We start from the raw sequence: 49,124 nt of genomic DNA, 5'->3' as shown, positions 1-49,124 counted from the left end.
GCGGCGGCATAGCGCAGCAATACTCTCCTCGCCCCGTAATCCCGCCAGGACGATCCTGATCTTTTCCTCGGCTGAATAGTGCTTGCGCGTCTTGCGCTTAATGCCTCTGACCAACTTGTCAGCGGCATCCTTTGATGTTCCGGATTTCTTATTCATCTTCGCTCCATATTGGCTTCGATGAACTAGAAATCCTCCGTTGCTCAAACCCCAAAATCTGTCCGATGGGTGCTGACGTTAGACAATCTGAACTGAAGCGATCGAAGAACTATTTGGCTGACCTAAAACTTTGCAACGAACCCTATTCATTCGAAGCCTTACGTGGCTGACGCAGAGAGGTTTGATTCCGGTCACTTATAGGAAGTGCGCGACGTCTATGCGGCATTGGAAGAATGCGCCCGCCAGGATCAACTGCTGGGCTTTGTCGCATACTTTTCTGAAGTCTGAATGCGGCTCGAAACTTGCTGTGTTTAGATGGATAATTCCGCAAACTGCGTGAACGGACAGATTCCGAGTCCGAACTTACCCTTTCGGGATGTGTCGCAAACTCTGGGGTCAATTTGACGAGCGTGCGTGATCTGAGGTTTGTACTCGCAAAGTAGTTTTCGAACAGGTTAATTGAGCATGATCTCATTGAAGGGCTGTCATTTCCCCAAGGATGCGGTTTTGTACGCTGTGTACTTCTACTTGCGGTACACGGTGTCCTATCGTGACCTTGAAGAGATCATGGCCGAACGCGGCGTGCAGGTGGACCACGCTACACTTAACAGGTGGGTTGTTAAGTATTCACCGATGATCGAAGCAAGAGCGCGATCGAAGAAACGCCCAACGCTGAGCTACTGGCGCATGGACGAGACCTATATTCGTGTTCGCGGCAAATGGATGTACCTCTATCGGGCCGTCGACAAGGCAGGAAATACACTTGATTTCATGCTGTCCGAGCGTAGGAACCGCCCAGCAGCAGCAAGGTTCTTTGCCAAAGCCCTGTCTTCAAATGGAATCCCGAGCAAGATTGTCATCGACAAAAGTGGCGCCAACGCCGCGGGCATTCGAGAGGTGAACAAAATCCTTAATCGATTTGGCTGCCCAGCCAAAATCCAAACGGTCAGGTCCAAGTATTTGAATAACCTGATCGAGCAGGATCATCGGTTTATCAAGCGTCGCGTGCGGCACATGTGCGGGTTTATATCGTTCAGATCCGCTTCGGCTACTCTGGACGGTATTGAGGTCGCCAACATGATCCGAAAGCAGCAATTCCCCAGCACTACGACATCTGGCTTTCGGCTATTTGCCGAGATCGCAGGATAGGTGCATCCAATAGATAGCTGACGCTGGTCGTTCCAAAAGTTTGCGACACATCCCGCGAAACCCCTAATATCCCTTTGACACTCAATCACAATGGATACGTGGGAGGATTATTGTTTGGAGCGGCACCCGGCGGCCATACTTGCGGCTGATATTGTTGGTTATAGCGCGCTTGTTAGTGCGGACGAGGAAGCCGCTTTGCACGCGTACAAGGGTCACTTTAGAGCGCTGGAGCCAAATGTCGGCTTGAATGGAGGGCGGCTGTTCAAAAAGACTGGTGACGGTTTTCTTGCAGAGTTTTCTTCGGCGTTTGACGCCATAGCTTGTGCGGAAACGATGCAGCGTCAGATGGTTGAGCGGAACGCGTCACGCGGGCAAAGCCCGGAGATGCAATTCCGTATTGGAATTCACGCAGGTGATGTTTTTGATGACAACGGTGACGTTCTTGGTGACGGCGTCAACATTGCAGCCCGGTTGGAAGGTTTGGCTCCTCCCGGAGGGATCATCGTTTCAGGTCGGGTTTACCAAGACCTTGTGGGTAAGGTGGATGTTTCGTTCACCGAATTGGGGCCGCAATACCTGAAGAATATAGCACGCCCTGTAATCGCCGACTCAGTGCAGGCGGCATTCGCTACTACACCTCCGGTAATTCAAACTCGACCAGACAAGCCTTCGGTGGCCGTATTGGCGTTTGACAATCTGTCCTCCGACGCTGAGCAAGATTACTTCGCAGAAGGTATAACCGAAGATATAATCACCAGCTTATCCAGAGTGCCCTGGATATTCGTGGTCGCCCGAAACTCATCTTTTTCTTACAAAGGGCTTTCGGTCGATGTGCGCCGCATCGGCCGTGAACTTGGTGTCCGCTACGTGCTGGAGGGTTCTGTTCGCGGAGCTGGTAATCGGTTGCGCGTGACTGGGCAGCTGTTTGACGCGGAAACTGGATCGCATGTCTGGGCGGATCGACACGATGGCAAGCTCGACGATATTTTTGACCTCCAGGACCAGATCACTGAAGCCGTTGTAGCTTCAATTGCACCAAGCATAAGACAGGCAGAAATAGACCGATCTGCGCACAAGCGGCCAGACACCCTGGGAGCATATGATCACTTCCTGCGCGCACAGGCCTTGATCTACAGGTTCAGTTTCACTGAAGCGGACGACCACTTGTCAAAAGCTCTCTCGCTCTCAAGTGAGTATCCATTGGCCAGCGCGCTTCGAGGCTGGATCAGAACTTTGCTTTGGAACCCGGATTTGCGCCCAAGCAAGGACCGATTTGATTACGCCGTTCAACTGGCGCATGAGGTTCTGGAGGCATCGCACGTAGACTTGGAAGCGCAAGCATATGCCGGCTACGTACTCGCGTTTCTGTCGGAAGACACCGAGTACGGCTTGTCATTGGTGGATCACGTGGTCAAAACAAGCCCAAACTGCGTTTCAGCCTGGGGCTCCAGTTGTCTATTGCACGGCCTGACGGGTGAAGCGCAAATTGCACAAGCGCATGCCAGAGAGGCCCTCCGGCTCAACCCGAATGATCCGCTGAATTACCGGGTCTATATGGGAGTCAGCCTATCGCAAATTGCAGAAGAGAACTGGCACGGTCTAAAAGAAACAGCCCAAAAAATGCGCGCATTTCATAACTCAGTAACTGTATTCCGTCTGAACGAGCTTGTCGCAGAGATGGCTCTCGGCAATGTGGGTCGAGCCACAGAACTCGCGCGTATTCACATGTCGCGGGAACCTGATTTTAGCGTTTCAATGTTTCGGGAAATGCGCGCTCGTATCTCTATCGCAAAGCCGGAAATCTATGACGCCTACTATTCGATGCTCACAGCCGCGGGCATTCCTGACTAGCGCAACCAATTTTAGAACAAGTGCCGGTCATCGAAAACAAGCAACGTGCGAAGGCGCAATTTGTAATTGTTGGTGGGATGTCCGCTTCGGGCTGTGACCAGACATCCGCCCATGCAACGGTCACCCGCTGGCGAAAGTCGGCCAGCCCTGGCGCGCGTATCAATACATGGATCCCAGCAACCAGCGACGTACATTGCGAGAATATGCTGGCCAGACCAGCGCCCAGAATTCCAAGATCAAGGATGTGGATGAAGGCGTAGTTTGCGAGTATGTTGGACAGGACGCCCAGATAAGATAGCGCCACGGCCGTCCAACGGCATCAAACAGAGCCTTCAGACTGAAAAAAGAGTTAAGGGCACGATCCAGATCGCCATCGACATCCAGTACGGCAGCAGGATCGCTAGAACCTCCTTGGGTTGCCCAAAGGCCCAAGCAGCAGATAGAGTGCGATCATCACCAATGCCGCGCCGCCGCCTCCCAGAAGGCACAACAATAGCCCGCTGCACAACGCTAGAGCAACCCGCGCGGCATCGCGTGCGCCCTCGGCTTGGCTGATCCGTACGGAAATTGCGGTGATCACGCCCAAAAAAGTGGAAATCAGGATGATCAGAACGGCCGTGATCACACCTGCCGCCGCCAGAGGAACCGTCCCCTGCGGAGAAATCATCGCCGTATTTAAGACACCGATCAATAGAGCTGCGGCCAAACCGACCATGAGGGGAACTGCCAGCCGGATCAGCGGCATAAACTCGGCGTGGGTGGGCGCCTGCGAAATCAGGATTTGGTTTGTCATGGGTCACCTGCCGGACAATGTCCGACAAAAGAGTCGCGGTAAGGAGCTTTAAGATCAGAGTGAGGAGGCGCTGCTCAGCCCTGCGACATATCCCTATTTGCCAATCGCCTGATGCGTTGTGAAAGACCGGAGATATGATGATCAACGCGCTGCCATTCCGCTTCGGGGTAGGACGGGCAGATTGGCGTAAAACCCCTGCACTGACGCAAGTCGTAAACAGACTGTCACCTTGCCAGTTCCCAAAATCACTCATCCACAAAGTTCACTAGTGCCAGCGATCAAGCAGTTTGTGGCAGAAATCTGCGGCCCTTAAAAAAACAGGCTGGTCACGGGGTTCACCTGAAAATAAGGTGATCAGACAGTTTACTCGGGAGAGATGCCCAATATGACTCCATTTGCGATCGCCGGCGTTCAGATGCACGTCGCAGCGCTTCATTCGAACGTCGAGGCGATGCGCCACCGTATTGAAATTCTGATGGCCCGGTTCCCGTGGACTCAAATGGTTCTGTTTTCCGAACTTGCGCCCTATGGGCCATTGGACCGGTTTGCGCAGCCGTTTCCGAATGACGCAATATTGCAGTTTCAGGAGGATGCGCGCCGCTTTGGTATTTGGCTGATCCCCGGGTCGATGTTCGAAAAGACCGAAGATGGACGTATTCTGAACACGTCTGTCGTCATCAATCCCGACGGTGAAATTGTCGCCAAGTATTCAAAGATGTTTCCCTTCCGCCCGTATGAGGCCGGGATTTCGGCAGGGACTGATTTCTGTGTTTTTGATGTGCCGAATGTCGGGCGCTTTGGCCTTTCCATCTGCTATGACATTTGGTTTCCGGAAACGACACGGCAACTAACCAGCCAAGGTGTTGAGGTTCTTCTTCACCCGGTCCTGACCGGGACCACTGACCGCGAAGCGGAACTGGCCATTGCAAGGGCGACGGCGGCGCAGTTTCAGTGTTACGTTTTTGACGTGAATGGTCTGGGGGCCGGTGGTGTCGGTCGTTCGCTGGTAGTCGATCCGTCGGCAACGGTGTTGCATCAGTCCGCCGGGCAGGAAGACATGTTCCCGATAGAAATCGATCTGGATCAGGTGCGGCGTCAACGAGAAACTGGTCTTAAGGGACTTGGGCAGGTTCTCAAGAGCTTCCGTGATCGTGACGCAGACTTCACGGTTTATGATCGCACAAGTGGTGCCGATGCTTACCTGAACACGCTCGGGCCGCTGGAAATTCCCCGGCAGGGCTCGGATCGCGGATTGCTGGCATCCGACCCCAGAACTTCGATTGAAGAAGCGGAAAGAGATTTGCTGACGCCGCCTAACCTTTCTGTCTTACACGGAAAGACAGGTTCGGATTAAACGGATCAGGAGGCGGCGCTGATCCGGACGCGACAGAAAGGAGGCAGGTATTGAACTTGCACTCGCAGAAGAAGAAGTTGCCGTCCCTACGAGATTATTACAGCGCCACGCAACTTCGCGCTGATCGATGGAGCGCCTTACGAGAGGCTGCTGAAGGCCTCGCCCTGCATGGCCGGGAAAAGCGCCAGAGCCAGAAGCTGATGGCGACGGCAGAACATTTGTTTGATGTTCTGGAACCGATCGAACTTTATTGGGCGTTCCCTGGAATCCACGCCTTCGAGCATCTGCGGCGTCTTCTGCAAAATGGCAATGTCCAGGACCTGTCGATTTGCGTTCGTCGTATCGCACGCGCGCTGACCTCGGGCGCGTATAGGCGGCGGTCGATTCCGCTGTCTTCCGATGAAATAGACAATGAGGACTACGAAGACGAAGCCTCGCTGACACCGGAAGCCCGCGCGTTGGGGCGGCCCTATTTCGAGGTGCTGATCGTCGACGATGTCACTGAACATCAGGAAAGGTTCCTGCGGCAAAACCTGCTGCGCATGCGTCGGCTGGAAGATTCGTTCATTTATGAACCGGTCATTGTTCCGTCTCTGGAGGACGCCCTGATCGGGGTTCTGTTCAACTACAACGTTCAGGCCGTCGTGATCCGGCCGGGCTTGTCGCTCAAATCGAAGATCGATCTTCCGATCCTGAACCAATACCTGACGCGTGTCAGCGAAGACGAGGATGTTGACGGCCTCGACCCGCATGAATACGGACCGGAGGCCTGTCGGCTTATCGAGAAGATCCGACCCGAATTGGACGCGTATCTTGTCACAGACCGTTCAGCCGAAGATATTGCCGGGCTGGACCTGGGCCGCTGCCGGCGGGTCTTTTACAATCAGGAAGACTTTCAGGAACTGCACCTCAACATCCTTCGCGGCGTCGACCGCAGATTCAAAACCCCGTTTTTCTCGGCCCTGAAAGAATATTCGAAGCAGCCAACCGGTGTTTTCCACGCCATGCCGATCAGCCGTGGGAAATCGATCAGCCGCTCTCACTGGATTCAGGACATGGGGGCATTCTACGGGTCGAACATCTTTCTGGCCGAAACATCCGCGACGTCGGGTGGACTGGACAGCCTGCTTGAACCGCGCGGCCCGATCAAGGAAGCGCAAGACATGGCCGCCCGCGCTTTTGGGGCGAAACACACGTTCTTTGCGACCAACGGTACGTCAACGTGCAACAAGATCGTTGTTCAATCAGTCGTTCGACCCGGCGACATCGTTCTGGTCGACCGGGATTGCCACAAATCGCATCATTACGGCATGGTTCTGGCCGGAGCGAGCGTGGTGTATATGGACAGCTATCCGCTGCACGAACATTCGATGTACGGCGCCGTACCGCTGAAAGAAATCAAGCACACCCTGTTGAAGTTGAAAGATGCCGGAAAGCTGGATCGCGTCCGGATGGTGCTGTTGACCAACTGCACCTTCGATGGGGTTGTCTATAACGTTCAACGCGTCATGGAAGAGTGTCTGGCCATCAAGAAGGACCTGATCTTTCTGTGGGACGAAGCCTGGTTCGGTTTTGCACGGTTTGACCCGACCTACCGCCAGCGCACCGCCATGGGGGTTGCCAACGTATTGCGGCAAACGCTGCGCACGCCGGAATCGGCCAGGGCCTGGGCGGCCCAGCAGGAAAAGCTTGAGGGTGCGAGCCACGAAAAGTTGCTCGAGACCCGGCTGATTCCGCCACCCGATGCCCGTGTCCGCGTCTATGCCACGCAATCGACCCACAAGACCCTGACGTCATTGCGACAGGGGTCGATGATTCACGTCAACGATCAGGATTTCAAAGGCGAGGTGGAGCAAGCTTTCCACGAGGCCTACATGACCCACACCTCGACTTCACCGAACTACCAGATCATCGCTTCGCTGGACGTGGGGCGCCGACAGGTCGAACTGGAAGGGTTCGAATTTGTGCAAAAGCAGATCGAGACAGCCATGTCGATCCGGCGCGCCATCTCGGACCATCCGGTTTTGCAGAAGTATTTCAAGGTGGTGACCGCTGGTGATATGATCCCGGAACAGTTCCGGGAGAGCGGTGTCGAAGCTTACTATGATCCCGATCACGGTTGGGTCGAAAAGTGGACGATGTGGAGCCAGGACGAATTTGTACTGGACCCGACACGCATAACGCTGGCCGTGGGTGGAACAGGCTGGGACGGCGACACGTTCAAGACCAAGATCCTGATGGACAAATACGGCATCCAGATCAACAAGACGTCGCGGAACACCGTGCTGTTCATGACCAATATCGGGACAACCCGATCCTCGGTCGCCTACCTGATCGAAGTGTTGGTCGAAATTGCCAATGACCTGGACGAGCTTCTGGACGATGCCTCGAAGATGGAACGCAGGTCATTTGAGAACCGGGTCCAGGCTTTGGTCGAAGACGTGCCGCCGTTGCCGGATTTCAGCCGGTTCCACGATGCTTTCAGGGATGGATCAGATACGCCCGAAGGCGATATCCGAACCGCGTTTTTCCTCGCTTATGACGAGGACAACTGTGACTATATTCCGACCGATGACAAGCTGATGGCGCGGCTTGAAGCGGGCGAGGAGCTCGTCTCATCCAGCTTCATCATTCCCTATCCGCCAGGCTTTCCGATTCTGGTGCCTGGTCAGGTCATCAGTCCGGAAATCCTGTCATTCATGCGGGCGCTGGACGTCAGTGAAATTCACGGTTTCCGCGAAGACCTGGGTCTGCGCGTGTTTACACAAGAGGCCTTGGAGTCCGTCAAAAAATAAAATTCAGGGGAGAGGTTAAATGCCCAAGAAGGTACTCAAGAACATTTCGGAGATCCGCCGTTACTTTCACACGAATTCGGACCCGATATACTTTGTCTCGGCGACCAATTTCAACCTGCTCGGACTGGATGAATGGGTCAAGAACTTCAAGTACATCTGCTATATGGATTGCTTTGACGGACGCCATCCCAACGTTCTGGTTCCTTCCGAACTTCCCCATGACGAGTTTCAGTCGATCGAAGACATCAACAACTATCTGCTTCAGCACAAGGAAGTTGTCGATTACGTCAAGGCGCGCGGCGGCAAGCCGAAATTCGTTTTCCTGATGTTCGACGAAAAGACGGAAAAACTGGTCAAGGAACTGGGCGGCGAAGTTTGGTTCCCCAAGGCGAAGCTGCGCACCAAGATGGACAACAAGATCGAAACTGTTCGGGTTGGAAACAAGGCGGGTGTCCCGTCGGTTCCCAATACGCTGTCCAAGGTCGATAGCTACGATCAATTGAAAAAGGTTTGCAAGAAAGCGGGGCTTGGCGATGATCTTGTCCTGCAAAGCGCGTTTGGAGATTCGGGCCACACTACCTTTTTCATCAAGTCCGAGGCCGATTTCCGCAAACACGAACATGAGATCGTGGGCCAGGGCGAAATCAAAATCATGAAACGCATCGACTGCCGGGGTTCGGCGATCGAAGCCTGCGCCACGTCCGAAGGCACGATTGTCGGGCCCCTGATGACGGAACTTGTCGGGTTCAAGGAACTGACCCCCTATCGCGGAGGCTGGTGCGGAAACGAAATTTTCTCGACCGCGTTCCCGCCGAAGACACGCGAGAAAGCGCGGGAACTGACTTTCAAATTTGGTGAACAACTTCGCAAGGAAGGATATCGCGGCTATTTCGAACTGGATTTCCTGATCGACAAAAAGACCGGCGACATCTGGTTGGGCGAGCTCAATCCCCGGATCACAGGGGCGTCCTCAATGACCAACCACGCGGCTTTCGCGCATGCTGATGCGCCGTTGTTCCTGTTCCACCTGTTGGAATTCTCGAAGAAACCGTTCAATCTAGGTGTCGAAGAGCTGAACGCACGCTGGGCCGATCCCGACATGATCGATTCCTGGTCGCAAATGGTGATCAAGCACACCGAAGACACAGTCGATATCATCACCAATGCCCCAGAATCCGGGATCTACAAGATGTTGCCGGACGGGCAGGTGGTGTTCGACCGGTTCGATTATCACCGGCGTGCAGTTGAAAGCGAAGACGAAGCGTTCTTTTTGAGGATATCGAATGTTGGCGACTACCGGTACGAAGGGGCCGATCTGGGCATTCTCGTCACACGGGGCAGGTCGATGACCAAGGGTTTTCAGCTTACGGCAAAGTCGAAGCATTGGATCAATGGCATCAAGAACGCATTCTCGGCACGTCCGCTGCCATCGGCTCAGGCATTTGAGGATCCGGCGTTTAAGATTATGTAGAGTGCATGAAGCTAACCTTTCGCGCCGTAGAAGAAATGAAACCCGGACAGAAACTGTCCGGGATTTTCTCCGAATATCGAAATGCCTATCTCAAATGGTGGGCAAGCGAAGGGTTGTCATCACGCCCGACATACTCCGAGTGCCGTCATGCCCTGAAAACATATATGCCAGAAATGCTCGAGCCCTATGACATGCTGTGTGCTGCCTTTGGCGCAGGCGATCTGGAGGCGCGATTCCTGAGCTTCTTTTGCCCGCCGCGCTATCTGGCCGGGTGCAGCCAGGCGATTTGGCAGGGGCCAGAACCGTTGATGGTGCGGAACTACGACTACAACCCGTCGGCCTTTGATGGAATTTTCCTGAAGACCGATTGGAACGGACGTCAGGTTATGGGCACTTCGGATGGCTTGTTTGGATTGCTGGATGGCATGAATGATGCTGGGTTAACCGTTTCCCTGACATTCGGTGGCCGCCGCGCGGTCGGCGAAGGCTTTGGGGTTCCCCTGATCCTGCGATACCTTTTGCAGACCTGTTCGACGCTGGAAGAGGCGAAGGAGGTTCTGCTACGGGTTCCGTGCCACATGAGCTACAACGTTACGGTCCTGAACCGGGACCGGCAGTTTTTTACGGCGTTTCTTGCACCGGACCGGCCGACGCTTTTTACCCATGCTGCTGTTTCCACCAACCATCAGGAGCGCGTGGAATGGAAAAGCCATGCACGTCTCACCGCCACGGTCGAGCGTGAGCGTTTCCTTCTGCATCGCCTGACTTTGCACCCAGAGACGAAAGAGATTTTTGTCGGATCTTTCCTGAAACCGCCGCTGTACTCGCTGGCTTTCGATCAGGGTTTCGGAACCCTTTACACGGCAGCCTACCACCCCCACGATCTGACAGCCGAACTGCTATGGCCGGGGCGGAGATGGAAAAAGAGCTTTGGTCAATTTCAAACGGACAGTCTGCAGGTCAATTATCCACGGGATCAGGTTTGAAACTTGGCGGATCGGACAGGGCGGGCTGTTCAAGTAAGGTACAGTGGCAATAGCCATGATTTCTTCCAGATCCCGGTAAGACACACCGTATCGGACATAGACAACACCGCGAACAGGAACACATCCTTCGGAAAATGCGCCTTTGAAGGAAGTCATGAACTGACTTTCGACTGATTTTACCGAAAGTCATTGACCCGCAGCATCTGACCTCGTCAATAGCCGAAAGTTTGCAACAGATCCAAATTACATGCGTCCGGTGAGTATCTTAGCCAGATCAGGTTCAACCTTTCGGGTTTGTTCCAGATCCAGACTGTTTTTTACGTGGAGGAGATGGTGTCGGATGTTGTCTTCCGCAGATTGTGGGTCACCGCTCACGATCGCATCAATGATCGAAGCGTGCTCATCATCGGGACACGAAGAGTCTCTGTTGGTTCCGAACAACGCCACGATCAGAGATGACCGGGTCACCAGCTCGCGGACAACGCGTGTGAGTACTGAATTGTTGTGGCATTTGGCCAGCTCCACATGAAACTCACCTGAAAGCCTAATGATCTCGGTTCGATCGTTTGCTGCCCGAGCCTCATCTTCTTCTTTGACATGTATCCGTAATGCGTCGATTCCCAGGCTGCCATTCTCATGTGCCAGTGTACGTACGATGCCTGACTCAATCATCAAGCGGGCCTCAAAAACCTCTCGAGCTTCGTCAGGGCTTGGACAGGCTATAAAGGCACCACGGTTGGAGTGCAGTTCAACAATGCCTTGACTGCTCAATAACAACAAAGCTCGGCGGACGCGCATGCGACCAACGCCAAAGGTCTCACATAAGGTTTGTTCACTCAATTTGGTTCGTGGAGCCAGCTTTTGTTCCATAACCGCGGAATAAATTCGATCAACGATCAATTGCTCATCCGGATCAGATTGGACGGTGTCGAATTTTTGTTGTGCGTTTGTCATCTGGTTTCAATTCGGCTGGAACTCATGCGCGTTTTTCTTAGAGGCACGGCTTCTGAATGACAATATATTGAGTATTTGTTTGCAATATCAACACTACGTTTTGTCAAAAAATGTTGACATAGATTGTTAACAATGTTGAGTTTGGCGGCATCACCGGGATTCGACCTGTGACTCAATGACCTTTGCAAGCGCCCAGAAGAGGCGCCCGAACCTCAATAGGGAGGAAATAATGAAACGCAGAAATCTGATGAAATCATCGGCGGCCCTGGCGCTGGCCATATCCGTTCTGGGCTCCACCGCCTGGGCGGAAAACCCGGTTCTCAAGATTGGCTTTGTTGGTGTGACTTCAGGTCCGGCGGCGGCCTGGGGCATCTCGAACCAGCGTTCGATGGAAGCACGCGCCGACTGGATCAATGAAACTGGCGGATACAAGATAGGTGATACCACTTACGATATCGAAATCGTTTCATTCGACGATCAGAAGGACCCCAAACGTGCGATCGCCGGCATGGAAAAAATGGCGCAGGAAGGGATCCACTATGTGGTTGGTCCCAACGTGGATGATGGCGCAGCCGCCGTGCGCCCAGTTGCCGAAGCAAAAGGGATCATGTATTTCCCATATGCTTTCCCGAAAGAGCTTTATACCGCTCCGGCGTCCAATGCGGTTCTGGGCATGGTTGCGAACTATCAGTCAGGTCCAGCGATTTATAAGTATCTGAAGGACGAAAAAGGCGTGAAGACGGTGGCATTCGTTGCTGCCAACGAGTCTGATCCGCTGAGCCAGCGGGATGGAGGGATCGCAGCGGCCAATGCGTTGGGTCTTGAAGTTGTCTCTGACAACGTGACGTATCAGGTGGACACCACGGACTTTACCCCGGTTCTGACACCTGTCATGCGAACGCAGCCTGACCTGTTGGTTCTATCGGGTGTATCACCGGCCAATGCACCTCAGCTGATCCGCTCAGCCCGTGAGCTTGGTTTCCAAGGCATCATTTCAACTGAAACGGCGCAGGACGCGACGGTTTTGCGTGAAGGTGCTGGTGATCTGGCCAATGGTTTCATTTCCGTTGGCGGCGCTTCGACTCCTGAAATCGCGTCGGATGACATGAAGGAATTCGTCAAGCGCTACACTGATATGTTCGGTGAGTATAACGACGAGTCGAATACCAAGGTCTATGCGCTGGAGTATATTCTAGCGACGCTAAACGCCAATCCGGCAGGTATCGACGATGTGAACGCGTTCCAGACCACAATGGACACGTTCGAAGCGCCAAATCCTTTTATGAAGGGTGATGCGAAGATGCGGTACGTCGGCATGACTTCCTTTGGACAAAAGCGTCAAATCGCGGTCCCGCTGGTGGTGAACGTCTACCAAGACGGAGAGTTCGAAACGCTCTTTGTCGCAGAAGTCGACTGAGGCAATACTCCCAACCAAGGCAATCGCCTAACGAGCCTCAATCCCTCCCGGGCTGATGATCAGCCCGGGATACCCGAACCTTACGCGGGACTCCAATGGAACAGATACTAGCAAATGGCATCTATCTGGGCGCGCAATATGCGATGATAGCCTTGGGACTGACGCTGATTTTCGCCCTGATGAACGTACTGAATTTTGCTCACGGACAGATGTACGTTCTCGGTGGTTTTGTAACCTACACTTTCTACGGACAACTCGGTTGGCCGTTCGTTCTTGCGCTTTTGGCGTCCTGTATAACTCTGGCTGTGCTTGGCGCGCTGATAGAACGGTTTCTGTTCGCTCCGGTTATCAGGCGATCCTCTCGCGAGGAAAGCACAATGCTGCTGGCAGCAGGGTTGGCGTTCCTGTTCGATGCGGTGATCCTGCTGGTCTTTGGCGAGAAACAGCGCGGTGTACCCAAGATCGTCAATGGTGTCTTAAACTGGGATTTTAAGTTGATCATGCCATATGACCGTATCTTGATTTGCGTGCTGGCCATCCTGTCCATCGTGACTTTTATCCTGTTCATGCAATATTCCAAAACCGGTCGCGCATTGCGCGCGCTGGCGCAGGACAGAACCGCAGCTCAGCTCATGGGTGTGAATGTTGCTCGCTACTCCATGATTGGATTTGCATTGGGCGCAATGCTGGCTGGTCTGGTCGGCGGTCTGCTCGTGACTATTACCGGCGTCAATCTGGGTATGGGCGGACCGACCTCAATCAAGGCCTTCATGATGGTTATGATCGGCGGCGCAGGTGTGATTTCCGGCGCAATTGCAGGCGGCATCATCCTTGGCTTCATGGAAGCCATCGGTTTGGCGGTGCTCTCGCAATATGGCGATATCACTTACCTGCTGATCTTCGTCTCACTGATGATTTTCCTGGCCATCCGCCCGCAAGGCCTGATGGGCAAACCGTGGGGATAACGCAGTGCCAAAACTTTCAATGATCCAATGGGCCGGTTTGGCGGTCTTCCTGCTGGCCATCTTCATCGCGGTTCCCGGCTTTGTCGCCGCCTCCGGACGTTCTGACCTGTACTACACGCTGACGTCGGTGGCATTGCTGTCGATTGCCAGTGCCGGTGTCTGGCTGACCTTCTATATCGGCCGCATTAACATCGGGCAGGGTGCCTTCGCCTTGATCGGAGCTTATGTCTCGGCCATTCTGGTGACCAAGGCTGGTATTTCGTTCTGGCTGTCCCTGCCTCTTGCGGGCCTCTTTGCAGCCGGTGTGGCTGTTCTGATCGGACTGCCGATCCTGCGGCTGCGGGGCGTGTATTTCGCAATGATCTCGCTGGTGCTGACACAGGTTGTCACCCTGACTGCGCTGGCCCTGCCCGTCACCAATGGTGCCAAGGGCATTACCTCGATCCCACTTCCGGGTGGGGTATCGATCCTGGGTATCCCCGTGATACCCGATTTCGGAACGCTGGATAACCCAAGGTTGGCCTTCTACTACACGGCCTGTGTTCTGATGGTCCTGACCTTTGCCGCCATGTACCGGTTGGTGAATTCGCGCCTTGGCCACCTTTGCCGCTCGATGCAGCAGAATGAGGAACTGGCCAGCTCCATCGGTGTGAACATCTCTTATATCCGAGTCATTGTCTTTGCCATCTCGTCCTTTCTAGGCGGTATTGGCGGCGCGATGTTCGGATCGATTGCACAATCGGTTTACCCGTCCAGCTTTCAGGTCGCCGACAGTGTAAACTTCATGCTGAACTGTTTCCTCGGTGGTCTGGGATATGTGTTTGGCCCAATGCTGGGCACGCTGGTTCTGTATTTTGGCTGGGACCTGTTGTTCGAATTGGGTCGCTTCCAACTGCTGGCCTATTCCAGCTTGCTGATCATCCTGATGCTGTTCTTGCCCAACGGGCTGCTCAGCCTGCGTCTGCCCGGCAAGAAAGGAGAGGACAAATGAGCCATCTTCTGGAAGTCCGCCATGTCACCAAGAAATTCGGTGGCCTGACTGCGAACAGCAACATCTCGTTCAACGTCAATGAGAACGAGATCCTGTCGGTGATCGGACCGAACGGTGCGGGTAAAAGCACGCTGTTCAAGATGATTTCATCCTTTCTGCCAACCACGACCGGAGAGGTGCTGTTCAAGGGCGAGAGGATTTCGAACCTCAAGCCACATGTTGTCGCCCGCAAGGGCGTTGTCCGCACATTTCAGGAAACGACGATCTTCAAATCCATGACTGTGCGCGAAAGCATCATCGTCGCGCAACACTTACGGGCTCGCGCGTCGCTGGCCGGGTATTTCTGGGGCACAAAAACAGCGCATGAGGATGTCGACAGTTTCGGCCAATATGCCGACGATCTGATCGAATTCCTCGGCATGTCCGAGATTGCCAACGAACAGGCCTCAAACCTGCCACAGGGCAACCTGCGGGCGTTGGGGATCGCGATTGGTCTGGCGACCGATCCCAAGGTGTTGCTGCTGGATGAACCCTTCGCCGGGATGAACCACGACGAGACCATGAAAATGGTCAATCTGGTGCGCAAGGTGCGCGACGACCGGGGTGTCACAGTGCTGCTAGTGGAACATGACATGCCGGCAGTGATGAACATCTCGGACCGGATTGTTGTGCTGAACTTCGGTGAGATGATCGCTGAGGGCACACCGGTAGAAATCCAGAACAACGAAAAAGTTATCGAAGCCTATCTGGGCAGCGCCGACGACGAGATTGGGATCTGAGCCATGACCAAGATGTTAGATTTCAAGGATGTAGAGCTCTACTACGATCACGTCTATGCCCTTAGAGGGGTATCGATTGATCTTGAGCAAGGCGAAACCGTTGCCCTGATCGGTGCCAATGGTGCAGGCAAAAGCTCCATCCTGCGGGCGATCACTGGGCTGGCCAAGATCAAGTCCGGTTCGGTCGCGTTCGAGGGTGAACAGATTGCCGGAACAAACCCGGCCGAGATCGTCTCGAAAGGCATTGCGATGGTGCCAGAGGGGCGGCGCGTTTTTCCGTATATGTCGGTCAAAGACAACTTGCTGATGGGAGCGTTTACCCGTTCGGACAAAGCGGATGTGCAACAAACGTTGGACTCAGTTCTGGAACGATTTCCTCGTTTGAAAGAACGCTACGGCCAATCTGCGGGCACCCTTTCGGGTGGCGAGCAGCAGATGATGGTGATCGGGCGCGCCCTGATGGCTAAGCCACGCCTGCTGTTGCTGGATGAGCCGTCGTTGGGAATTGCGCCCAAGCTGGTGCAGGACATTGCCCGCTCCATCGTGGCGATCAACCGGGACGAAGGGGTGTCGGTTCTGCTGGTCGAACAGAATTCGCGCATGGCTTTGTCGATCTCGCACCGTGCCTATGCATTAACCACAGGAAATGTGGTGATCTCCGGCAATTCCAAAGAGCTGTTGACCGATCCCCGGATCAAAGCCGCCTATCTGGGCGGGGAAGTGTGAGGACGTTGTGAAACTGCTAGTCGTCAATCCTAACACCACCAGCTCCATGACGCGCAAGATTGCGGATGCGGCGCACGCTTGTGCACATCCCGAGACCGAGATCATAGCAGTGAACTCGCAAGATGGCCCGGCCAGTATTCAGGGCTACTTGGATGTTTCGACTTGCGTACCGGGTCTGCTGGATGTGGTGAGGGCACATCCGGACGTGGACGCCATTGTTGTGGCGTGTTTCGACGATACCGGAGTCGACGCAGTGCGCTGTATAACTTCGGCGCCGGTCATTGGCGTCGGGGAGGCGGCCTACCATGCGGCCTCCATGATCAGTCCAAAATTCAGTGTAATTACAACCTTGTCCCGGTCTCTCGCAGGATTGGAAGCAAATTTGCTGCGCTACGGTTTGGATCGCAGATGTGTTCGGGTTCGGGCATCGGATGTGCCGGTTCTGAAACTAGAAGAAAACGACCCCAAAACAATCGATATTATCCGGGCTGAAATTAGGGCGGCCATCGTGGAGGACAGAGCAGAGGCCATTGTTCTAGGCTGTGCCGGAATGACCGACCTCATGTCGCATCTATCGGAAGAATTCAAACTGCCCGTTGTCGATGGAGTTGCCTGTGCCGTTACCTTTGCCGAAGCCTTGGTCAAAGCAAAACTAACGACTTCGAAACTGTGTTCTTATTCCTGATCCGATTAACTGCATTTCCAGCGTTTCAATTTGATTAGAGTGCGGTTTAGCGCGCATACGAATATTGGTATCACCCATACGCCAAGATTTCAGTATTGGCCGTTTCTTCGATTGCGCTCGCGCTGCGATCAGCGGCGAGTACTTCGTTACCCATCTGTTCAATATGACATGGTCCATATGCACACCACGTCCTGCCATGATCTCTTTCAAATCACGAAAAGAAACCGTGCAACGCCGACAGAAGAACTCAGAGTACAGAACCGCATCCTTGGGGCAACCCGACGTTGACAGGGGGCTTTTTCATGAGTGAATGCGGCTCTCGCAAGTGCATTGGCAAGGCTGCCAAAATACCGGCGAGAGATCACTGGCTATACACCACTTCGCCTTGGCGAACCGTCATCGTCACGCTTAGGTCCAGCAGGTTCTCTGAATCTGCAATAGGATTGTCCGAAAGCACTGCAAGATCAGCGACCTTGCCCGGTTCGATCGATCCGCGACGGTCCTCTTGAAAAACCTGCCAGGCGGCGTCGATTGTTTGTGCCCTCAAGGCGGAGAGGACGCTAATTCTCTGATCTTCGCCCAAAACCTGGCCACTCGAGGTGGTTCGGTTTATGGCGCAATGCGCCAGATGCAGCGGTCTTGTGGGCGTGACAGACGCGTCGTTGTGGAGGGTGTATCGGACACCGAAACGCTCTGCCGATGCGGCCGGAGATAGTCGACTGGCGCGTTCTGGTCCCAGGAATGTGCTGCGGTGCCGGTCGCCCCAGAAATGAATGTGGGCGGAAAAGAAGCTGACCGTCACGCCAAGTTCCGCCATGCGTTCCAATTGATCGTCGCGCAGGGTCTGACCGTGAATGATTGTGTGACGGTGATCAGGGCGCGGGTTGTGTTCCAAAGCGGCAGCCACAGCATCTAAGAACATGTCCGCCCCAGCATCGCCGTTGCAGTGGCAATGTATCTGGTGGCCGAGATCGTGCAGTTTTCTAACTTCGCGGCGGTGATCCTTTTCTGCAACATAGGGCATGCCGCGGGGATATTGCCGGTTGATGGGCTGATGATAAGGCCGCGAAAGATAGGCTGTTTGAAGCTGGAAGGCGCCATCGGTGAAAAGCTTGCGCGGTCCAAGGGTTAAATGCGGGTTGCCCGGCCAATCGAGCGTCTCCATCAGTCCTGGCTCCAATTCTCCGATGGGCAACAGCATCAAGTCGATACCGGGATCCGTATCGGGCCCGAGTGACGCGAAATGTTCTAACAACTCGCGTGATGCCCATGCGTTCTGCGCGTAAGTCACACCATGGCTCAGGTATTCGTTGCGGCAGGCTGCAAACCCTTCCCAGAACCTTTTGCGATCGATCAGGAAATCTGTGTCGCCCATCTCGCCCATGGCGGAAAGCCCCTCGATGAGGCGATCTTAGAAGCACCTACAATGTTCCAAGTCGCGCAACTGGTCGCGGCTACGCTGAACGACGTCATTCAGGAGCATGCCCGGTCCGGTCAGCAAGCTGACAGTGCCTTTCACGCGACGCTTATTCTGGGTGGTCAGATCAAAGGCGGCCCGTCTCGCCTGTTTTTGATCTACCCCGAAGGCAACTTTATCGAGGCTGGCGACGATACCCCGTTCTTTCAGATCGGTGAGACAAAATATGGTCGCCCAATTCTGGTGCGGGCCTATGATCCGGAAATGAGTTTTTCGGAAACCGTAAAACTCCTGCTGGTCAGCTTCGACTCCACGATTAAGGCCAATCTATCTGTCGGAGCTCCACTTGACCTATTTCTCTACGACGAAGACAGCTTTGAAGGCGGTACGCGGTCAAGATTCGAAACCGACGATCAATACTTTCGCATTGTTTCCAATAGATGGGGTGACGCGTTGAAATCGGCCTTGGCCAAACTTCCAGAATACAAATTGGGGCGAAAATCAAACGATTGAGCGTCCGCTTCCGTCCACAAACTGTGAATTCGCCAGCTCCTGATTTCGCAGCGGTAGCGAAAGCCCGGTTCGGCGAAGCTGCAATGCGGCTGGCCACATCGATGCATGTCTCATGTGGGCCGCCAACGCCTGTTAACGTGCGTCAGTCGGCCGCCTCTAGCGCACGGTCTTGCCTGGGTGCTCTTCCGAACTTACGCGAATATTCCCGCGAGAACTGCGCGGAGCTTTCATAGCCTACAGCGAATGCTACTTCGGAGATCTTGGCACGGCTCGTCCGCAGGTCGTCTCTGGCCTTCAACAAGCGCAGGTCCTTTTGGTATTGGAGCGGTGAAGTGCCGGTCACGGCTTTGAACTGCTCGAAAAACGCGGAATTGCTCATCCCGATCCTCGCGGCCAGATCCCCGACGGTGATGGATTCCGACAGGTTTGCCTGTATTTCCCGCGTCGCAAGAAAAATACGGCTGGCCGCGCTTTCATGCCAGAGAAGTCTTTGCAGGATCTGTGCGTGTCGCCCGATCAGAAGCCGTGCATGGATTTCGCGGGATGTGATCGGTGCCAACAGTTGCCTCGTCTCCTCTTCCTCGCACTGAAGGAAATAGCGGTGAAGCGCTTCTGTCAGATCTGGATCGGTGTCACACAAGCAGATCGAGAATGAATCGGAAGACGGCGCGTTCAACGCGGGTCGCACTGCGGGGGACAATGACCTGAGAAGGTCAAGATCAAGTGGAAAGACCAAAGCCGTGTAGGGGGCCTCGCGCGACGCCTCTGTAATCCGTGAAATAACTGGGAGTGTATGGCTCACGATGAGGGATTGTCCGGAGCCCACCGTTAGTGTTCGGGTGCTGGACCCCACCTGCTTTGCGCCTTGCAGGATCAGACAAAGAAGTGGTCGATAAACGGTCGCATTCAGGTCGGTCGTTGCGTGATACCGCAGGAGGTGGGTGCCGCTCTGCGTATGATGAAATGCGCCTTCAGCGACGCCTGCTTGATCGAGCAGCTTTGCAATGCGTGATAACAGTTTTTCGCTCTTCACGGCGTTGGCCTCCCAAAGGTCGCCTATCAATAGCATCATCACACAATATGGCATAACAAATACACGTATTTCTGGAGGAATAGGCAAGTATTTTGGCCAATCGGAAAAGATTGAAACGGCTGATGCGACTAACGTGATCAAGACACAACAAAGGAGGCCGACATGCAAAAGGTCATGATCACCGGCATCGCCGGCGGGTTTGGAAAGCCTACGGCCCTCGCACTTCTCGAAAGGGGCTATCAGGTTGCAGGAAGTGTCCGAACCCGCGAGGGAAAGAACGCCGGCACAGTTGCCGCACTTGAGGCGGCTGGGGCATCCATTGTCGAAATGGATGCAAAAGACACGACCAGTTCTGAGCGGGCGATCGCAGATGCGATCACACATCTAGGTGGCCTCGACGTCTTGTTCAACAATGCCGGGATTGGCTCCTACGGCATTCAGGAATTAATGTCGCCCGACGACATGGCACACGTTTTCGACGTGAACGTCTTGGGTGTCCAGCGCGTCATGCGCGCGGCGCTGCCACATATGCGGGCGCGGGGGCAGGGGACGGTTCTCTACACCTCCAGTCTGATCGGCCGGATCGCGACGCCTTTCTACGGGACCTATTCCGCCTCGAAATGGGCGCTGGAAGCTATTGTAGAATGCTATCGGACGGAGTTGTCAGGCTTCGGGATTGAGTCCTGCATCATCGAACCCGGCGCCATGCCGACGGCCTTTTTCGATGGCATGGTTGCGCCCAAAGACCCGGACCGCGAGGTACAATATGGAGAGTTTGCAGCTGTCCCGGCAATGTCTGCCGCCGGGTTGGCCCAGATGCTTGAAGCAACACCCGATCAACGCCCGGAGCGGATTGCGGAGGCGGTCGTCGCTCTTCTGGACAAGCCCTTCGGGCAGAAACCATTCCGCACTGTTGTCGATCACGTTGGCGTTGGCCCGCAGATCGAACGTTACAACAATGTGCTGCACGATGTGACGCGCAACGTCATGACCAGCTTCGGTATCGAAGACATGTTGAAACTCAACGCCTGACGGAGACTTTCCATGAAAACTATTCTGATCACCGGCGCCTCCTCGGGCATAGGAGAGGCCACCGCGAGACATTTCCAAGCCAACGGGTGGAGCGTTGTCGCCACCATGCGCAACCCCGACAACGCGAGTGATCTGGCAGGTTTGGAAAACGTCCATGTGGCGCAGCTCGATGTGACTGACCCGAGTTCGATCGCCGAAGCTGTTGCCGCTGGTATCGACCGGTTCGGGAAGATCGACGTGTTGCTCAATAATGCGGGCTATGGTGCCTATGGCGCGCTGGAGGCCTTTTCGATGGAACGAATCCGGCGGCAGTTCGACACCAATGTGATTGGCTTGATGGAAGTCACAAAGGCCGTGCTACCGCATATGCGAGCAAATCGCACGGGCACGATCATCAACATCTCGTCCATTGGCGGTCAGATCACCTTACCGCTAGGCACGCTCTATCACGGTACAAAGTTCGCGGTCGAAGGTCTGTCGGAAGCGCTCCATTACGAGCTTGAACCGCTTGGTATCTATGTCCGTATTGTCGAACCTGGAATGATCAAGACCAACTTTGGTGGAAGCTCGTTTGACTTCGCCATGGACGAAGACCTTGCGGACTACGCGCCGATGGCCGAAGCCATGGGGCGGGTCTTTAGAACATTGGCGTCCAACCCGTCAGAGCCCCGAAACCGTTGCAGAGGTTATCTGGGACGCGGCCAATGAAACCGGTCACCGCCTCCGTTACCGGGCAGGTTCAGATGCAGTGAAATTGTTGGACAATCGCAAGGCACAGGACGACGCGACATTCATCGGCGGGATCAAACAGCTGATGAAGGCGTAAGGACTTGCGGAATCACAGCGACAGCAATCCGCTTTCGGGCAGCTGCGCTGCGGCATCGCTTGTAACGACGAAAGCCCGGATTGGGCCGTCCGTGAAGACGGCCCGGTACGGTTAGATTTCAATCGTCTCAGCAATCGCTGTCGCCGCTTGATCATCTACTGGCTTTGAGTCCTGAGCCTAGAAAACTGGAAATAGCTTGAATTGCAGCGCCCATATCATCGTCAGTTGCGAATTCTTCGGGCTTATGGCTAAGCCCATCTTTGCATCGGACGAACAGCATGGCAGTCGGGCAGAGATCGGCCATAGCCGATGCGTCATGAGTGGCGCCAGACGGAAGGCGTGTCGCGGTCTGGCCGATCGTGGCAATGGCAGCCTCCAAGTCGTCAACCATTTTGCTATCACACGGTACGGCGGGCTGTTCGTAGGTTCGTTCCATTGTAAACTCCACACGGCGCAGCCCCGAAATCCTGTCACCTGCCGACCACGCCAATCTTGCGAAGTTGTCTCGAACGGTGTCGTCCAGAGCCCGGATTTCAAGGGTCAGTTCCACGTTCCTCGGGATGGCGTTTGCCACGTTGGGATGCAGGGACAACGCGCCAACGGTTGCACGCAGATTGGTTATCTTCAACGCCGCGTTATGGATTGCAGAGATGAAGTCAGAGGCCGCCACCAGCGCATCGCGGCGGCTGTCCATGGGCACTGTCCCAGCATGGCCCGTGTCACCGGTAAATGTGACTGTGTTTCGTTCAATCCCGCAAATTCCTGTGACGACCCCGAGTGCGGCATCCGCCGCCTGCAGAACCGGGCCCTGCTCGATGTGGATTTCCAGATATCCCAGTGTGGTGGAAGGATCGCGCGCGAGAGCCTCAACTCCGTCCGGATCGCCACCAAAGTCGGCAAGTGCGCGGCGCAGAGACACCCCATCGTTATCCTTCATGGCCAGAACAGCCGGGTCAAACGTGCCGGCCAAAGCGCGCGGCCCCATCAGAGCGGTCGGGAAGCGGACGCCTTCCTCGTCGGCAAAGGCGAGGACTTCGACAGAAAAGGGCAGTTCGACTCCGTTTGCCGCAAGTTTCTCAAGTGCGAGACATCCCAGAACAACCCCCATGATCCCGTCGTATCGTCCACCATTCTTCACAGAATCCTGGTGTGAACCGATCAGGAACGTTGGAGCCCCCAATGGCCCTTCCCTGCGACCGATGAGTGTGCCAGCGGCGTCCATGTGGACCTTCAGACCGGCCTGTGTCATCCATGACCGAATAACACTTAATGCAGCCTTGTGCTCGGGCGTAAACGGAAACCGTGTGACTCCGGTTTCATCGACACTGCATTTTGCTATTTCCGACAGACGGTCCTGAGCGCACTGTCCCCAGTTCATCACTTTCCTCATTTATCATGATAAATTATCCTCTACACATAGGGCGCCTAGGTGTCTATGTTTTTATCATGATAAAATATGAGGTGCAGAATGGACGGCAGCGGGACCCCATCGACCAAGCCAAGACGATCGCGACCAGTTCTGGTTGCCGACGAAATCAAACAATGGGTGGTGGAGCGCGATCTGAAGGCGGGTGACAAGCTGCCAAATGAAGGCGAGATGATCGAGCAGTTCGGCGTGTCGAAAGGGACAGTTCGCGAAGCGCTGCGCATTCTTGAGGCTCAGGGCCTGATCGTGACCAAGACCGGTCCCGGTGGCGGCAGCATCGTAGGTCAGGTCTCGACCGAACGCGCCCGGTCCCTGTTGGCCAATTTTTTCTACTTTCAAGACCTGTCTGTCGCCGACATCTATCAGATGCGAAAGGTCCTGGAACCTGAACTGGCGGCCAGCCTGGCAGGCCATCTAAGCGAGAACCAGTTGGAAGAGTTGCACGACCTCGCGCTGCGCCACCCCGAACCGGCAACATCGGCCGAAGAAGAGAAAGTGCAGCACATCACCTCGCTGGACTTTCATGCCCGGCTGTCGGATTTCGCGGGCAATCGGCTGCTTGGCTTTGTCATTGGGTTTATGGCGCAGGCGCTGACCGACTTGACAGTCTATCGCAGGCTCTATGATCCGCCGAACGTGGAACTTTGGCGTAAAGGGAGAGCGCATCAATTGCAACTGGTTGAGGCGTTGCGGCAAGGCGAGCCGGAACGAGCCCGCAGCATCATGTATTCGCACATGCAGATCGCCGAAGAGTTGATGAGCGTTCAGGAAGCCCATCTGTTGCGTCGCTTTCTCGGAGAATAAAGTGGTCCTGACAGAGCGCATTCTGCAAGATATCCATGATGAGATTTTTCGTCTGGACGATTGGGGAACTCCTGCCCAATACATCCCGGAACTGGCCTGTATTCCACCGCGTCAATTCGCGATAAGTGTTTGCTTGGCAAACGGCGACTGCCTGAACGCGGGGGCCTCGGATCGCCCCTTCTCAATACAAAGTGTGTCCAAGGTTTTTTCCCTCGCGGCGACGCTGGGGCGGTTTGGTGACCAACTCTGGAGCCGTGTCGGGCGCGAGCCATCGGGCACGTCATTTGACTCCGTGGTCCTGTTGGAACGAGAGAATGGTCGCCCGCGTAATCCCTTCGTGAACGCGGGGGCCATTGTCACTACTGATGTCCTTCTTGCTGGGCGGCAGCCCAAACAGGCTCTCGCCGAGGTTCTTGGACTGATCCGTGCGATGGCGGAAACCGATGATATCCACATCAACGACAAGGTCGCAACATCGGAAAGGTTGACGGGTGCGCGGAACAAGGCGTTGGCACATTACTTGCAATCGCATGGCAATCTGCAAAATGAACCAGACCTGACCCTTGGCACCTATTTTCATCAATGTGCAATCGAGATGACCACGCGGCAGCTTGCTCTTGCCGGAAGATCGCTTGCCCGCCTTCGAGCCGGCCCAAACGTGATTTCTCCGCGACATGCCCGACGCATCAATGCGCTCATGATGACATGTGGTCACTATGATGGGTCAGGCGAGTTTGCCTATCAGGTCGGGCTGCCTGGCAAGAGCGGGGTCGGTGGTGGCATACTGGTGATTGCACCGAGGGTCGCTTCGATCGCTATCTGGTCACCGGGGCTGAACCACTATGGAAACTCACATGCTGGCACCCGCGCCGCAGCGATGCTGGCCCAGACAACGTGTTGGTCGGTCTTCTAAGGTCAAATGTTACTGCGGGGCGCAGACTTTGTTTTCGAGCACTGGGACTTCGGCAAGCCAATCAAAGTATGGTGATGTTCGGGTCCTGAGATAGAGCTTTTCAAGGTCCGCTATCGGATCGTCACTGTAATCGATGCGCAGGTCTAATGGTGGGCGATCGGGCGCAAGGACCAACATGGCCGCAGATAACAGCCCGCGGCTGTCGCCGCCCGCCAGCCGAGCAGTATTCAAAACTTGGAGCATTTTCCGATCCGGCCCATCCGTGCAGGTTTGCGCTGCTGTCACCATCGCCGCAAGAACCTCAGGTCCCTCGAGCATGTTTCCTGCAACCGCTAACCTTTGTTGCGTTAAGTGACCGGCATACGGCACGCTGTTCGCTCCAGTGAACCCGTGAGTTGCGCCGCTGCGATCCAGGGCAATCAGTTGCCTATGCCCCTTCCCGGGATCATCTGACGTCACCGCCTCGACAGCATTACGGGCGGTCTGGCCGCGGTACATCGCGCGCACTGCATCGTCTCGCCAAAAGGTGCTGGGGGCGGTGCCCTGTGATGCCACAAGGCCCGATTCGATGTCACCCCGCAGGACCCAGCCACCCACGCAGAGACTTCCCGTTGCGGCGGCAGCGGCAAAAACGCCTGTTTTATTGTCGAAAGACAGAATCGAGAAGGTCATTCTACTGCCCTAACACATTTTTCTTGAATTTATCATGATAATTTGCATGAATGCAATTCATCATAATAAATAACAGGGAGACACCTCATGAAACTGCTGAAACTGTCCCGCAGGGCAATGCTGGCTGCAGGTGCAGCCACGGCACTTGCTCTCTCTCCACTTTTGGCCCAGGCACAGACGCCCGAAGATGTTCTGATCGTTGGGCAGATTGCTGAACCCAAGGCGCTTGACCCTGCGGCCGTAACCGCTGTTAACGACTTCCGAATTTTGATGAACGTCTATGACGGACTGGTCCGCTACAAGGACGGGACGCTTGAAGTTGAGCCTTCGCTGGCAAATTCCTGGGACATCAGTGAGGACGGAACAGTCTACACCTTCTCCCTGCGGGACGACGTGACGTTCCACGACGGAAGCGCCTTCAACGCCGATGCGGTCAAGTTTAACTTTGACCGAATGCTGGATGAAAACCATCCCTATCACAACACTGGCCCCTTCCCGCTGTCCTTCTTCTTCTCGGCTGTAGAGAACGTTGAGGTTGTGGATGACCTAACTGTGCGCTTCACGCTGAACGCGCCCTATGCACCATTCCTGTCCAACCTGGCTTATCCCACCGGGCTGATCGTTTCACCCGCTGCGGTGGAACAGTACGGGGCTGAGTTTGGGCGCAACCCGTCCGGCACCGGCGCATTCAAATTCGCTGAATGGCGGTCCAACGAGGCCGTGGTCATCGAAGCCAACGCCGATTACTGGGACGGCGCACCGGATTTGCAGGCCGTTGTGTTTCGCCCAATCACGGACGCAAACACCCGCACCGCCGAGATGCTGGCAGGCGGTATCGACCTGATGGTCGAGGTTCCCCCGGTCGCGCTGAGCGAATTCCAAGGCGATACTTACACCATTCATGAACAGGCTGGTCCACACGTCTGGTTCCTCATCTTGAACGCCAAAGAAGGCCCGTTCGCTGACGTGCGTGTCCGCCAAGCGGCAAACTATGCCATCAACAAGGAAGCCATCGTCAACGACGTTCTGGAAGGTACGGCAGCTGTCGCCGCCGGTCCGACACCGCCGGCATTCGCCTGGGCCTATAACGAAAGCCTGGAGCCTTACCCCTACGACCCCGACAAGGCGCGCGAGCTTCTTGCCGAAGCAGGTGCCGAAGGCGCCGAGCTGACTTTTTATGTCACCGAGGGCGGTTCCGGGATGCTTGATCCCGTGGCGATGGGTACCGCGATCCAAGCCGATCTTCAGTCCGTTGGCCTGACCGTCAACATCGAGACCTATGAATGGAACACCTTCCTTGGCGAAGTGAACCCGGGCCTTGAAGGCAAGGCAGACATGGCCGAAATGGCCTGGATGACCAACGATCCGGACACGCTTCCGTTCCTCGCGCTGCGCACAGCTTCATGGCCGGATCAGGGCGGGTTCAACTCGGGCTACTACTCCAACCCGAAGGTTGACGAACTTCTGGAAGCCGCCCGCGCAGCAACCGATCAGGCAGAACGCGCGCGTCTCTATCAGGAGATGCAGGTCATCGTGCAGGAAGACGCGCCTTGGGTCTTCGTTGCCAACTGGAAGCAGAATGCGGTTACCTCCGACCGTGTCGAAAACTTCTCGCTCCAGCCGTCGTTCTTCCTGCTGCTGGATGACGTGGTCAAGAACTAGAACGACTCGTGCAGCCGTGTGCATGGTGCGGCTGCACAATTCCGGGTGGGGGCAATGACAGGGTACATACTCAAAAGACTGGTTTCCGCGATTCCGGTTCTGTTCGGGATATCGATTATTGTGTTTGTCATCATGGCGATGATCCCCGGCGATCCGGCCACTGCGATCCTGGGGTCCTATGCAACCCCTGATAACGTAGAAAAGCTCAACCGCGACCTTGGCTTGGACAAGCCGATGGTGCAGCGATATTTCATCTGGCTCGGGAACATGCTTCAGGGTGATTTCGGGCGCAGTTTCTCTCTCAACCGTGCCGTTCTGGACGAGGTGCTTGACCGTTTCGGGGCGACTTTGGTCCTTGCGGGTACGGCATTTGTCCTGTGCTCGCTCCTTGGTGTCGCGGCCGGGGTCGTATCCGCCGCCCGGCAATACGGTCTGGCTGACAAGGCCATCACCTTTGCGGTTCTTCTGGGAATTTCCATTCCGTCCTTTTTCCTTGGCATGATGATGATCCTCATCTTTGCAGTGAAACTGCGCTGGTTTCCGGTGTCCGGCATGTGGCCCATCTATGGCGCGCGGGACCTGTCAGCGCTGATCAGCCACCTGACCTTACCCGCGCTGGCGCTGGCGGTGGTGGCAACCGGGGTCATTGCACGCTTGTCGCGCTCTGCCATGCTCGAGGTGCTGCGTCAGGATTTCATCCGTACCGCCCGCGCCAAGGGCGTTCATGAGCGTTCGGTTGTCTGGCGCCATGCCTTGCGCGCGGCCATGGTCAGCATCATTCCGGTCTTGGGGGTGCAGGCCGGGTTTGTTCTGTCAGGTGCGGTCTATATCGAGATGGTGTTCCAGTGGCCTGGCGTCGGGCGCATGCTGGTCGATGCCATCCTGAAACGGGACATCCTGCTGGTGCAGGGCGGCGTCGTCTTTGTCGCGGCCTGCTACGTCATGTTCAATATCGCGGTCGACGTCGCGCAAAGCCTGCTCGACCCGAGGATCAAGACATGAAGAACTTCCTTATGCTTCTGGCGCGCAACCGGCTGGCGCTTGGCGGGTTGGTCGTGATGGGCCTGGTGGTTCTTCTGGCCTTGGTGACGCCGCTTCTGCCCTTAGCGGATCCGGACGTGACCGATACAGCAAATCGGTTCAAGCGGCCATTTTCAGAGGGTGCCCTGCTGGGAACCGATCACCTTGGACGCGATCTTCTCAGCCGTCTGCTCTGGGGTACACGCCTGTCGCTGGCCGTGGGATTTGCGGCGGCAATCATCGCGGCGACCCTGGGCGCGGCCATCGGCATCATCGCTGGCTACTACGGTGGGCGCACGGACAACATCATCATGCGCGGCGTCGATATGCTGATGGCTTTTCCCTACATTCTTTTGGCACTTGCGATTGTCGCGGCTCTCGGGCCAGGTCTTATGAACGCGCTGATCGCAGTGGCTGCCGTCAACATCCCCTTCTTTGCCCGTAACATCCGGGGCATCACAGTTGGCATTGCCCATAAGGAATTCGTCGACGCGGCACGGTTATCGGGCATGACGGATGCCCGCATCATCCTGACCGAAGTGCTTCCGAACGTGATCCCAGTGATCGTGATCGCCATGTCGACAACCATCGGATGGATGATCCTGGAGACCGCCGGGCTCAGCTTTCTCGGGCTGGGATCGCAGCCGCCGCAGGCCGATCTGGGTTCGATGCTGGGCGAAGCTCGCTCGGCCTTGATCACCAATCCGCATACCTCGATCGTACCGGGCGCAATGATCCTGATCATCGTCATGGCGATCAACCTACTGGGCGACGGGGTGCGCGATGCGCTGGACCCTCGGCTGAAATCCGGCGCGCTCTCACGCCCGATGCCGGCCACCATGGTCCAGCGCGCCGGTCCGGTTCCTACCTCAGAAGGCGACACATTGCTGGCGTTACGCGGGCTGAAGACTCAGTTCCACGTCGAGGACCGTGTTTACAAGGCCGTTGGTGGTGTCGATCTACAGGTCAACCCAGGTGAATGCCTTGGGGTGATTGGTGAAAGCGGTTCCGGAAAATCGGTGACGGCGCTCAGCATCATGGGTTTGGTGGCTTCACCTCCGGGCGTTATCACGGGTGGCGCAGTTCACTACAAGGGTGAGGATCTGATCGGTGCACCCTATGAAAAACTGCGATCACTTAGGGGAGACCGGATCGCCTATATCTTCCAGGATCCGCTGGCCACGTTGCACCCCCTTTACACGGTCGGTGACCAGCTGATCGAGGCCGTACGAGCGCATCACCTTTTTGACAGGAAAAAGGCCCGTGCCCATGCTATCGAGCTGCTGACATCGGTCCGCATTCCCAATGCCGAACAGCGCGTTGACAGCTACCCGCATGAGATGTCGGGTGGAATGCGACAGCGCGTGGGGATCGCTATGGCGCTGGCCAACGATCCGGAGGTTATCATCGCGGATGAACCGACCACGGCCTTGGATGTGACCGTGCAGGCGCAGATCCTGTCCTTGCTCGATGACCTGCGGCGTGAACGGGGATTGGCCATCATTTTCATCACGCATGATTTTGGTGTGGTCGCACAGCTATGTGACCGGGTCGCGGTGATGTATGCGGGCCGAATTGTCGAAGAGGGCCCGACAAAGACCATCCTGGATGCCCCGGCCCACCCCTATACCGCGCGCCTTATGGCCTGCGTACCTGAACTTGGGCAGGGCCGACGCGAATTGGCGGCCATACCCGGCCTCCCGCCAGTGGTAGACAGACTGCCCGAGGGTTGCGCCTTTGCGGATCGATGCCATAAGGCGGGCGATACTTGTCGGCAGGGGAACATAGAACTGGTCCGGCACGGTGCCGAGAGCTTGGTCCGTTGCGTTGCTCCGGAAACGCCACCGCAGGAGGCATGCTGATGATCACCGCTCTCAAACTGACCGAACTCAGCAAGGTCTTCCCCGTCGGCAAGCGCATGTTTGGCCCACCACGGGCGCTGGTGCGTGCTGTTCAACCGCTGTCGCTGACCGTCGAAGAGGGCGAAACACTTGGGATCGTTGGTGAATCCGGCTGTGGAAAATCCACGCTCGCGCGAATGCTTGTTGGTCTCCTGCCCCCCAGCACCGGAACAATTGAAATCAATGGGGAGCCGCTCGACAATGCCGACCCGGCCTTGTTTGGCCGCAAGATCCAGTATGTGTTTCAGGACCCAATCAGCAGCCTCAACCCGCGTAAAACCATCCGGCAGATCATGGAAGCGCCGCTTAAGCACTTGCACGATATGCCCGCGGCTGCCCGCGCGGACCGCATACGGGAGATTTTTGCCGCGGTGAACCTGCGCGAAGAGTTTCTGGATCGCTATCCGCATGAGTTTTCAGGCGGTCAAGCACAGCGGATCGGGATCGCGCGAGCCTTGGCGGCAGAAGCGCGTATCCTCGTTCTCGATGAACCCGTTTCGGCACTGGATGTGTCAGTGCAGGCGCAGGTTCTGAACCTGCTGGCCGACTTGAAGGAGCAGTTTGGGCTGACCTATCTGTTCATCAGCCACGATCTTGCGGTCGTCGAAGCTGTCAGTGACCGGGTCGCGGTGCTGTATTTTGGCTCAGTGGTTGAGGTGGGGCCAGCCGATGAGGTTTTTGCCTATCCCAAACATCCGTACACTAAACTTCTGGCTGACAGTGCGCCGGTGGTTGGGCGTCCGTTGACTGCACCAGAGGGGCGTGAAACCGAATTGCCCGATCCGCTAAACCCGCCGCTGGGGTGTGCATTCCGCGCGCGCTGCGCATACGCCAGTGATCAATGTGGGAGTGAGGCGCCAGGTCTTGAGAAACGGCCGGATGGTGTGGGGGTAGCCTGCCACCACCCGATTGCCTACGCATTTTAGATAACAAGTGTTTCGGAACCTCTATTGGATGTGTCTCAAACTTTTGGAACGACCATAGGCACTCAACTACTGGACACACCTATCCTGCGATCTCGGCAAACATCCGAAAGCCCAAGGTCGTAGCGCTGGGGAGATGCTTTTTTTGGATCATTTTGGCCACCTCAATGCCATCCAATGTGGCTGAGGCGGATTCGAAGGCTTACATCCACACATATGCCGAACACGCCGTTTTATGACCTGATGATCATGTTGTTCCGATACTTGGACCTGATTGTCTGTACTTTGGCGGGGCATCCAAACCACCTTAGAATTCTGTTCAATTTTCGAGTACCTGCCGCATTAGCGCCGCTGCAACTGTCGACAGCGCTTTGGTAACAAACCTAGCTACTGCCGGGCGGTTCATTCGCTCAGACAGGAAGAATTCAATGGTGTTTCCTGCCATTTCGACTGCACGATAAAGATACTCCCATTTGCCGCGAACCCGTATGAAGGTTCTTTAATTGAGCAGCAGCTCTCGGTGACTTTTTTCCAGTATCGATTACCTGCAAGGTTCTTTCCGAAGTCATCCTGTTGGAGCTCCATCTTGGCGTTCAAGGCACCACCCCCCCCAAAGGTCTAATACGCGGTTTGGTTCAAAGAGCCGCAAGTAGATCTCACGGGTTCGGTCGACAGCCTGCCGTGTTGGTCGGTACGGCAACTCGTGTTCGGTTAATCCCCGTTACTCTGATTGTGCCTCATTCATTTGAAAGGTTGTTTTGTTGGAATACTACTTCCTGCCCGGCGACCTGGAACGTTAGATCGGCGTCTTCGTCGACCACTACAACAACCACGGCTACCACGAGAGCTTGAACAACCTGACCCCCGCCGACGTTTATCACGGTCGCGGGGCAAAGGTCCTGAAGATGAGACAGGAGATCAAGAAACAGACAATCAGAAAACGCCGGTTGCAGCACCAAGCCGCGGCTGCCTTGACTGAAACAGAAACCGAACCACGCCTCCGTTATTATTCAGCCTCAACTCTCCGAAAAACCCTGACGACGGACAATCTACAGCCTCGTCAATCCGGTCCCAAAGTTAGCGACACATCCATTTTTTGCCTCAACCTCGTCCAGACAACAGGAGTTTGTGTTACGATTTGATGCGGTCCATTTTGGGATCGTAAAGCGGTTGAAGTGTCACGTCGCAGGGGACACGTTGGGTCGCAACCTCCAACTCATACGTGCCGGACGTAACAAATTCCGCATCGACGCCGCCCTGGTTTCGGACATAGCCGTAACCGATGGATTTGCCGGTCGTGTAACCATAGCCTCCCGACGTTAGCCAACCCACACGTTCTCCATCCCGGTATATTGTTTCGCGGCCCAACAGCACCACATCGGGGTCGACGGTGAAGCAGGCCAGTATCTTTTTGACACCCTCGGCCTTTTGCTTTTCGCTTGCCGCGCGGCCCTTGAAGTTTATGTTTTTGCGCAGCTTCACAGCCCATCCCAGACCGCTTTCAAACGGCGTGTGATCAGGGCCGATATCAGACCCCCAGGCCCGGTAGCCCTTTTCTAACCGAAGAGATTCAATTGCGCGGTAGCCTGCATTTACCAGTCCTTGCGGCTGCCCTGCTTGCATCAGCGCGGAATAGACTGTTTGCGCGTATTCGACAGGCAAGTGCAGTTCCCAGCCAAGCTCGCCCACATATGTCAGCCTCAGTGCCCTGACAGGGCAACCAGCGATCCCGATTGTCCGGATCGTGCCAAACTTGAACCCGTCATTTGACACATCGTCGCGGGTAACTGCCGCCAGAATATCTCGTGCTTTCGGCCCCATCAGCGACAATACTGCGTTTGAGGAGGTGATATCGAACAGCTGGCAGTTGAGCCCGTCCGGAATATTGCGGCTGATCCAGTCGAAGTCGTGGGTGGCAAAGCCGGTACCGGTGACAATATAGAATTCATCATGCGCTACACGGCCCACGGTCAGGTCGCATTCAATTCCGCCCTTATCATTCAGCATCTGGGTATAGACCAGAGTGCCTACCGGTTTATCCACATCATTGGCACATATCCAGTTCATCGCCGCCTGGGCATCGGGGCCTTTCAGCGCGAATTTGGCAAACGACGTTTGATCGAACAGCACCGCCGCTTCTCGGGCCGCTTTGTGTTCGCGGCCAACGGCGGCAAACCAGTTCTGGCGGCCAAAGCTGTATTCGTCCTTGGGTGCCTTGCCCAGCGATGCGTCGGCAAACCAGTTCGGGCGCTCCCAACCCAGTTTTTCACCAAAGCAAGCGCCCTGATCCTTCAACAAATCGTATAGCGGTGACTTGCGGCAGGGGCGGCCGGATTCGTGTTCTTCGTGTGGCCAGGCCATGGTGTAGTGTTTGCCATATGCTTCGACTGTGCGGGTGCGAACCCAATCGGTGTCGAAATGCGGGCGGCCAAAACGGCGAATGTCGGCAGACCACAAGTCAAAGGGCGGCTCGCCCTTGGCGGCCCATTCTGCCAACACCATTCCGGCGCCACCGCCAGAGGCGATGCCAAAGGCGTTGAAACCAGCACCAACAAAGAAATTCTTCAGCTCTGGTGCTTCACCCACAATGAAGTTACCATCCGGAGTAAAGCTTTCGGGGCCGTTCGTCAGTGTCTTAATCCCCGCGGTTTCCAACGCCGGCACCCGGCCTAGCGACAGCTCCATGATCTGTTCGAAATGGTCGAAATTACTGTCAAGCAAGGTGTAGTGAAAACCATTTGGTATGCCATTCACTGCCCATGGGATAGGGTTCGGCTCATAGCCTCCCATGACGAGCCCACCAACCTCTTCTTTGTAATATGTCAGCCGATCGGGGTCCCGCAGGGTTGGCAGGTCGCCGGGCACGCCAAATGGTTCTGTGACCATGTACTGGTGTTCCATAGGCACCAGCGGCACATTCACGCCGAACTTGGCGGCAAAGTCGCGCGTCCACTGACCGGCACACACGATCACCTTTTCGCATTCGATACGGCCATGTTCAGTGATTACGGCGCGGATCTTGCCGTTCTCGATTTCAAGATCGGTGGCCTTGGTATCTTCGAATATCTTCGCGCCTGCCATGCGCGCGCCCTTGGCCAGCGCCTGGGTAATGTCCGAGGGGTTTGCTTGACCATCGGTGGGCAGGAACGCCGCGCCTATGACGTCACCGATATCCATCAGCGGCCAAAGATCCTGAGCTTCCTTCGGAGTCAGCAACTGCATGTCCAGACCAAAGGAATGGGCTGTGGTGGCCTGCCGTTTGACCTCGGTCCAGCGTTCCTCGTTGCAGGCAAGGCGCAAACCACCATTCATTTTCCAGCCCGTTCCCAGACCGGTTTCTTCTTCAATCTTGTTGTACAGATCGACTGAATATCCCAGCAGCTGAGTGATATTGGCGTTCGAACGCAGCTGCCCCACCAGGCCCGCCGCGTGGAATGTGGTGCCTGAAGTCAGCTTTTTGCGTTCCAGCAGCACCGTGTCGGTCCAACCCAGCTTAGCAAGGTGATAGGCGGTCGAGCAGCCGATGATGCCGCCGCCGATGATGACGGCTTTGGCTGTATTTGGAAGGTCGGTCATATCTGTCCTCAGGTGTTTTTGTAATCGGTCAGGGCCGTGCGAAACCGTGCGAGATTTTCGCTTGTGTAGGCTGCGTAGTCGAAGTCGATTTCCGAGGTGATCTCGGACACCATGCTCCACATGGTTTCACGAAGCAGCGAGGCGCATTTCATCGCCGTATAGCGGTGACGCAATTGGTTGGTGATGGGTGCCTGGAAATAGGTTTCCAGAACCCAGTCCTCTTGTTCATTGGAAAGAGAGTTGTTCGAGGCCAGCCCCCCCAAGTCAAATAATGGCGAGTTGAATCCCGCGTAGTCGAAATCGATCAGCCACAGGCGGGTGCCATCGTCCAGAAAGTTGCCGCAAAGCAGGTCGTTATGGCCAAACACGATGTCGAACGGCCCGGCCTCGGCTTCCAGGTCATTTCCAATTCGAACAAGTTCCGGGATCAGGTCCGTGTGCGAACTTCCACGCTCGGTGAGAGTGGCAGCATAGTCGCGGATGACGTGAAAGACCCAGAATACCAGCGACGGGCCGCGCAGGTGCTTGGGCACCTCAAGGTGGCAGGTTTTCACGAGTTCCAGCACCCGAGGCAGCATACTGGGGTCGCGTACGTCTTCTTCGGTCAGAGTGCGGCTTTCGACGAATTCCAGCACTGTTAGTTCGTTGGACGAAAATACTACAGCAGGTGACAGACCTGCAGCATGGGCGGCCTTACTGGCAGCCAGTTCGTTAAAGCGCATCACCTGGTGCAAAGGGATGTCGTCACCGACACGCACCACGTAGGATCCACTGCTGTCAGTAACCTTGTAGTTCACATTTGTGATCCCACCCGTCAAAGGGGTGGCTTTGATCTCGCCCTGCCAGATCGGTAGCTTGCGAATGCGGGTCATCAGATCGGATTGGGTCATATCAGCTCTCCATTCCAAAGCGGATGCGTGCCTGACGAGCGCTTGCGTTGATCAGCCTATCAGCGATGATGGCAATGAATGCGATGGACAGACCTGCTACCAGACCCCGGCCAGTGTCAGCCTTTGTCAGGGCAATGTAGACCTCTTGCCCCAAATCCCGGGTGCCAACGAGGGCCGTGATAACCAGCATGGACAGTGCCAGCATGATGGTCTGGTTAATACCCAAAAGGATTTCGGGCAGGGCCATGGGCAAGCGAATATGGCGCAGGAGTTGCGTGCCTGTGCAGCCAGAAACCAATCCAGCCTCGATCAATTCCTCACTGACCGATCGCACGCCGTGGGCCGCATAACGCACGGCCGGGGCCAGTGCGTAAAGGACTATGGCAATCAGAGCAGTGAAATCGCCGACCCGGAACAGCATCACTACCGGGATCAGATAGACAAAGCTGGGCAATGTCTGCAGTGTATCGATAAACAGGTTAATCACTGTCCCGGCGCGTTTGTTCAGTGCGGCCACAACACCCAGCGGAACCCCGATCAAAGTAGCAAGAAACACAGAGGCTCCGCAGAGATAAACTGTCACCATTGCCTTGGCCCACAGTCCTGAAATGAGGATCAGAGACGCCAGTCCTCCGCACAACAGTGCCAGCCGCCAGCCCCCTGCGTGCCAACCCAGCAAGGTCAGCATGGCAATGGCCCAAGGCCATGGAATTCCCAGCAGGACCGTTTTGATCGGAATCATGAACCACGTCAGGAAGAAGATCTTGATCGCCTCGAACGTGTCGAAATAGTTGATGTTCAGGTATTTGACCGTGTCATCCCAGAACCCGCCAGTGGTGATCGTCTGACTTTCAGGATATTCCAGCAACAGGGGTGAGAACTGCCCCAGAACCCAGGTCAAAATCAGCAGGATCAATACCAGAATTGTCCGGCGATGGCGGGTGACCCACGAGCCGGGGAGCTCGTGATGGACCTGCCCCATACGCTCGGCGAAAGCCTGACTTAGGCGATCAACCGCAATGGCCAGAACCACAATGGCAATACCGGCCTCGAACCCTGCGCCGATATCCAGTCTGCGCAGCGCGGCAAGGACGTCGAACCCCAATCCTCCGGCCCCGATCATCGAGGCAATGATGACCATGTTCAGCGTCAGCATGATCACCTGATTGACACCCACCATCAGACTGTGGCTGGCGGAAGGAACCAAAACGCGCCACATCAACTGCTTTTGCGTCGTGCCTGCCATGCGCCCGAAGTCCAAAATCTCGGGGTCGACGGCTCTCAAGGCAAGCGTGGTGATCCGCACCATAGGCGGTGTCGCATAGATGATCGTGGCGACCAGCGCCGAAATCGGTCCAAAGCCGAACATGAACAGAATTGGTACCAGATAGGCGAAGATCGGGATTGTCTGCATCAAGTCCAAAATGGGCGAGATGATGCGATCTAAAGTCAGGTGGCGATAGGCCAATATCCCCAACAATAGCCCACCGCCCGCGCCAATGGGCACCGCAATCAGGACCGAGGCAAGGGTAACCATCGCGCTGTCCCACTGGCCAAAGACGGCCAGATAGGTAAAGCAGCCGCCGACCAATGCCGCGAGCCCCCAGTCCCGGCAATACTGTCCCAAAGTTATTACGGCGGTGATCACCACGATCCAGCTGATCGCAGGTAGGATGACTTGCGCATCGTTGCCTTGCCCGGTGACAAAACCTGCGGCCAGCAGGGACAAGACAAGGTCATAGGGCTGTTCTATCAACCAAGCAGCAGCGCGGGTAACGTCGGTGAACGAAACTGGGCCGATTGCAGCATCCTCGATCAGCCAGGACATTGCGGATGAGATATAAGTTTTGAACGGGACGACCCAAGCCGACGGGAATTTGGTGATCCAGCGCGCATCGAGCGCTTTTCCCAGGTTACTGCCGAAATACCCCAGCAGGATCGTGAGTCCGACAAGCAGCAGAATGACAAGTTGGCTGCGGGACAGGCGGCTCATACCGCGTCCCCTTCACCGAATAGCACATGGGCCACAGCCTTGCGATCAATGGCGCCAATAACCAGACCTTTGCCGTCTGTCACGGGAATTGGTGCATCTGCGGTGATGATCCGTTCCGCTACGGCCGAGACGCGGGTTGATTGCACAATGGGCTCACCTTCACCCGCCGCGCCGACGGTCATTACACCACCAACTGTCAAAACCTTGGAGCGCGGAATATGGCGCGTGAATTCAGCTACATAGTCGGTCGCAGGATTCATCACCAGTTCCTCCGGGGTGGCAATCTGGATGACTTCACCGTCCTTCATAATTGCGATGCGGTCGGCCAAGCGAACAGCTTCTTCAAAGTCGTGCGTGATAAAGACAATTGTTTTATGCAACCGTTCCTGTAGTCGCAGAAACTCGTCCTGCATTTCGCGACGGATCAGCGGATCGAGGGCCGAAAAAGGTTCGTCCAGAAACCACAGATCGGGCTCTGTCACCAATGATCGGGCAATGCCCACACGCTGTTGCTGACCACCTGAGAGCTCTCGTGGATAGTAGTCTTCGCGCCCCTTCAGGCCGACCAGTTCCACCACGTCTCTCGCTTTTGCTTCGGCCTCGTGTTTGGGCGTAGCCTGAATGGTCAGGGGAAACATCACATTCTGCAACACGGTCAGGTGCGGCAGCAGGGCAAAATGCTGAAACACCATGCCCATCTTGTGCCGACGGATTTCAATCATTTCTTTCTCGCTGGCGCGCAGCAGGTCGGCGTCGTCGAACAGAACCTCACCGCTTGTGGGTTCGATCAACCTGGACAGACAACGAACCAGGGTTGATTTGCCTGAACCGGACAGGCCCATGATGATGAAGATTTCTCCTTCAATGATCTCAATATTGGCGTTGCGTACCGCTCCGATCACACCCGCATTTCGAATGTCATCTGCCGATGGGTTCGGGTTTTGCGCCAGAAGGGTCTCGGCGTTTGGACCGTATAGCTTCCAAACGTTTCGGCAGGACAGTTTTGTTGTGGGGGTCATCTGTAGTGTCCGGTACTAAGACGGAAAAAGACCGAAGCGGCAGAGGAGAGCGGGGTAACCGCTTCGGTCAAGCAGATTATTTAGAGATCCAACCGGACCAACGGTCTTTGTTCGTCTCCATCCAATCCGCGACAACTGCATCAATTTCAACACCGTCCAGATCGGCTTTGCCGACCATAGCGCTCATCTCGTCGTTATTGATGTTGTAGGCTTCGATGATGTCATACGCGCCCGGCCACTTCTCTTGCAGGCCAGACCAAGCAGCCTTCCAGATCGGACCGCGCGGTTTTCCGCAGTCATAGGCCAAATCCGGGTTCACACCGACTGACGGGTCGCTGTAGCATTCGGCCGAAAATGGCGGAAACTCCACGAATTCGCCGTCATATTTGGCCGGGGCCCAGTGCGGAACATAGACCCACAGCATGATTGGATCTTCGCGCTGATATGCGGATTCCAGCTCAGCAAAAAGCGCAGCATCCGTGCCTGCGTGGACAACTTCAAACTCCAATTCTAACGCTTCGACACGTTCTTCGTCGAAACCGCCCCAGGTCACGGGCCCGCCGACATAGCGCCCATTTGGCGAGGTTTCAGCGGTGGCGAATTCCCCTGCACAGTCTTTCAGAGCTTCCCAGTTTGGCAGGCCGGGGCAGCGCTCTTTCATATAAGTCGGGTACCACCATTCTTCGATCGCCATCAGACCGGTTTCACCAACGTTCACCACATTGCCAGAGGCGGTGGCTTCGTCCAGTGCTTCACGCCCGGTGGTTTCCCAGATTTCCATTGCCAGATGTAGATCACCCGTCTTCAGGCCCGCAAACTGAGCGATATAGTCCGCCTGAACATATTCAACGTTGTACCCTGCCTCTTGCAGGATTGATCCCATTATCTTGGTGTTGATCAGCTGTCCTGACCAATCATGCAACGTCAGTTTGATTGGGTCCGTCGATTCGGCGGCCCAAGAAGCCGAAGCAGTTACGCCAGCGACTAATGCCATTGCGTGTAGTGCATTGAATTTCCTGATCATGTTGTGCTCCCTGAATGTGGCTTTTTGAGTGTTTTTCTTTTATTACACTTCCATGCTGCGCCAATCTGACGAGTACGTCAATAAAAACCACACTTCGCCACGAATAATGGTTATAATTCACACAAAAAGCCCCGATCAGAACTGAATTGGGCGCAATATTGTTTTATTGGGATGACTGCCGTATCCCCCTTTCAGGAGGTCGCATGTTAAAGCCACGAAAAACCACAAATCAGCGCGAAGAAGAAATCCTTCGCGAGCTGCAACATGCGGGCGGGTCGTGCAGAGTCAGCCTCTTGGCTCAAAAACTGAATGTTTCCAATGAAACGATCCGGCGCAACGTCAAGGCGCTGGAAGAGCGCAAGATCGTGCGGAAGGTTCATGGCGGCGTACATCTTAGCGAAGACGCAATAGAACCACCTTTTGAAAACCGCTTGGGAACGCAAGCGCATGCGAAAGAAGCAATAGCCCGGGCAGTCGCAAACACTATAAGCGACGGGGATTCCTTATTTCTGGATATTGGTTCGACAACCGCTTACGTCGCGCTTGCACTGCGGAAACACAAAGACCTGTTTGTTGTCACAAATTCGGTTTTCGTCGCTTACACATTGTCAAAGCACAACAACAACCGGGTGTTTCTGGCGGGTGGAGAACTGCGCGCCCATGATGGGGGTGCTTTCGGTGCAGAGGCATTGGATCTTGTAAAGCGTTTCAACGTACAGCTGGCAGTGTTCTCGGTTGGAGCCGTGAATGGCGACTTGGGTTTCATGCTTCATGATCTTGAAGAAGCCAATATCGCACGTGCGGCGGCAGAAAATGCGCAGGTGCGCATCGTCGTCGCCGACAGCGGAAAATTCAACAAGCGGGCTCCGATATCTCTGCACAACATGGCTGGAATTGATGTTTTTTTTACCGATCGCCTTCCTCCTGCAAACATCCAGGACATGCTCAACAAAAATGATATCGAAGTTGTTGTCGCAGGGTCGGACTAAAGCGTTTTGTGCTTAGTCAGAGACCTGTTCGTTAGCCTTGAGGAAGGTCAGACAGCCGTACCGTGCTACCTGCGGATTTGGCCACCTTACATGGCTTCCAAGGTGTGGGCGAGGCCATTTCTGATGTGATCTTCCAACAGTTTCTTGGCTGTATCAGCGTCTTTGGCCAACGCGGCATCGAACATGCGTTTGTGTTCTTGGGCTGCAACCTCACCTCGGTAGGTCAGTACGAGCATCTGATAACGAAGGTACTTGTCATAAATGATTGAGTGAAGAGATAAGAGGTTCTTGGAATTACAGGCTGCAATCATCGCTTGATGGAACTCTGAATCGTACCTCTTCCAGGTTTCCTTCTCAGAGTCATCTCCCTTGAGAAGCCGTTGCTCCATCAAATGCAGCTTATGATGCGCAGCGACCAGGTTGCCTTCCCAATCCGTGTCGCCATTCGCAATAGACAACTCCAGCGCGTGGCATTCCAGCAGAACGCGCAGCTCTGAAATCTCGGTCAGGTCTTCTCGTGAAACTGGGGTGACCAGGAAACCCCGTTGCTCAGGAGCTTCGACAAATCCGTCGCTGGCGAGCCTGTTTAGCGTTTCACGAAGTGTCGAAAGGCTTGCCGAGTAGCGTTCCTTCAAGGCGTCCAGCTTCAGTTTGGAGCCGGGCTGCAGCTCCCCAAAGATGATGTCCCGCTTGATGCGCTGATAGGTGCTTGCACCTATCGTAGACGGCTGTTTCGCCATGCGTTTCACCCGATATTTTCAGTTTCCTCGTTCAATTAGCATTTTTCAGAGACATCAGCAATCCAAACTGATGTATGGTAAAAATAAAAATATCATACATTATTGCGGAATCGCGAAAACCCCAATACGGTCGTGGCAAAGTTGGGCAAGCAGCCCGATCGCAATCATCGGTTTCGGGATTCGCCGGGCCCTCCAGAAGGAAGCAAAGTGTCGAAGAACTTTCGCATTGCCATTGTCGGCATTGGTCTTGTTGGACGCCGCCACGCAGACGCTATCCTAGCGTTGCGCCATGTTGATCTCGTTGCGGTAGTCGACCCCAGTGATGAAGGTCGTGCTTACGCCGTTGAGCACGGGGTCGCATGTTACGAGACCCTCGAGAAAATGTTTGCAAATCAGACGCCAGACGGAGCTGTTCTTGCGACCCCGACCACGCTTCATGTTGAACATGGCCTCACGTGTGTTCGACACGGTTGTCCTGTTCTTGTCGAAAAACCGATCGCCGTAGAAGCCACCGCTGCACTTGAGCTTGTTCAAGCTGCGGAGAAGGCCAATGTGCCACTGATGGTCGGCCATCATCGCAGACACAATCCTCTGATCAGGTCGGCTAAGGAAGCCATTGTCGATGGAAAAATTGGAGATGTGCGCGCTGTCCATGCGAATTGCTGGTTCTATAAGCCAGACGAGTATTTTGATGCTGCGCCCTGGAGAAAGAAACCCGGTGCAGGGCCCATCTCGGTCAATCTTGTCCACGATGTGGATCTGCTGAGGTACCTGGCCGGAGAAGTTGTGACCGTACAGGCTCAGTCGGCTGCATCGCAGCGGGGTTACGACAACGAAGACGTTGCTGGTGCGCTGTTGACGTTTGAAAGCGGGGCGATAGGGACCATAAGTGTGTCCGACAGCATCGTTGCTCCATGGAGCTGGGAGATGACGTCTCAGGAATATCCAATCTATCCTTCGACCACAGAGAGTAGCTATATGATCGGTGGCTCTCATGGTTCGTTGTCCGTTCCCGATCTTCGCCTGTGGAGTTACCAGAGTGAGCAACGGGACTGGTGGACGCCTATCTCATCGACCGCGCTGAAGAAGGGTGCGTCTGACCCTTTGGTCAATCAGCTCAGGCACTTTGTTGAAGTAGCTCGGCACGAAGCAGAGCCGATTGTGTCTGGATGGGAAGGTTTCAGAACGCTTCAAGTTATTGAAGCTATTCAGAATTCCTGCAGAACAGGTGAAGCGGTCAGGATCAAAAACTTGCAAAAAACACCAATGGTAGATGTGACTGCATTATAAAATATCTGATATTTTGTAAAAAATCTTGCAAAAGTTCCAAAATAGGTCAAAAATCTGAATCGCAAAAAGAAGCATCATGATGTCTCAGGGAGGAGCAAAGTGATTACCAAACTTACCCGCCGGGCTGCTGTATCAGCCCTTGTTGCAACCGGTGTTCTGTTTGGCGCAACAAGCGGTGCGCTGGCGGAAGACAAAGTCCAACTTCGTCTCGCAACATCAGGATCGGAGACCGACCAACGCTCGGTCGCTATGGCAGAAGTTTTTGCGCCGATGGTCGCCGATTTCGCAAGTTATGAGCCCAGCTACAATGGCACCATCTTCGCACAGGGAACGGAGTTGGATGCCATCAGTCGCGGCAATCTGGAAATGTCGATCACCTCGGCGCAGGAACTGGCGCAGTTCTTCCCCGAGTTTTCGATCTTTACCGCAGGCTATGTCCACCAGGACGCCGCGCATCAGGTGGCAGTCTTCAACGATCCCTTGATGGATGCCTTTAAGCAGAAGGCCGAAGAAGAACTAGGCGTCAAACTGCTGTCGGTCATGTATCTGGGCCGTCGTCAGGTGAACCTGCGCCAACCCAAGGACGAACTGACCGTCAGAACTCCGGCTGATCTGGAGGGTGTGAACCTGCGGATGCCGGGCACCGATGCGTGGCAGTTCCTTGGCAAGGCGCTGGGTGCCGCCCCGACACCAATGGCGTTTTCCGAGGTTTACACAGCTCTGTCGACCGGTGCCGTTGACGGTCAGGACAACCCATTGCCAACCGTGGTTGATGCCAAATTTTACGAAGTGACCAATCAGATCATCCTGACATCGCACTTGGTCGACTTGAACTATATCGCCATTGGCAAAGAAGTTTGGGACGGGTTGACGCCGGAACAGCAAGCCAAGGTACAGGAAGCTGCGGACGCAGCAGCTGAATCAGGCCGTCAGAAGCAACTTCAGAAAGAAGAGGATCTTGTCAGCTTCCTGAAAGAGCAGGGCATGGAGATTTACGAACCCGATCTCGCTGCGTTCCGCGATCAGGTACAGTCTATGTATCTGGACAGCGAGTTCGCTGGCTCATGGCCCGAAGGCGTTCTGGATCAGATCAACGCTCTGGGCAACTGAACCCAGTAAGACAGGGGAGGGAGAACCATAATGAAAGCCTTTATGAAAGGGTTCTCCCGACTGACCGAAGCGATTGCCGGCGGGATGCTGGCGGCAATCTTCCTGATCTTCCTATTGCAAATTCTCTTGCGCTACTTCTTCACCCCAGCAGGCTGGACGCTTGAACTCATCGGTATTCTGTGGGTCTGGGTGATTTTCTTCAGCTGCGCTTTCATCGTGCGCGAACGGGATCACGTGAAGTTCGACATCATCTATCTTTCGGTGCCGATGCGCGTGCGGCAGGTCTTTGCGATGCTGGCGGCCGCAGCGATCGTAGTCGGTATGCTCTACAGCTTCCTTCCGACGTGGGACTACATAGACTGGATGAAAATCCGCAAGACATCGACTGTCCGCAATCCGTTCTCCGGTGAGAAGATACCGCTGCGCACAGTATTCTCGATTTACGCGGTATTCATGCTGGTCGTAGCAGCGCGGTACGCGTGGCTATTCTTCGACGTCATGCGCAATGGCCCACCAAAGACAGAGTTGGAACTGGTCGTTGGGTACAACGTGGTTGACGATCATCCCCGTGTCGACGTCGAAGAGAACGAGGAAGTTAAGAAATGAGTTTTGAACTTCTTTCCTGCCTGCTCGCTCTGTTTCTTCTGGCAGGCATCGGGACACCTATCGGCTATTCCATCCTCCTGGCCTCATTAGTGTACCTGGGCACGGCCGGACTGGACGTCGCCCTCGCGGGCGAGAAGATCCTGCAAGGCTTTTACAAAAGCACGATCCTGCTTGCCGTGCCTTTGTTCATCGTCGCCGCGAATATCATGAATGCAGGGTCGATCACGGACCGGCTGCTGAACTTCTGCGTCGCTGCTGTCGGTCGTTTCAAGGGCGGCCTCGGGCACGTAAACGTGGTAGCGTCACTGATCTTTTCGGGTATGTCCGGCTCGGCCGTCGCGGATGCTGCGGGGATTGGGAAGATCATAATTGAAATGATGACCAAGGATGGCCGCTACAGCCGAAGCTACGCAGCTGCAATCACGGCGGCATCGGCAACGATCGGCCCTATTATTCCGCCCTCTATCCCGATGGTTTTGTACGCGCTTGTTTCCAAGGCCTCCATCGGGTCGCTGTTCCTCGCCGGTATTCTGCCGGGCCTGATCATGGGCGTCGTCCTCATGGCGATGAACTACTATCTGGCCGGAAAGCGGAACTTTGCATTGGAAGAACCTGTTCCACTGCGCGAATTGCCGGCTAAAACCGCCAACGCATTTCCGGCACTACTGATGCCCGCAATCCTGCTCTACGGCATATATGGGGGTGTCACTACTCCGACAGAGGCCGCCGCAGTTGCTGCATTCTACGCCCTGCTACTGGCAGCTCTGTTCTACCGCGCGCTGACCTTCCGTGGCCTTTATCAAGTGTTCGTCGACAGCGCGCGCTCTTCCGCAGCCGTCGGGGTTGTCATTGGCGGCGCGTTCATTCTGAACTTCATCGTCATTCAGGAGCAAATACCTCAGTCGATCTCGGCACTGCTGGAGGGTTCAGATGTTAGTCCGATTGTTTTCCTGATCCTGGTTAACCTGCTGATCCTCGCGCTGGGTTGCGTGTTGGACGCGACAACGATCATTCTTGTGATCGTGCCCCTGTTCATTCCAACCTGCGAAGCGCTTGGGATTGATCTGGTGCATTTCGGAGTGCTGGTCGTCGTGAACTCGATGATCGGTTTGATCACGCCGCCCTATGGCATTCTACTCTTTGTGATCAACGCCGTGACGGACATTCCGCTGCGTGAAATCATTTCGGAAATCTGGGCCTTCCTCGCGGTTCTGATCGTCGCCTTGGTGATCATGATACTGATGCCGGATTTGGTCCTGTGGTTGCCGCGTATGTTTGGATATCAGGGATAATGTGCCTTTCGGTTTCGACAACGTCGATCCCCGGTGATCTGGCCGAAAAGCTGAGTGCTATCGCTGACGCAGGATTCGGGGGTGTCGAATTACACGAACCGGATTTGACCGCTTTTGACGGACCGCCATCGCAAGTCCGAGAAATTGCATCGGACCTCGGCCTGAAGATTTGCCTGCTACAACCTTTCCATAACCTTGAAGGCCAGCCAGAAGCCGGACGTGAGCGCGCCTTTGATCGACTGAAGCGCAAACTCGACCTGATGAGTGAGTTGGGAACAGAATTGCTGCTTATCGGATCTGCCGTTGATGTAGATGTCGCCCCGACCGAAGAACAGGTGATCGCAGATCTTGGCGAGGCGGCCGAGATAGCAAAGGTAATGGGGCTGCGTCTGGCCTATATGGGCTTGCCATGGTCGGATCTTATTCACTCGGATGAACAGGCGTTAAGCGTCGTTGAAGCTATCGACAACCCTCATTTGGGGTTGGCCTTGAATTCCTTCTTTTCGCTTGCCGACGGGTCCAAACCAGCGCGCCTTCGGGACATTCCCGGAGAGCGGCTGTTCCATGTGCAACTGTCCGATGCACCCCGGCTTGAGATGGATATACGTCGGCTCAAACGGCACTTTGGACTTCTGCCGGGGCTTGGGTCGCTGAACCTTACTGGCTTCGTACGCGTGTTGTCCCGCGCTGGGTACAAGGGGCCTTGGTCCATTGCGCGCGTCAACGAAGCAGCTCCTCAACCCGGCGGCCGAAAACTGGCCCGAGACAGTTACAGGTCGCTGGTGAACCTCCTAGATGAGGTATCCCGGACCGAGCCGGGAACCGATTTCGGCATCCCGGACCTGCCGGAACGCGTCTATGCGTCAGGCTTCGAATTCATAGAATTTACAGCCGACGAAACAAGCGGCGCGCAGTTGGCAGATATGCTGTCAGCAATGTGTTTTCGAATGGAGCGAAAACACGTCACCAAATCTGTCGAGCTGTGGCGGCAGGGCGCGATAAACATTGTTGTGAACACCGAAAAAGAAGGTTTTGCCTATTCGGCGTTCCTGGGTCACGGTCCCTCCGTTTGTGACATGGGGTTGCGTGTCAAAGATGCGGATCAGACGGTTCAGCGAGCGACCGCGTTGGGCGCGCCGAATTTCTCACAGCCGGTAGGGACCGGGGAACTGGACATCCCGGCCATTCGAGGTGTTGGTGGAAATGTTGTCCACTTCATAGATGAGAAATCCGATCTGCATCGGGTTTGGGACATCGAGTTTGAGCCAGTCGCCAAAACCAAAGCGATCCAGCCTGCCGGTCTGCGCCGCATCGACCATCTGGCGCAGACGATGCGTAACGATGAGATGCAAAGTTGGCTGCTCTATTACATTTCGACTTTTGAAATGGCAAAATCCCCGATCGTGAACGTTGCCGACCCATCGGGTGTTGTGCAAAGCCAAGCCATCGAAAGCCCCGAGGGCGAAGTGCGCTTAAACCTGAATGGCGCAGTTGGGCGTCGAACACTGGCGGCTTCATTCCTTGAAGACGGTTTTGGTGCCGGTGTTCAGCACATAGCCTTCCAGTCGGACGACATATTTGAAACCTCAGCCCAATTGCGGAAGTCCGGCTTTCCCAGCCTGTCCATCCCAGAAAACTACTACGCTGATCTGCAAGCGACATTCGGGTTAAGTGAAGACCTGATTGCCCAAATGCGCAGGGATAACATTCTCTACGACCGCGCAGCGGGTTCCGAGTATTTTCAGATCTACAGCCGACCTATCTTTAACGGCTTCTTCTTTGAAATTGTTGAGCGCCGATCTGGCTACTCCGGCTATGGCGCGCGCAATGCTGCGTTCCGATTGGCGGCCCAAGCGCGACACCACATGGCGGAAGGAACAACCTGATATGAAGGCGGCACTAATCGGCCAAGGTATTGCTGGCTCCATGACGCCTGAGATGCACGAGGCAGAAGGTCGGGCGCAGGGCATCGATCTGAGCTACGGTAGGATCGACACTGCAAAAGAGCCATTTCGTGGAATGTCGGTCGCTGATTTACTGCATTATTCAGTTGAATTGGGCTGTGCGGCGGTCAACGTGACACATCCCTACAAAGCATCAGTCATTGATCATCTTGATGAGCTTTCCAAGACTGCTGAGGAGCTTCAAGCTGTCAACGCGGTGGTTTTTTGTAATGACCGAATGGTTGGCCACAACACTGATTACATTGGCTTCCACGGTGCCTTCGGAGAATTTTTAGGATCATCGAAGACTGAAACGGTTCTCATGTTTGGTGCTGGTGGCGCGGGCAGTGCAGTCTCTTTGGCTTTGCTTGATTCAGGTGTTCGAGATCTGGAGATCATTGATCCTGACTTCCACCGAGCGCAGGCGCTGGTCAGTCGACTAGAGGTCTTGCGCCCTTATGCAAAGATTCAGGGTTCCCCTTCGATTTCGTTGGATCGGATCGAACTTGTGGACGGAGTGGTCAACGCAACACCACTTGGAATGGACAAGTACCCCGGAACAGTCATTGAACCATCCCTGTTGCGGGCCGATGCATGGGTGGCAGATATCGTATATTTCCCGCTTGAGACACACCTACTGAGCAGTGCCCGCACAACTGGGTTGAAAGTGATGAATGGTGCTGGAATGGCCGTTCATCAGGCTGCAGCGTCTTTTGAAATCTTCACCGGCTGCACCGCCTCAATCAGTCGCCTTCAAAACGTTTTCGATTCACTTCGTCAGCAGCGCATGCGCGAGTTTAGAGGTGCAACGGTATGACAAACGACGAGCAAGCAATCCGCCAATGGTGGCGTACCTCAATCATCGACATGAAACCCGGCAAGATCGCGTTTCGTGGCAACGCCATAGAGGACCTGATCGGGAAAGTATCTTTCCCGCAAATGATCTGGCTGATGGTGCGGGGCGAATTGCCCAGTGATGCGCAAGCACGCTTGTTCGAGGCTGCTCTGGTCGCAGGTGTGGATCACGGCCCGCAGGCCCCCTCGATCGCGGCGGCGCGCATGGCTGCCACCTGCGGGGTGGGTCTCAATAATGCGATGGCGACTGCGGTGAACATGCTGGGCGATGTGCACGGTGGAGCAGGTGAACAATGCGCAGAGCTGTATTATGATATCGCGGTCCGCATGGATGCGGGAGCTTCGCTGAATGACGCTGTTCGGGATGGCTTGGACAGCTGGCACGAGACGTATGGCAAGATCGTATCTGGCTTTGGCCACCGTTTTCACAAGCCTGTCGACCCACGCGCACCACGATTGATGCAACTTGTTCGTGATGCGGCGACAGAAGGTACAGTTTCTGGCTGCTTTGCCGATATCGGAGAAGAGGTTCAGTCCGAACTCGGTCGTCAACGCGGTGGTCGGCCCATTGCCATGAATATCG

Annotated in this window: 41 protein-coding genes and 2 pseudogenes (1 of these 43 only partly in view); 30 read left to right on the top strand and 13 right to left on the bottom strand. The window is 55.2% G+C overall.

What is annotated here, in order from left to right; genetic code table 11:
* A pseudogene (locus I9182_RS20465) lies at positions 1 to 156 on the bottom strand (IS3 family transposase); the annotation flags it as partial.
* A 465-nt stretch (positions 157 to 621) separates the two neighbouring features.
* Between I9182_RS20465 and I9182_RS17355 the strand changes: the two are divergent.
* Together I9182_RS17355 and I9182_RS17350 are read left to right on the top strand one after the other, a co-directional pair.
* Complete coding sequence (locus I9182_RS17355) at positions 622 to 1,305, top strand: IS6 family transposase (RefSeq protein ID WP_209599129.1); 684 nt, start codon at positions 622 to 624, stop codon at positions 1,303 to 1,305.
* A 90-nt stretch (positions 1,306 to 1,395) separates the two neighbouring features.
* A complete protein-coding gene (locus I9182_RS17350; protein ID WP_209599128.1) occupies positions 1,396 to 3,156 on the top strand; it encodes an adenylate/guanylate cyclase domain-containing protein in 1,761 nt (586 codons plus the stop codon).
* Positions 3,157 to 3,556: 400 nt separating this feature from the next.
* Here the strand turns inward: I9182_RS17350 and I9182_RS17345 are convergent, their stop codons facing one another.
* Positions 3,557 to 3,949, bottom strand: coding sequence for an MATE family efflux transporter (locus I9182_RS17345; protein WP_209599127.1), 393 nt, complete (start codon positions 3,947 to 3,949; stop codon positions 3,557 to 3,559).
* Between the two features lie 385 nt (positions 3,950 to 4,334).
* On the opposite strand from I9182_RS17345, the gene I9182_RS17340 reads away from it, so the two are divergent.
* The 4 genes from I9182_RS17340 to I9182_RS17325 are packed head-to-tail and all read left to right on the top strand — an operon-like array spanning position 4,335 to position 10,555.
* Positions 4,335 to 5,303, top strand: a complete 969-nt coding sequence (locus I9182_RS17340; protein WP_209599126.1) for a carbon-nitrogen hydrolase family protein — start codon at positions 4,335 to 4,337, stop codon at positions 5,301 to 5,303.
* A 50-nt stretch (positions 5,304 to 5,353) separates the two neighbouring features.
* Positions 5,354 to 8,098: an aminotransferase class I/II-fold pyridoxal phosphate-dependent enzyme gene (locus tag I9182_RS17335; protein ID WP_245222704.1), complete on the top strand. Its 2,745-nt coding sequence runs from the start codon at positions 5,354 to 5,356 to the stop codon at positions 8,096 to 8,098.
* 19 nt (positions 8,099 to 8,117) lie between these two features.
* Positions 8,118 to 9,569, top strand: coding sequence for a biotin carboxylase (locus I9182_RS17330; protein WP_209599125.1), 1,452 nt, complete (start codon positions 8,118 to 8,120; stop codon positions 9,567 to 9,569).
* A gap of 5 nt (positions 9,570 to 9,574) precedes the next feature.
* Positions 9,575 to 10,555, top strand: a complete 981-nt coding sequence (locus tag I9182_RS17325) for a C45 family peptidase (RefSeq protein WP_209599124.1) — start codon at positions 9,575 to 9,577, stop codon at positions 10,553 to 10,555.
* A gap of 243 nt (positions 10,556 to 10,798) precedes the next feature.
* On the opposite strand, the gene I9182_RS17320 is transcribed toward I9182_RS17325, so the two are convergent.
* On the bottom strand, positions 10,799 to 11,509 hold the full coding sequence (locus I9182_RS17320) for a GntR family transcriptional regulator (protein ID WP_209599123.1): 711 nt from the start codon (positions 11,507 to 11,509) through the stop codon (positions 10,799 to 10,801).
* Between the two features lie 229 nt (positions 11,510 to 11,738).
* Here I9182_RS17320 and I9182_RS17315 point away from each other — a divergent pair, with 229 nt between their 5' ends.
* From I9182_RS17315 to I9182_RS17290, 6 genes are all read left to right on the top strand, one after another.
* A complete protein-coding gene (locus I9182_RS17315; RefSeq protein WP_209599122.1) occupies positions 11,739 to 12,926 on the top strand; it encodes an ABC transporter substrate-binding protein in 1,188 nt (395 codons plus the stop codon).
* Positions 12,927 to 13,021: 95 nt separating this feature from the next.
* Positions 13,022 to 13,891: a branched-chain amino acid ABC transporter permease gene (locus I9182_RS17310; RefSeq protein ID WP_209599121.1), complete on the top strand. Its 870-nt coding sequence runs from the start codon at positions 13,022 to 13,024 to the stop codon at positions 13,889 to 13,891.
* Between the two features lie 19 nt (positions 13,892 to 13,910).
* On the top strand, positions 13,911 to 14,882 hold the full coding sequence (locus I9182_RS17305) for a branched-chain amino acid ABC transporter permease (protein ID WP_209599134.1): 972 nt from the start codon (positions 13,911 to 13,913) through the stop codon (positions 14,880 to 14,882).
* On the top strand, positions 14,879 to 15,661 hold the full coding sequence (locus I9182_RS17300; protein WP_209599120.1) for an ABC transporter ATP-binding protein: 783 nt from the start codon (positions 14,879 to 14,881) through the stop codon (positions 15,659 to 15,661). The genes I9182_RS17305 and I9182_RS17300 overlap by 4 nt, the downstream gene beginning before the upstream one ends.
* Before the next feature lie 12 nt (positions 15,662 to 15,673).
* The gene (locus tag I9182_RS17295) at positions 15,674 to 16,387 is read left to right on the top strand and encodes an ABC transporter ATP-binding protein (protein WP_348540410.1); all 714 of its coding nucleotides are present in this window, start codon (positions 15,674 to 15,676) and stop codon (positions 16,385 to 16,387) included.
* Positions 16,388 to 16,394: 7 nt separating this feature from the next.
* The gene (locus tag I9182_RS17290; RefSeq protein WP_209599118.1) at positions 16,395 to 17,072 is read left to right on the top strand and encodes an aspartate/glutamate racemase family protein; all 678 of its coding nucleotides are present in this window, start codon (positions 16,395 to 16,397) and stop codon (positions 17,070 to 17,072) included.
* 361 nt (positions 17,073 to 17,433) lie between these two features.
* On the opposite strand, the gene I9182_RS17285 is transcribed toward I9182_RS17290, so the two are convergent.
* Entirely contained in the window at positions 17,434 to 18,363 is a 930-nt protein-coding gene (locus tag I9182_RS17285; protein WP_348540409.1) for an amidohydrolase family protein, read from the bottom strand.
* 3 nt (positions 18,364 to 18,366) lie between these two features.
* Here I9182_RS17285 and I9182_RS17280 point away from each other — a divergent pair, with 3 nt between their 5' ends.
* Positions 18,367 to 19,002 carry a peptidase gene (locus tag I9182_RS17280; protein WP_209599136.1) on the top strand — a complete coding sequence of 212 codons (636 nt, stop codon included), beginning with the start codon at positions 18,367 to 18,369 and terminating at the stop codon, positions 19,000 to 19,002.
* 142 nt (positions 19,003 to 19,144) lie between these two features.
* Here I9182_RS17280 and I9182_RS17275 read toward each other — a convergent pair whose 3' ends face one another.
* The gene (locus I9182_RS17275; RefSeq protein WP_245222701.1) at positions 19,145 to 20,074 is read right to left on the bottom strand and encodes an AraC family transcriptional regulator; all 930 of its coding nucleotides are present in this window, start codon (positions 20,072 to 20,074) and stop codon (positions 19,145 to 19,147) included.
* A gap of 123 nt (positions 20,075 to 20,197) precedes the next feature.
* Here I9182_RS17275 and I9182_RS17270 point away from each other — a divergent pair, with 123 nt between their 5' ends.
* A complete protein-coding gene (locus I9182_RS17270) occupies positions 20,198 to 21,067 on the top strand; it encodes an SDR family NAD(P)-dependent oxidoreductase (RefSeq protein WP_209599116.1) in 870 nt (289 codons plus the stop codon).
* A 12-nt stretch (positions 21,068 to 21,079) separates the two neighbouring features.
* Positions 21,080 to 21,775: an SDR family oxidoreductase gene (locus tag I9182_RS17265; RefSeq protein WP_245222700.1), complete on the top strand. Its 696-nt coding sequence runs from the start codon at positions 21,080 to 21,082 to the stop codon at positions 21,773 to 21,775.
* A 269-nt stretch (positions 21,776 to 22,044) separates the two neighbouring features.
* On the opposite strand, the gene I9182_RS17260 is transcribed toward I9182_RS17265, so the two are convergent.
* Positions 22,045 to 23,271 (bottom strand): M20 family metallo-hydrolase, encoded by a 1,227-nt coding sequence (locus I9182_RS17260; protein WP_209599115.1) that lies wholly within the window; start codon positions 23,269 to 23,271, stop codon positions 22,045 to 22,047.
* A 90-nt stretch (positions 23,272 to 23,361) separates the two neighbouring features.
* On the opposite strand from I9182_RS17260, the gene I9182_RS17255 reads away from it, so the two are divergent.
* Together I9182_RS17255 and I9182_RS17250 are read left to right on the top strand one after the other, a co-directional pair.
* Positions 23,362 to 24,123, top strand: a complete 762-nt coding sequence (locus I9182_RS17255) for an FCD domain-containing protein (RefSeq protein ID WP_209506735.1) — start codon at positions 23,362 to 23,364, stop codon at positions 24,121 to 24,123.
* Between the two features lie 7 nt (positions 24,124 to 24,130).
* Entirely contained in the window at positions 24,131 to 25,036 is a 906-nt protein-coding gene (locus tag I9182_RS17250; protein ID WP_209506857.1) for a glutaminase, read from the top strand.
* Positions 25,037 to 25,045: 9 nt separating this feature from the next.
* Here I9182_RS17250 and I9182_RS17245 read toward each other — a convergent pair whose 3' ends face one another.
* Positions 25,046 to 25,708 (bottom strand): DUF1028 domain-containing protein, encoded by a 663-nt coding sequence (locus I9182_RS17245; protein WP_209506736.1) that lies wholly within the window; start codon positions 25,706 to 25,708, stop codon positions 25,046 to 25,048.
* 87 nt (positions 25,709 to 25,795) lie between these two features.
* On the opposite strand from I9182_RS17245, the gene I9182_RS17240 reads away from it, so the two are divergent.
* The 5 genes and pseudogenes from I9182_RS17240 to I9182_RS20460 form a co-directional block, all read left to right on the top strand.
* Positions 25,796 to 27,370 carry an ABC transporter substrate-binding protein gene (locus tag I9182_RS17240; protein WP_209599114.1) on the top strand — a complete coding sequence of 525 codons (1,575 nt, stop codon included), beginning with the start codon at positions 25,796 to 25,798 and terminating at the stop codon, positions 27,368 to 27,370.
* 54 nt (positions 27,371 to 27,424) lie between these two features.
* Positions 27,425 to 28,372: an ABC transporter permease gene (locus tag I9182_RS17235; RefSeq protein WP_209506738.1), complete on the top strand. Its 948-nt coding sequence runs from the start codon at positions 27,425 to 27,427 to the stop codon at positions 28,370 to 28,372.
* Positions 28,369 to 30,252, top strand: coding sequence for a dipeptide/oligopeptide/nickel ABC transporter permease/ATP-binding protein (locus tag I9182_RS17230; RefSeq protein ID WP_209506739.1), 1,884 nt, complete (start codon positions 28,369 to 28,371; stop codon positions 30,250 to 30,252). Before I9182_RS17235 ends, I9182_RS17230 begins: the two co-directional genes overlap by 4 nt.
* Positions 30,252 to 31,217, top strand: coding sequence for an oligopeptide/dipeptide ABC transporter ATP-binding protein (locus I9182_RS17225; RefSeq protein WP_209599113.1), 966 nt, complete (start codon positions 30,252 to 30,254; stop codon positions 31,215 to 31,217). The genes I9182_RS17230 and I9182_RS17225 overlap by 1 nt, the downstream gene beginning before the upstream one ends.
* A 752-nt stretch (positions 31,218 to 31,969) precedes the next feature.
* Positions 31,970 to 32,185, top strand: a pseudogene (locus tag I9182_RS20460) (IS3 family transposase); the annotation flags it as partial.
* 160 nt (positions 32,186 to 32,345) lie between these two features.
* Here I9182_RS20460 and I9182_RS17215 read toward each other — a convergent pair.
* The 5 genes from I9182_RS17215 to I9182_RS17195 form a co-directional block, all read right to left on the bottom strand.
* On the bottom strand, positions 32,346 to 34,790 hold the full coding sequence (locus tag I9182_RS17215; protein ID WP_209599112.1) for an FAD-dependent oxidoreductase: 2,445 nt from the start codon (positions 34,788 to 34,790) through the stop codon (positions 32,346 to 32,348).
* 8 nt (positions 34,791 to 34,798) lie between these two features.
* On the bottom strand, positions 34,799 to 35,680 hold the full coding sequence (locus I9182_RS17210) for a phosphotransferase (protein WP_209599111.1): 882 nt from the start codon (positions 35,678 to 35,680) through the stop codon (positions 34,799 to 34,801).
* Between the two features lies 1 nt (position 35,681).
* A complete protein-coding gene (locus I9182_RS17205; RefSeq protein WP_209599110.1) occupies positions 35,682 to 37,673 on the bottom strand; it encodes an ABC transporter permease subunit in 1,992 nt (663 codons plus the stop codon).
* Complete coding sequence (locus I9182_RS17200) at positions 37,670 to 38,692, bottom strand: betaine/proline/choline family ABC transporter ATP-binding protein (protein ID WP_209599109.1); 1,023 nt, start codon at positions 38,690 to 38,692, stop codon at positions 37,670 to 37,672. Before I9182_RS17200 ends, I9182_RS17205 begins: the two co-directional genes overlap by 4 nt.
* Positions 38,693 to 38,768: 76 nt before the next feature.
* On the bottom strand, positions 38,769 to 39,716 hold the full coding sequence (locus I9182_RS17195) for an ABC transporter substrate-binding protein (RefSeq protein WP_209506747.1): 948 nt from the start codon (positions 39,714 to 39,716) through the stop codon (positions 38,769 to 38,771).
* 203 nt (positions 39,717 to 39,919) lie between these two features.
* Here I9182_RS17195 and I9182_RS17190 point away from each other — a divergent pair, with 203 nt between their 5' ends.
* Positions 39,920 to 40,705, top strand: coding sequence for a DeoR/GlpR family DNA-binding transcription regulator (locus I9182_RS17190; protein ID WP_209506748.1), 786 nt, complete (start codon positions 39,920 to 39,922; stop codon positions 40,703 to 40,705).
* 86 nt (positions 40,706 to 40,791) lie between these two features.
* On the opposite strand, the gene I9182_RS17185 is transcribed toward I9182_RS17190, so the two are convergent.
* Complete coding sequence (locus tag I9182_RS17185) at positions 40,792 to 41,445, bottom strand: GntR family transcriptional regulator (RefSeq protein WP_209506749.1); 654 nt, start codon at positions 41,443 to 41,445, stop codon at positions 40,792 to 40,794.
* A gap of 207 nt (positions 41,446 to 41,652) precedes the next feature.
* On the opposite strand from I9182_RS17185, the gene I9182_RS17180 reads away from it, so the two are divergent.
* The 7 genes from I9182_RS17180 to I9182_RS17150 form a co-directional block, all read left to right on the top strand.
* Positions 41,653 to 42,735 carry a Gfo/Idh/MocA family oxidoreductase gene (locus I9182_RS17180; RefSeq protein WP_209599108.1) on the top strand — a complete coding sequence of 361 codons (1,083 nt, stop codon included), beginning with the start codon at positions 41,653 to 41,655 and terminating at the stop codon, positions 42,733 to 42,735.
* Between the two features lie 99 nt (positions 42,736 to 42,834).
* Complete coding sequence (gene dctP, locus I9182_RS17175; RefSeq protein WP_209599107.1) at positions 42,835 to 43,845, top strand: TRAP transporter substrate-binding protein DctP; 1,011 nt, start codon at positions 42,835 to 42,837, stop codon at positions 43,843 to 43,845.
* Between the two features lie 30 nt (positions 43,846 to 43,875).
* On the top strand, positions 43,876 to 44,451 hold the full coding sequence (locus I9182_RS17170) for a TRAP transporter small permease subunit (RefSeq protein WP_209599106.1): 576 nt from the start codon (positions 43,876 to 43,878) through the stop codon (positions 44,449 to 44,451).
* Positions 44,448 to 45,743 (top strand): TRAP transporter large permease, encoded by a 1,296-nt coding sequence (locus I9182_RS17165; protein ID WP_209599105.1) that lies wholly within the window; start codon positions 44,448 to 44,450, stop codon positions 45,741 to 45,743. The genes I9182_RS17170 and I9182_RS17165 overlap by 4 nt, the downstream gene beginning before the upstream one ends.
* The gene (locus I9182_RS17160) at positions 45,743 to 47,629 is read left to right on the top strand and encodes a sugar phosphate isomerase/epimerase and 4-hydroxyphenylpyruvate domain-containing protein (protein ID WP_209599104.1); all 1,887 of its coding nucleotides are present in this window, start codon (positions 45,743 to 45,745) and stop codon (positions 47,627 to 47,629) included. The genes I9182_RS17165 and I9182_RS17160 overlap by 1 nt, the downstream gene beginning before the upstream one ends.
* Positions 47,571 to 48,503 carry a shikimate dehydrogenase gene (locus tag I9182_RS17155; RefSeq protein WP_209599103.1) on the top strand — a complete coding sequence of 311 codons (933 nt, stop codon included), beginning with the start codon at positions 47,571 to 47,573 and terminating at the stop codon, positions 48,501 to 48,503. Before I9182_RS17160 ends, I9182_RS17155 begins: the two co-directional genes overlap by 59 nt.
* On the top strand, positions 48,500 to 49,124 hold the 5' portion of the coding sequence (locus I9182_RS17150) for a citryl-CoA lyase (RefSeq protein WP_209506756.1). The gene runs 191 nt beyond the window's last position; only the first 625 of its 816 coding nucleotides appear in the window; its start codon is at positions 48,500 to 48,502; the stop codon falls past the right edge of the window. The genes I9182_RS17155 and I9182_RS17150 overlap by 4 nt, the downstream gene beginning before the upstream one ends.

It is taken from the genome of Ruegeria sp. HKCCSP351 (genome assembly GCF_017872535.1).
Classification (GTDB): domain Bacteria; phylum Pseudomonadota; class Alphaproteobacteria; order Rhodobacterales; family Rhodobacteraceae; genus Ruegeria.
The sequence above is the reverse complement of the archived record's forward strand: the minus strand, read 5'-3'. Positions and strand labels throughout refer to the sequence as shown.

Bases quoted from the DNA above. Each gene is read 5' to 3' on its own strand.
- I9182_RS17195 (WP_209506747.1), bottom strand. From the start codon at position 39,716: ATGATCAGGAAATTCAATGCACTACACGCAATGGCATTAGTCGCTGGC.
- I9182_RS17185 (WP_209506749.1), bottom strand. From the start codon at position 41,445: ATGGCGAAACAGCCGTCTACGATAGGTGCAAGCACCTATCAGCGCATC.
- I9182_RS17325 (WP_209599124.1), top strand. From the start codon at position 9,575: ATGAAGCTAACCTTTCGCGCCGTAGAAGAAATGAAACCCGGACAGAAA.
- I9182_RS17230 (WP_209506739.1), top strand. From the start codon at position 28,369: ATGAAGAACTTCCTTATGCTTCTGGCGCGCAACCGGCTGGCGCTTGGC.
- I9182_RS17275 (WP_245222701.1), bottom strand. From the start codon at position 20,074: ATGATGCTATTGATAGGCGACCTTTGGGAGGCCAACGCCGTGAAGAGC.
- I9182_RS17350 (WP_209599128.1), top strand. From the start codon at position 1,396: ATGGATACGTGGGAGGATTATTGTTTGGAGCGGCACCCGGCGGCCATA.
- I9182_RS17345 (WP_209599127.1), bottom strand. From the start codon at position 3,949: ATGACAAACCAAATCCTGATTTCGCAGGCGCCCACCCACGCCGAGTTT.
- I9182_RS17205 (WP_209599110.1), bottom strand. From the start codon at position 37,673: ATGAGCCGCCTGTCCCGCAGCCAACTTGTCATTCTGCTGCTTGTCGGA.
- I9182_RS17295 (WP_348540410.1), top strand. From the start codon at position 15,674: ATGTTAGATTTCAAGGATGTAGAGCTCTACTACGATCACGTCTATGCC.
- I9182_RS17340 (WP_209599126.1), top strand. From the start codon at position 4,335: ATGACTCCATTTGCGATCGCCGGCGTTCAGATGCACGTCGCAGCGCTT.
- I9182_RS17235 (WP_209506738.1), top strand. From the start codon at position 27,425: ATGACAGGGTACATACTCAAAAGACTGGTTTCCGCGATTCCGGTTCTG.
- I9182_RS17170 (WP_209599106.1), top strand. From the start codon at position 43,876: ATGAAAGCCTTTATGAAAGGGTTCTCCCGACTGACCGAAGCGATTGCC.
- I9182_RS17280 (WP_209599136.1), top strand. From the start codon at position 18,367: ATGGCTCAGGTATTCGTTGCGGCAGGCTGCAAACCCTTCCCAGAACCT.
- I9182_RS17190 (WP_209506748.1), top strand. From the start codon at position 39,920: ATGTTAAAGCCACGAAAAACCACAAATCAGCGCGAAGAAGAAATCCTT.
- I9182_RS17240 (WP_209599114.1), top strand. From the start codon at position 25,796: ATGAAACTGCTGAAACTGTCCCGCAGGGCAATGCTGGCTGCAGGTGCA.
- I9182_RS17210 (WP_209599111.1), bottom strand. From the start codon at position 35,680: ATGACCCAATCCGATCTGATGACCCGCATTCGCAAGCTACCGATCTGG.
- I9182_RS17215 (WP_209599112.1), bottom strand. From the start codon at position 34,790: ATGACCGACCTTCCAAATACAGCCAAAGCCGTCATCATCGGCGGCGGC.
- I9182_RS17315 (WP_209599122.1), top strand. From the start codon at position 11,739: ATGAAACGCAGAAATCTGATGAAATCATCGGCGGCCCTGGCGCTGGCC.
- I9182_RS17165 (WP_209599105.1), top strand. From the start codon at position 44,448: ATGAGTTTTGAACTTCTTTCCTGCCTGCTCGCTCTGTTTCTTCTGGCA.
- I9182_RS17200 (WP_209599109.1), bottom strand. From the start codon at position 38,692: ATGACCCCCACAACAAAACTGTCCTGCCGAAACGTTTGGAAGCTATAC.
- I9182_RS17330 (WP_209599125.1), top strand. From the start codon at position 8,118: ATGCCCAAGAAGGTACTCAAGAACATTTCGGAGATCCGCCGTTACTTT.
- I9182_RS17265 (WP_245222700.1), top strand. From the start codon at position 21,080: ATGAAAACTATTCTGATCACCGGCGCCTCCTCGGGCATAGGAGAGGCC.
- I9182_RS17355 (WP_209599129.1), top strand. From the start codon at position 622: ATGATCTCATTGAAGGGCTGTCATTTCCCCAAGGATGCGGTTTTGTAC.
- I9182_RS17310 (WP_209599121.1), top strand. From the start codon at position 13,022: ATGGAACAGATACTAGCAAATGGCATCTATCTGGGCGCGCAATATGCG.
- I9182_RS17305 (WP_209599134.1), top strand. From the start codon at position 13,911: ATGATCCAATGGGCCGGTTTGGCGGTCTTCCTGCTGGCCATCTTCATC.
- I9182_RS17300 (WP_209599120.1), top strand. From the start codon at position 14,879: ATGAGCCATCTTCTGGAAGTCCGCCATGTCACCAAGAAATTCGGTGGC.
- I9182_RS17155 (WP_209599103.1), top strand. From the start codon at position 47,571: ATGCTGCGTTCCGATTGGCGGCCCAAGCGCGACACCACATGGCGGAAG.
- I9182_RS17160 (WP_209599104.1), top strand. From the start codon at position 45,743: ATGTGCCTTTCGGTTTCGACAACGTCGATCCCCGGTGATCTGGCCGAA.
- I9182_RS17320 (WP_209599123.1), bottom strand. From the start codon at position 11,509: ATGACAAACGCACAACAAAAATTCGACACCGTCCAATCTGATCCGGAT.
- I9182_RS17245 (WP_209506736.1), bottom strand. From the start codon at position 25,708: ATGACCTTCTCGATTCTGTCTTTCGACAATAAAACAGGCGTTTTTGCC.
- I9182_RS17225 (WP_209599113.1), top strand. From the start codon at position 30,252: ATGATCACCGCTCTCAAACTGACCGAACTCAGCAAGGTCTTCCCCGTC.
- I9182_RS17260 (WP_209599115.1), bottom strand. From the start codon at position 23,271: ATGAACTGGGGACAGTGCGCTCAGGACCGTCTGTCGGAAATAGCAAAA.
- I9182_RS17270 (WP_209599116.1), top strand. From the start codon at position 20,198: ATGCAAAAGGTCATGATCACCGGCATCGCCGGCGGGTTTGGAAAGCCT.
- I9182_RS17255 (WP_209506735.1), top strand. From the start codon at position 23,362: ATGGACGGCAGCGGGACCCCATCGACCAAGCCAAGACGATCGCGACCA.